This window comes from Rhodococcus sp. G6(2025), from assembly GCF_058628105.1.
The window spans coordinates 4,614,597-4,671,890 of record NZ_CP179750.1 but is presented as its reverse complement, the minus strand read 5'-3'; the positions used below and the strand labels follow the sequence as shown (position 1 = coordinate 4,671,890).

At 64.2% G+C, this 57,294-nt stretch carries 52 protein-coding genes and 1 pseudogene (2 of these 53 running past the window's edge); 36 read left to right on the top strand and 17 right to left on the bottom strand.

The annotated features are described in order from the left end of the window. Nucleotides 1–935 carry the 5' portion of an ABC transporter ATP-binding protein gene (locus ACLIVD_RS21380; RefSeq protein ID WP_491930610.1) on the bottom strand. 310 nt of this gene lie to the left of the window's left edge, so the window shows 935 of its 1,245 coding nt (coding positions 1–935); its start codon is at nt 933–935; its stop codon lies beyond the left edge, outside the window. A 1,689-nt stretch (nt 936–2,624) separates the two neighbouring features. Between ACLIVD_RS21380 and ACLIVD_RS21375 the strand changes: the two genes are divergently transcribed. The 3 genes from ACLIVD_RS21375 to ACLIVD_RS21365 all read left to right on the top strand — a co-directional run bounded on the left by ACLIVD_RS21375 (nt 2,625) and on the right by ACLIVD_RS21365 (nt 4,949). Beyond that, complete coding sequence (locus ACLIVD_RS21375; RefSeq protein ID WP_491930609.1) at nt 2,625–4,028, top strand: MFS transporter; 1,404 nt, start codon at nt 2,625–2,627, stop codon at nt 4,026–4,028. A 148-nt stretch (nt 4,029–4,176) separates the two neighbouring features. Further along, nucleotides 4,177–4,332, top strand: coding sequence for a hypothetical protein (locus ACLIVD_RS21370; RefSeq protein ID WP_418342047.1), 156 nt, complete (start codon nt 4,177–4,179; stop codon nt 4,330–4,332). A gap of 359 nt (nt 4,333–4,691) precedes the next feature. Next, on the top strand, nt 4,692–4,949 hold the full coding sequence (locus ACLIVD_RS21365; RefSeq protein ID WP_491930608.1) for a hypothetical protein: 258 nt from the start codon (nt 4,692–4,694) through the stop codon (nt 4,947–4,949). Here ACLIVD_RS21365 and ACLIVD_RS21360 read toward each other — a convergent pair. Then, nucleotides 4,946–6,136, bottom strand: a complete 1,191-nt coding sequence (locus ACLIVD_RS21360) for an acyl-CoA dehydrogenase family protein (protein WP_283335335.1) — start codon at nt 6,134–6,136, stop codon at nt 4,946–4,948. The two genes, ACLIVD_RS21365 and ACLIVD_RS21360, sit on opposite strands and share 4 nt — an antisense overlap. A gap of 77 nt (nt 6,137–6,213) precedes the next feature. On the opposite strand from ACLIVD_RS21360, the gene ACLIVD_RS21355 reads away from it, so the two are divergent. The 9 genes from ACLIVD_RS21355 to ACLIVD_RS21315 all read left to right on the top strand — a co-directional run bounded on the left by ACLIVD_RS21355 (nt 6,214) and on the right by ACLIVD_RS21315 (nt 14,659). Further along, nucleotides 6,214–6,957: an SDR family NAD(P)-dependent oxidoreductase gene (locus ACLIVD_RS21355; RefSeq protein ID WP_491930607.1), complete on the top strand. Its 744-nt coding sequence runs from the start codon at nt 6,214–6,216 to the stop codon at nt 6,955–6,957. A 3-nt stretch (nt 6,958–6,960) separates the two neighbouring features. Next, complete coding sequence (locus ACLIVD_RS21350) at nt 6,961–8,184, top strand: acetyl-CoA C-acetyltransferase (RefSeq protein ID WP_491930606.1); 1,224 nt, start codon at nt 6,961–6,963, stop codon at nt 8,182–8,184. Beyond that, nucleotides 8,181–9,011 (top strand): aspartate/glutamate racemase family protein, encoded by an 831-nt coding sequence (locus ACLIVD_RS21345; RefSeq protein WP_025432700.1) that lies wholly within the window; start codon nt 8,181–8,183, stop codon nt 9,009–9,011. Before ACLIVD_RS21350 ends, ACLIVD_RS21345 begins: the two co-directional genes overlap by 4 nt. Nucleotides 9,012–9,043: 32 nt before the next feature. After that, nucleotides 9,044–9,382: a carboxymuconolactone decarboxylase family protein gene (locus ACLIVD_RS21340; protein ID WP_005242288.1), complete on the top strand. Its 339-nt coding sequence runs from the start codon at nt 9,044–9,046 to the stop codon at nt 9,380–9,382. 114 nt (nt 9,383–9,496) lie between these two features. Further along, nucleotides 9,497–10,273, top strand: a complete 777-nt coding sequence (locus ACLIVD_RS21335; protein WP_025432699.1) for an SDR family NAD(P)-dependent oxidoreductase — start codon at nt 9,497–9,499, stop codon at nt 10,271–10,273. Nucleotides 10,274–10,344: 71 nt separating this feature from the next. Next, nucleotides 10,345–11,118 carry an SDR family oxidoreductase gene (locus tag ACLIVD_RS21330; RefSeq protein ID WP_143767456.1) on the top strand — a complete coding sequence of 258 codons (774 nt, stop codon included), beginning with the start codon at nt 10,345–10,347 and terminating at the stop codon, nt 11,116–11,118. A 2-nt stretch (nt 11,119–11,120) separates the two neighbouring features. Beyond that, nucleotides 11,121–12,740 (top strand): class I adenylate-forming enzyme family protein, encoded by a 1,620-nt coding sequence (locus tag ACLIVD_RS21325; protein WP_491930605.1) that lies wholly within the window; start codon nt 11,121–11,123, stop codon nt 12,738–12,740. Beyond that, nucleotides 12,733–13,548, top strand: a complete 816-nt coding sequence (locus tag ACLIVD_RS21320; RefSeq protein WP_491930604.1) for an enoyl-CoA hydratase/isomerase family protein — start codon at nt 12,733–12,735, stop codon at nt 13,546–13,548. The genes ACLIVD_RS21325 and ACLIVD_RS21320 overlap by 8 nt, the downstream gene beginning before the upstream one ends. A 121-nt stretch (nt 13,549–13,669) precedes the next feature. Beyond that, complete coding sequence (locus ACLIVD_RS21315) at nt 13,670–14,659, top strand: aldo/keto reductase (RefSeq protein WP_491930603.1); 990 nt, start codon at nt 13,670–13,672, stop codon at nt 14,657–14,659. 78 nt (nt 14,660–14,737) lie between these two features. On the opposite strand, the gene ACLIVD_RS21310 is transcribed toward ACLIVD_RS21315, so the two are convergent. Next, nucleotides 14,738–16,201, bottom strand: coding sequence for an aldehyde dehydrogenase (locus tag ACLIVD_RS21310; protein WP_491930602.1), 1,464 nt, complete (start codon nt 16,199–16,201; stop codon nt 14,738–14,740). A 284-nt stretch (nt 16,202–16,485) separates the two neighbouring features. On the opposite strand from ACLIVD_RS21310, the gene ACLIVD_RS21305 reads away from it, so the two are divergent. The 8 genes from ACLIVD_RS21305 to ACLIVD_RS21270 all read left to right on the top strand — a co-directional run bounded on the left by ACLIVD_RS21305 (nt 16,486) and on the right by ACLIVD_RS21270 (nt 21,904). Further along, on the top strand, nt 16,486–17,445 hold the full coding sequence (locus tag ACLIVD_RS21305) for an NAD-dependent epimerase/dehydratase family protein (RefSeq protein ID WP_283351967.1): 960 nt from the start codon (nt 16,486–16,488) through the stop codon (nt 17,443–17,445). A gap of 54 nt (nt 17,446–17,499) precedes the next feature. Next, entirely contained in the window at nt 17,500–18,372 is an 873-nt protein-coding gene (locus ACLIVD_RS21300; protein WP_005242266.1) for an NAD(P)-dependent oxidoreductase, read from the top strand. Nucleotides 18,373–18,429: 57 nt separating this feature from the next. Continuing rightward, entirely contained in the window at nt 18,430–19,371 is a 942-nt protein-coding gene (locus ACLIVD_RS21295) for an alpha/beta hydrolase (RefSeq protein WP_491932909.1), read from the top strand. Between the two features lie 174 nt (nt 19,372–19,545). Beyond that, nucleotides 19,546–19,851, top strand: coding sequence for a cupin domain-containing protein (locus ACLIVD_RS21290; RefSeq protein ID WP_458574574.1), 306 nt, complete (start codon nt 19,546–19,548; stop codon nt 19,849–19,851). Nucleotides 19,852–19,962: 111 nt separating this feature from the next. Beyond that, the gene (locus tag ACLIVD_RS21285; RefSeq protein ID WP_317568823.1) at nt 19,963–20,469 is read left to right on the top strand and encodes a cupin domain-containing protein; all 507 of its coding nucleotides are present in this window, start codon (nt 19,963–19,965) and stop codon (nt 20,467–20,469) included. 100 nt (nt 20,470–20,569) lie between these two features. Continuing rightward, a complete protein-coding gene (locus tag ACLIVD_RS21280) occupies nt 20,570–20,905 on the top strand; it encodes a carboxymuconolactone decarboxylase family protein (protein WP_061700483.1) in 336 nt (111 codons plus the stop codon). 164 nt (nt 20,906–21,069) lie between these two features. Further along, nucleotides 21,070–21,636, top strand: a complete 567-nt coding sequence (locus ACLIVD_RS21275; protein WP_491930601.1) for a GNAT family N-acetyltransferase — start codon at nt 21,070–21,072, stop codon at nt 21,634–21,636. A gap of 10 nt (nt 21,637–21,646) precedes the next feature. Beyond that, nucleotides 21,647–21,904 carry an alpha/beta fold hydrolase gene (locus tag ACLIVD_RS21270; protein ID WP_283351969.1) on the top strand — a complete coding sequence of 86 codons (258 nt, stop codon included), beginning with the start codon at nt 21,647–21,649 and terminating at the stop codon, nt 21,902–21,904. On the opposite strand, the gene ACLIVD_RS21265 is transcribed toward ACLIVD_RS21270, so the two are convergent. Continuing rightward, nucleotides 21,859–23,664, bottom strand: a complete 1,806-nt coding sequence (locus ACLIVD_RS21265; protein WP_491930600.1) for a zinc ribbon domain-containing protein — start codon at nt 23,662–23,664, stop codon at nt 21,859–21,861. The genes ACLIVD_RS21270 and ACLIVD_RS21265 overlap by 46 nt on opposite strands. Nucleotides 23,665–24,104: 440 nt before the next feature. Further along, the gene (locus tag ACLIVD_RS21260; protein WP_283335347.1) at nt 24,105–24,452 is read right to left on the bottom strand and encodes an excisionase family DNA-binding protein; all 348 of its coding nucleotides are present in this window, start codon (nt 24,450–24,452) and stop codon (nt 24,105–24,107) included. A gap of 19 nt (nt 24,453–24,471) precedes the next feature. On the opposite strand from ACLIVD_RS21260, the gene ACLIVD_RS21255 reads away from it, so the two are divergent. The 4 genes from ACLIVD_RS21255 to ACLIVD_RS21240 are packed head-to-tail and all read left to right on the top strand — an operon-like array spanning nt 24,472 to nt 26,582. Then, entirely contained in the window at nt 24,472–25,200 is a 729-nt protein-coding gene (locus ACLIVD_RS21255; protein WP_283335349.1) for an alpha/beta fold hydrolase, read from the top strand. After that, nucleotides 25,190–25,495 carry a hypothetical protein gene (locus ACLIVD_RS21250; protein ID WP_182624936.1) on the top strand — a complete coding sequence of 102 codons (306 nt, stop codon included), beginning with the start codon at nt 25,190–25,192 and terminating at the stop codon, nt 25,493–25,495. Before ACLIVD_RS21255 ends, ACLIVD_RS21250 begins: the two co-directional genes overlap by 11 nt. Further along, nucleotides 25,492–26,280: an alpha/beta fold hydrolase gene (locus ACLIVD_RS21245; RefSeq protein ID WP_317568819.1), complete on the top strand. Its 789-nt coding sequence runs from the start codon at nt 25,492–25,494 to the stop codon at nt 26,278–26,280. The genes ACLIVD_RS21250 and ACLIVD_RS21245 overlap by 4 nt, the downstream gene beginning before the upstream one ends. Before the next feature lie 32 nt (nt 26,281–26,312). Beyond that, the gene (locus tag ACLIVD_RS21240) at nt 26,313–26,582 is read left to right on the top strand and encodes a hypothetical protein (RefSeq protein ID WP_491930599.1); all 270 of its coding nucleotides are present in this window, start codon (nt 26,313–26,315) and stop codon (nt 26,580–26,582) included. Nucleotides 26,583–26,659: 77 nt separating this feature from the next. Here the strand turns inward: ACLIVD_RS21240 and ACLIVD_RS21235 are convergent, their stop codons facing one another. Then, a complete protein-coding gene (locus ACLIVD_RS21235) occupies nt 26,660–28,126 on the bottom strand; it encodes a 3-hydroxyacyl-CoA dehydrogenase (RefSeq protein ID WP_283335353.1) in 1,467 nt (488 codons plus the stop codon). Between the two features lie 143 nt (nt 28,127–28,269). Between ACLIVD_RS21235 and ACLIVD_RS21230 the strand changes: the two genes are divergently transcribed. Genes ACLIVD_RS21230 through ACLIVD_RS21210 form a run of 5 tightly spaced genes read left to right on the top strand, consistent with a single transcriptional unit; the run spans nt 28,270 to nt 33,152 of the window. Next, nucleotides 28,270–29,040, top strand: coding sequence for an enoyl-CoA hydratase-related protein (locus tag ACLIVD_RS21230; protein ID WP_005242237.1), 771 nt, complete (start codon nt 28,270–28,272; stop codon nt 29,038–29,040). Then, nucleotides 29,037–29,972 (top strand): acyl-CoA dehydrogenase family protein, encoded by a 936-nt coding sequence (locus ACLIVD_RS21225; protein ID WP_477956411.1) that lies wholly within the window; start codon nt 29,037–29,039, stop codon nt 29,970–29,972. The genes ACLIVD_RS21230 and ACLIVD_RS21225 overlap by 4 nt, the downstream gene beginning before the upstream one ends. Then, complete coding sequence (locus ACLIVD_RS21220) at nt 29,969–31,219, top strand: CaiB/BaiF CoA transferase family protein (protein ID WP_317568815.1); 1,251 nt, start codon at nt 29,969–29,971, stop codon at nt 31,217–31,219. Before ACLIVD_RS21225 ends, ACLIVD_RS21220 begins: the two co-directional genes overlap by 4 nt. Further along, a complete protein-coding gene (locus ACLIVD_RS21215) occupies nt 31,207–31,986 on the top strand; it encodes an enoyl-CoA hydratase/isomerase family protein (RefSeq protein WP_477956413.1) in 780 nt (259 codons plus the stop codon). The genes ACLIVD_RS21220 and ACLIVD_RS21215 overlap by 13 nt, the downstream gene beginning before the upstream one ends. Further along, complete coding sequence (locus ACLIVD_RS21210) at nt 31,983–33,152, top strand: acyl-CoA dehydrogenase family protein (protein ID WP_005242232.1); 1,170 nt, start codon at nt 31,983–31,985, stop codon at nt 33,150–33,152. Before ACLIVD_RS21215 ends, ACLIVD_RS21210 begins: the two co-directional genes overlap by 4 nt. Before the next feature lie 707 nt (nt 33,153–33,859). Here ACLIVD_RS21210 and ACLIVD_RS21205 read toward each other — a convergent pair. The 5 genes and pseudogenes from ACLIVD_RS21205 to ACLIVD_RS21185 form a co-directional block, all read right to left on the bottom strand. Then, nucleotides 33,860–34,582, bottom strand: coding sequence for a FadR/GntR family transcriptional regulator (locus ACLIVD_RS21205; RefSeq protein WP_283335358.1), 723 nt, complete (start codon nt 34,580–34,582; stop codon nt 33,860–33,862). 2,370 nt (nt 34,583–36,952) lie between these two features. Beyond that, on the bottom strand, nt 36,953–37,285 hold the full coding sequence (locus ACLIVD_RS21200) for a WhiB family transcriptional regulator (RefSeq protein WP_283335424.1): 333 nt from the start codon (nt 37,283–37,285) through the stop codon (nt 36,953–36,955). Nucleotides 37,286–37,345: 60 nt separating this feature from the next. Then, nucleotides 37,346–37,556, bottom strand: a pseudogene (locus ACLIVD_RS21195) (Re/Si-specific NAD(P)(+) transhydrogenase subunit alpha); the annotation flags it as partial. 187 nt (nt 37,557–37,743) lie between these two features. After that, a complete protein-coding gene (locus ACLIVD_RS21190) occupies nt 37,744–39,033 on the bottom strand; it encodes an MFS transporter (protein ID WP_283335360.1) in 1,290 nt (429 codons plus the stop codon). A gap of 98 nt (nt 39,034–39,131) precedes the next feature. Then, nucleotides 39,132–40,814, bottom strand: coding sequence for an AMP-binding protein (locus ACLIVD_RS21185; RefSeq protein ID WP_491930598.1), 1,683 nt, complete (start codon nt 40,812–40,814; stop codon nt 39,132–39,134). Between the two features lie 1,292 nt (nt 40,815–42,106). Between ACLIVD_RS21185 and ACLIVD_RS21180 the strand changes: the two genes are divergently transcribed. The 5 genes from ACLIVD_RS21180 (at nt 42,107) to ACLIVD_RS21160 (ending at nt 50,123) form a co-directional block, all read left to right on the top strand. Next, the gene (locus ACLIVD_RS21180; RefSeq protein ID WP_491930596.1) at nt 42,107–43,555 is read left to right on the top strand and encodes an aldehyde dehydrogenase family protein; all 1,449 of its coding nucleotides are present in this window, start codon (nt 42,107–42,109) and stop codon (nt 43,553–43,555) included. A gap of 2,015 nt (nt 43,556–45,570) precedes the next feature. Then, nucleotides 45,571–46,914: an MFS transporter gene (locus tag ACLIVD_RS21175; RefSeq protein WP_197436105.1), complete on the top strand. Its 1,344-nt coding sequence runs from the start codon at nt 45,571–45,573 to the stop codon at nt 46,912–46,914. A gap of 45 nt (nt 46,915–46,959) precedes the next feature. Next, nucleotides 46,960–48,018: an amidohydrolase family protein gene (locus tag ACLIVD_RS21170; RefSeq protein ID WP_491930595.1), complete on the top strand. Its 1,059-nt coding sequence runs from the start codon at nt 46,960–46,962 to the stop codon at nt 48,016–48,018. A gap of 352 nt (nt 48,019–48,370) precedes the next feature. Further along, the gene (locus ACLIVD_RS21165; protein ID WP_283351983.1) at nt 48,371–49,030 is read left to right on the top strand and encodes a FadR/GntR family transcriptional regulator; all 660 of its coding nucleotides are present in this window, start codon (nt 48,371–48,373) and stop codon (nt 49,028–49,030) included. Between the two features lie 175 nt (nt 49,031–49,205). Beyond that, a complete protein-coding gene (locus tag ACLIVD_RS21160) occupies nt 49,206–50,123 on the top strand; it encodes an NAD-dependent epimerase/dehydratase family protein (RefSeq protein WP_283335370.1) in 918 nt (305 codons plus the stop codon). Nucleotides 50,124–50,219: 96 nt separating this feature from the next. Here ACLIVD_RS21160 and ACLIVD_RS21155 read toward each other — a convergent pair whose 3' ends face one another. Next, a complete protein-coding gene (locus ACLIVD_RS21155; RefSeq protein WP_283335371.1) occupies nt 50,220–50,363 on the bottom strand; it encodes a hypothetical protein in 144 nt (47 codons plus the stop codon). A 101-nt stretch (nt 50,364–50,464) separates the two neighbouring features. On the opposite strand from ACLIVD_RS21155, the gene ACLIVD_RS21150 reads away from it, so the two are divergent. Continuing rightward, entirely contained in the window at nt 50,465–51,835 is a 1,371-nt protein-coding gene (locus tag ACLIVD_RS21150; protein WP_491930594.1) for an MFS transporter, read from the top strand. 55 nt (nt 51,836–51,890) lie between these two features. Then, a complete protein-coding gene (locus tag ACLIVD_RS21145) occupies nt 51,891–52,907 on the top strand; it encodes a zinc-binding dehydrogenase (RefSeq protein WP_283351985.1) in 1,017 nt (338 codons plus the stop codon). Nucleotides 52,908–53,124: 217 nt separating this feature from the next. Here ACLIVD_RS21145 and ACLIVD_RS21140 read toward each other — a convergent pair whose 3' ends face one another. The 5 genes from ACLIVD_RS21140 to ACLIVD_RS21120 all read right to left on the bottom strand — a co-directional run. Then, entirely contained in the window at nt 53,125–53,652 is a 528-nt protein-coding gene (locus ACLIVD_RS21140) for a TetR/AcrR family transcriptional regulator (protein WP_005242204.1), read from the bottom strand. Then, entirely contained in the window at nt 53,649–55,667 is a 2,019-nt protein-coding gene (locus ACLIVD_RS21135) for an MFS transporter (RefSeq protein ID WP_283351987.1), read from the bottom strand. The genes ACLIVD_RS21140 and ACLIVD_RS21135 overlap by 4 nt, the downstream gene beginning before the upstream one ends. 238 nt (nt 55,668–55,905) lie before the next feature. Beyond that, a complete protein-coding gene (locus ACLIVD_RS21130) occupies nt 55,906–56,295 on the bottom strand; it encodes a cyclophilin-like fold protein (protein WP_491930593.1) in 390 nt (129 codons plus the stop codon). A 198-nt stretch (nt 56,296–56,493) separates the two neighbouring features. Next, nucleotides 56,494–56,880, bottom strand: coding sequence for a DUF2255 family protein (locus ACLIVD_RS21125; RefSeq protein WP_182624918.1), 387 nt, complete (start codon nt 56,878–56,880; stop codon nt 56,494–56,496). Next, nucleotides 56,852–57,294 carry the final stretch of a quinone oxidoreductase family protein gene (locus ACLIVD_RS21120; RefSeq protein WP_491930592.1) on the bottom strand. 562 nt of this gene lie beyond the right edge of the window, so the window shows 443 of its 1,005 coding nt (coding positions 563–1,005); its start codon lies off the right edge, out of view; it ends in the stop codon at nt 56,852–56,854. The genes ACLIVD_RS21125 and ACLIVD_RS21120 overlap by 29 nt, the downstream gene beginning before the upstream one ends.

Genomic DNA, 57,294 nt, shown 5'->3' with positions numbered 1-57,294 from the left:
GGCCGCACCAACAGGTGCTCGTCGCGGAGTCTGAGAGCAAAGGATCCGCGGAGATCGTCGCGGGCTAGACCAGGAAGTCGTTGTCCGGCGAGGGCAACGCCGCCATCCTCCGCTCGAAGCTCGAGTCGATTCCTGGCGCCGAGGAAGTCGGCGACGTACTCGGTCGCGGGAGCGCGATACACCTCGATCGGATCGCCGACCTGCTCGATTCGGCCCGCGTTCATGACGGCGACCCGGGTGCCCAGCGCGATGGCTTCCTCCTGGTCGTGCGTGACGTGGACGGCTGTGAAGCCCAATTCGCGGTGAAGAAGCCGGAGTTGCGCACGCAGTTCGACGCGCAGGAGAGCGTCGAGATTGCTGAGAGGCTCGTCGAGAAGCAGCAGCGTGGGTCGCGGAGCCAGAGCACGCGCAAGCGAGACGCGCTGCTGCTGGCCGCCACTGAGCTCTGGTGGGTACCGGTCTGCGAGGTGGCCGCATTGCACGATGTCAAGGACTTCCTCGACACGCCCACCCTTGAGTGCTGCGCTATGGCCTCGCGACTGAAGCGGGTAGGCGACGTTCTTGCGAACCTTCATGTGGGGCCATAGGGCGTAGTTCTGAAAGACCATGCCGACGTCGCGGCGATTCGGCTGCACGAACACGCCACGCGCAGTGTCGAGTACGCAGGAGCCGCCAATGTGGATGCGGCCTGAATCGGGGCGCTCGAGTCCCACAAGTGAGCGCAGCAGGGTGGTCTTTCCGCAGCCGCTGGGGCCGAGGAGTACGAGCAGTTCGCCATCGGCCACCTCGAGGTCGACGTTGCGGAGGACGTGAATCTCGTTGCCTGGGTGTCCGAATGACTTTGTCAGACCGTGCACGGACACCAACGCGGGTGCCCGCGTCGATCTCGCGGTGTCTTTGGTCTCTCGCGTTGCTTCAACGAGGGCTGATGGCATGACGCATCCCTTCAGAGTGATGTACGACACTCAGTCAATCACGTAATTGACAGACAGTGCAAGAGCAGTCTTTTTCATAAAGGTCGAATATGTGAGAAAAAGTAAAAAACATGCCTAAATGTTTGGAAGTTACTAGCTGTCAATTATCCGTGGTTGTGGCTGGTGGGTCGGTGAGCCGTGACGCCCGAGAGCTCATCGACGAGCGCGAGTCGTTCTCGCACATGGTGGGTGACGTTCTCTACCATCTGTTCGCAGGCGAGGAGCGCCTCTAGTTCGATCGAGAAGATAGTTTGCCGGAGGTTCGCTTGCCGATTCGCGCCGCGGACACGAGTCCCTATCTTGTAAGGCTGCCGGTTCAGACACTGAAGTCGCGCCGCATGTAGCCCCGGCTGCCCGCTAGCTGCGATGCAGCAACACTCCAGCGTCGACTAATTGGCATTGCGGCCATGCCGATTCGTCGATCTTGAGTGGATGCTCTGAAATCTGGAGGGACTTCGTCACGCCTACCAGTACGAAGCCCTTGGCCTCCCAGTAGTGTGTCGCGGGAACCCGGCGGTTCGCGGCTGGTGGAAGAGGGCACCGTCCCATCGAGCGTAATCTTCTCGACCTCGGTCAGGTGACGCGTATCCCAGCTGGAGCGCATCGTCTCACGGAGACGATCGGATTGTGTTGCAGTGCAATAACTGTACGGGGCGTTCAGGGCCGAGGCAATCCCATCAAACGATTACCTCCGCAGACCTATTTGCTCAACCGTGCCGGGAGCGCGTGAGGCACCCAAAGCTACAGCCTCGGCATCCGACTTCTTCGTGCCGACGGAGAGCGCGGAGGTGGTGTCGGCGAAGAACCGGTCCGGGAGGCCATGACGGATTCGAGCTACCACGGGGAGCACCCCGGTGGCTTTCATCTTGTCCTCGATCGATGCTCAGTTCGAACCGGATCGACTGTCGGCCAAGCCGACCGGGTCCGTCTGACCGCGCAGAACATGTCTGCATCCGCACCCGGGACGGGGTGAAACCAGTGCTCGTGAAGACTCCGGTCGACATCACCTCGCCCTCAACTGGTCGCAGTCGACGCGCTGCCACGGCGGCACGCCCCACGATTCGTATCGAGGCGCGGGGCTCGCAGTGTGCCCGCGTTCGGTTGCCGGTCACCCGCGCCGGGGATGGATGGGACGTGCGGGTCGATTTCGATCGGGTCATGTCCTCATGCGGCCGACCCTGCTCGGCTGGCTGCGTCGCCCGATCATCCGGAATCTACGCGGAGTGCCTCGCCTGCCGATGCCCCACCGTGCTCGGTCCGAACAATCCGCGTAGTGGATGTTGCCCTCGAACCGATGCCGTGGCTGGCCGGGGTGCTGGAAGGCCGGGTGCCCGATGTCACGCTCGCGCGGACAGTGAGCCAGACGCCCTGGTTGATTCGCACGGCGTGACCCGCTACCGCCGCCACGGGTGCGCAGAACGAATCCCCGGTGGCCGGACTGTGAACGCGCCCGGCCCGCAGTGCCCTTGGCGCTCGGCTGAATCGTGGAGATCGCTGATTACTGTCAGATAGAAGTCCTCTCTATAAGTCGGACAGTTAATCGGCTGACTATTGCATCAGTGTCAACGATGGTCTAAGTTGACAGTGGTAGAGCTCACAGTCGATTTCGAGCGTCATGCCTCGGAGTTGCCGTTGCTAGGAGAGAGTCCATTGAGTGATGAGATCGTTGAGCCGCTCGGCTCAGGCGAACCGGCAGGGCATGCGAAGACGCCGAAGAAGGCCGCCGCGAGCGGGTGGGTCGGCTCGGTGCTCGAGTACTACGACTTCTTTATCTACGCACAAGCCGCCGCGCTGGTGTTTCCCACGCTCTTCTTCCCGGGGGCGGATCCGACGGTTGCGATCGTTGCGTCCTTCGCCACATACGGCGTCGGCTATGTGGCGCGGCCGATAGGTGGATTCGTTCTCGGTCACTGGGGCGATAAGCATGGACGGAAGAATGTCCTCGTTCTCTGCATGCTCATCATCGGGGTTGCAACGTTCTGTGTCGGGCTGATTCCGTCCTACCATTCCATCGGTGTCTGGGCTCCGGCCCTCTTGGTCGTCTTGCGCTTGGTTCAAGGCTTCGCCGTCGGTGGGGAGATCTCCGGGGCGAGCGCGATGATCATGGAGCACGCGCCATTCGGAAGGCGCGGCTACTACACGAGCTTCACGATGCAGGGCGTCGCGGTCGGCCAGATTCTCGCGGCGGCGGCATTCTTGCCGATGGCCACGTGGCTTCCGGATGAAGCCTTCCACTCATGGGGTTGGCGGATCCCGTTCCTGCTGAGTGCGGTCGTGGTCCTCATTGGTCTTATTATTCGACGCAGGGTGAACGAGACGCCGGCATTCCTCGAGGAGCGGGATGGTGACAACACGCCGCCCTCACCTATTGTGGAGGCCGTTCGCAGCAACGGCGCCGACATGGTGCGCGTGTTCATCATGATGCTGCTTACCATCATTCCCGTAGTTATGTTGGTGTTCGGCGCAACCTTCGCGACGAACAAGGCTTATGGCAATGGGTTCACTCCGGCGAACCTCCTTTGGCTCTCGCTGATTGGCAATGCGGTGGCCGCGCTGCTCGTCCCAGCGGCCGGTGCCCTGTCTGACAAGATCGGCAGGCGGCCGTGTCTGATCTTCGGCATGCTCAGCTCTACGGCCCTGTGTTTCGGCTATCTGTACTTCATCAGTGTTCATAACGTCGTTCTTGTGTTCGTGTTCGGACTCCTCGCATACGGTGTGGCCTTTCAGGGGTTCCAAGGAGTCTTCCCGAGCTCCTTCCAGGAACAGTTCCCGACCCGGTCCCGTGTCACCGGATTCGCAATCCCGCAAAACCTCGCAGGCATGGCCACAGCGATCATGCCGACCGTGTTCGCCGTCATCGCTCCCCCCGGCGCGAATGTGCCGGTGATCGTCGGGTCGGTCGTTTTCGGTATCGGCGTAGTCGCAGCCATCGCCGCCTACTTCACGCGGGAGACCTACCGGGTGCATATGGACGACCTGGGTCGGAAGGATGCACCGGAGGTGCCGCGTGACGAGTACGAGCGGCGCCGGCACCGTCGATTAGCCGCCACATGACGGATACGAAGCGACAACCTCGCAGGTGACGACCAGGAGCCCGCCGTCGAACATGGACGGCGGGCTCCGGTCGTCACGATGGCGGCCGGAGCACTGGTATCAAACCCGTCGAGGGGTGCTCGATGATCGAATGTGGAAAAGAAATTTGATGGATCGCGATCTCAAAGCCCTCAAACTCCGCTCACCGAAGGACATCCTGCCGCAGCGACTGGCGCTGGCCCGACAGCACCAGCTCAGCCACCTCGCCTTCCTGGAACTGTTTGGGCCGACGAAGTGTCACGCCGCGAATCGCGTTCGGCACTAATACGTTCGGCGAAGGCCGGGTTGAATTCGAACATGCGGGATCGACACCTGAAACGCACTCGACGACCTGCACTACGACGGGCGTTGTCGGATCTGGTCTCGTTGCGCTTCGCCGACGCCGGCCACTGCAGGCTGGTCCTCGGCGCGTGGGCGTCGGCAAAACACACCTGGCCACCGCATTGGCCAGATCGCGCTCCGGCAACGACGCAGCGTGCTCATCGGAATTCTGGCATGGGCCCGCTGCATCGGGGTGTAATCGGCTGCGAAGTCCAGTGGCCCGATTCACGTAGGAGCAGCTCGCGGGTGCCGGAGGTAGCTGAAGGAGTATGAAACTGTTGTGTAGGGGTCCCGCCGGCGCGGATGGCTCTCGCGTGGGTGCTGGTGCGCCCGGGATCACGGGCACCCTTCGTGGGGCCGCGTACCGAACACGATCTCGACGACGCTGCGGCGGCGCTTGAATTGAGTCTCGATGCCGTCATCACGTCTCGATACGATATTCCCGGGGTATCGGACAGCGCCCGAGGACTACGCCTGGTAGAAGCGACCAGTGAAGCCGGCTTGATGAATCAAGCCGGCTTCCTGTTTTCTGTCGTTTCTGCGCGCCGTATTTCGGTCTAGATTCGATAGTCCTTGAGCAGGGATCTGCCGATGATCATCTTCTGGATGTCCGAGGTGCCCTCGCCAATCAGCATGAACGCCGCTTCGCGGTACAGTCGCTCGATCTCGTACTCCTTGGAGTAGCCGTAGCCGCCGTGGATGCGGAACGAGTCCTGAACGACCTCGTTGCAGTACTCGCTGGCGATCATCTTCGCCATCCCCGCCTCGACGTCCATGCGCTCGCCGGCGTCCTTGAGCCGGGCGGCACGGACCACCATCGAGTGCGCGGTCTCCACTTTGGTGGCCATCTCCGCGATCCGGAACAGGATCGCCTGATGCTGCGCGATCGGCTTTCCGAACGTCTCGCGCTGCTGCGCGTACCGGATGCCGAGCTCGAATGCGCGATTCGCGATGCCGACGGCCCGGGCGCCGACGTTGACGCGCCCGACCTCGACGCCGTCCATCATCTGGTAGAAGCCGTTGCCGGGGGTGCCCCCGAGGACCTGGTCGGCGGAGATCCGGTGGTTGTCGAGGATCATCTCCGTGGTGTCGATGCCCTTGTAGCCCATCTTGTCGATCTTGCCGGGGATGGTGACCCCCTGGGCCGTCTCGCCGAAGCCGGACTCCTTTTCCACAAGGAAGGTGGTCATGTTCTTGTAGACCGACTCGGAGCCCTCGTCGGTCTTGCAGAGCACTGCCACCAGGGTGGAGGATCCGCCGTTGGTCAGCCACATCTTCTGGCCGGTGATCTCGTAGCCGTCGGCGGTCCTGGTGGCCTTGGTGGTGATGGCCGAGACGTCCGAGCCGAGCCCGGGCTCCGACATCGAGAAGGCGCCGCGCACTTCGCCGGTGGCCATGCGCGGCAGGTACTCGAGCTTCTGCTCCTCGGTGCCGTGCTGGTTGAGCATGTGGGCCACGATGAAGTGTGTGTTGATCACGCCGGACACGCTCATCCAGCCGCGGGCGATCTCCTCGACCACCAGGGCGTAGGTGAGCAGCGACTCCCCGAGGCCGCCGTACTGCTCGGGGATCATCAGGCCGAAGATGCCGAGTTCCTTGAGCCCCTCGACGATCTCCGTCGGGTACTCGTCGGCGTGTTCGAGTTCGGTGGCGACCGGGATGATCTTCTTGTCCACGAATTGACGGACAACGGCCAGGATCTCGTCCTGCTCGGCGGTCAGGCCCTCGGTGCGCACGAGACGTCTCATGATGTCGATCGAACTCCTCTGCGATAAGTCTGTGATGACAGCTTGACTGAAAGCTAGCTGTCAGACATATTACATACATGTCTAATGCAGTGGTAGTCGTCACAGGGGCCGGGCGCGGCATCGGGGAGTGCGTCGCGCGCTCGCTCGCCAAGGAAGGTGCCAAGGTCGTCCTGTCGGGCCGCACCGTATCCGCGCTCGAGGGTGTGCGGGACGCGATCGAGGCAGACGGGGGGACCGCGCTGGTCCGTCCCACCGATGTCATGGATCCCGAGTCCATCGCGGGCCTCTTCGATGACACCGAGAAGGTCTTCGGGAAGCTCGACGTGCTGGTCAACAACGCCGGAATCGCCACCCAGACCAACATGGTCGACATGGACGAGGCGGAATGGGATCGGATCTTCAACACCAACGTCCGTGGCCTGTTCCTCAGCAGCCGTGAGGCCGGGCGGCGGTTCCGGGATGCGGGTGCCGGTCGCGCGATCAACATCGCCTCGGTGTTCGGCCTGGTCGGCCGCCCCGGCTTCTCGGCGTACTGCGCGTCGAAGGGAGCGGTCATCAACTTCACCCGCTCGGTCGCGGCCGAGTGGGCCCGCTTCGGTGCCCAGATGAATGCGGTGGCGCCTGGCTACATCGCCACGGATATCAACGCCGAGATGCGGGCGGACGAGGCGGCGTACAAGAAGGTGCTGCGCGGGATCCCCGCGTACCGGATGGGTACACCGGAGGAACTGGCGAACGTCGTCACCTACCTGGCACTGAACGCGCCGGACTTCCTCACCGGCCAAACCATCGCCGTCGACGGCGGAGAGTCGAGCGTCTAGGCGATGACGAACACCACTGTAGAAACAGTCATCTGCGAACCGGTCCGCACCCCCGTCGGTCGGTACGGGGGGATCTTCAAGGACGTGCCGGTCACCACCCTGGCCTCGACGGTGATCGCCGGGCTGGCCGAGCGCACCGGCCTGGCAGGTGCGGATGTCGACGACGTCATCTTCGGTCAGGGCTACGCCAACGGCGAGGCCGCGGCCATCGGACGGAGCGCGGCGCTGGACGCCGGCCTCGATGTCACGGTGCCGGGGCTGCAGATCGACCGCCGCTGCGGTTCGGGTCTGCAGGCCGTGCTGTACGCCTGCATGCAGGTCGCCACCGGTGGTTCTGACCTGGTCCTGGCTGGAGGGGCCGAGAGCATGAGTCAGGCCGAGTACTACATCCCGAACGGTCGCTGGAACGCCGGTGGGCAGCCGAGGCTGCTGGACCGCCTCGCGGCGCCACGCCGGAACTCGGGCGGCTGGCGGTACCCGGTCGAGGGCGGGATGATCGAGACCGCGGAGAACGTCGGACGCGACTACGGCATCACGCGCGAGCAGCAGGATGCCTGGGCTGCGCGGTCGCAGCAACGGGCGGGTGCCGCGATGGCGGCGGGGTTGTTCGACGACGAGACGATTGCGGTCTCGGTGCCGCAGCGCAAGGGTGATCCGCTGGTGGTGACGCGGGACGAGCACCCCCGCCCGGGCACCACAGTCGAGTCGCTGGCGCGGCTCGAGCCGATGATGGCCGCCACGCTCCCGGGGGCTACGGTGACCGCCGGCAACTCGAGCGGGCAGAATGACGCCGCCGCCGTGGCGATCGTGACGACGCGGGCGAAGGCCGAGCAGCTGGGCCTGAAGCCGTTCGCCCGCCTCGTCAGCTGGTCACTCGCGGGCGTGGAGCCGAACCGTATGGGGATCGGTCCGGTCCCGGCGGCAGAGCGCGCGCTGGCGCGGGCCTCGCTGTCCTGGTCGGACATGGACCTGATCGAGCTGAACGAGGCCTTCGCCGCGCAGGTCCTCGGCTGTTTCCGGGGTTGGGGGCTGACCGACGCGGACCTGGACCGGGTCAACGTGAACGGTTCGGGCATCTCCCTCGGCCACCCGATCGGCGCGACCGGGGGCCGGATCCTGGCGAACCTGCTCCGCGAGATGGACCGCCGCGGTTCGCGGTACGGGCTGGAAACCATGTGCATCGGTGGAGGCCAGGGCCTCGCCGCAATCTTCGAACGAGTGGGATGAAACAGATGAAGATCCTCTACCTCAGCATGTCCCGCGAGGAGTACTCGCCGAACTACTTCCCCTACCTGAGGTCGTACATCGACCAGGTGAAATCGCCAGGCACCCAGGTCGAGCTGCGCGGCACCCGGGTGGGGCGGATTGACAGCTTCCGGTTCTTCGAGGTCCTCGACTGGGTGTCCATCATGGACTCCGCGATCGAGGCCCAACAGGACGGCTTCGACGCGATTGCGATCGGCAACATCCTCGACCCCGCGCTGCGCGAGGCGCGGTCCATGGTCGACATCCCGGTCCTCGGGCTGGGGGAGACCTCGATGCTCACCTCCTGCATGATGGGCAGCCAGTTCTCCCTGGTCGGCGTGAACCCCTACTTCGGCGGCCGGTTCGAGGAGAACGTGGCCAAGTACGGTCTGCGTGAGCGGCTGGCGAGCATCGAGTGCATGGGGCTGACGCCGCATGAGCTGGATGCCTGCTTCTCCGATCCGGACGGCCGGCAGAAGGCGATCGACTCGTTCACCGCCGCCGCCCGCGCCTCGTTGGACAAGGGTGCCGAAGTGGTGATTCCCGCCGGCGGGCGGTTGACCGCGTTCCTGAACGCGGTGAACATCCGCGAGGTCGACGGTGCCCCGCTGCTGGACGGCACCGTCTCCCTGGTCGCAGCGGTCGAGGCGGCGGTGCGGGTGCACCGCCAGTCCGGCTCGTTCGTGAGCCGTCGTCGGCTGTACGCCCGTGCCCCCGAGGCCTCCATCCGACAGGCCGGCGCGGAATACGCGGAGGGCTACCACGTGCCGGCCCTGGCGCGGCTCGCCGCAGGCGATACCAGCAACTGACCCCTATTTCGAGGTAAGGGACGAGAACACCAATGAAACCCGAATACCCCCTGAGCAAGCATGAGAGCTTCATCTCCAATCTGGATCGGCTGCGGGAGACTTCCTCTGCCGCCGCGGACGCGTTCCGCGCGCTGCGCGTGGCCCAGGACGCCCACGGGCCGCTGGAACCCGGGCAGCGTGAGCTCAGCCTGTTGGTCGGTTTCGCCGTGACCCGCAACGAGGGTGGCTTCCGCGTGCACTGCAACCGCGCGCGGGACGCGGGCGTGCCCGTCGAGGCGATCGAGCAGGCGGTGATCCTGATGCTGGGAACCAGCCTTGGCCTGGTTCCGGTCGTGGAGGCCCTGAGCTGGGCGCACGACGAGCTCCGTTGAGAAATTGTTAGACATTAGACTTGTTTAATATTTGGCAGTGTGCGCACCGTCCGCGGGTGTGAGACCGGCGCGCCGCAACCCGTAGCCGCCCATATGACGAGGAGAGACATTTTCATGGCAGAGAACAACGAGACCCGCACTGCTTTGGTGGTCGGCGCCGGTTCCGGCATCGGACGTGCCACCGCGCTGGAGTTGGCGGGCTCGGGTGTGTGCGTGGTCGCCGCGGATCTGAATGCCGATGCGGTGGCGGCGCTTTCCGCCGAGCACGAGAACATCGTTGACCTGGGCGAGTCCTGGAATGCCACCCGGCACGAGGACTGCGACCGGCTGGTCGCCGCGGCGGTGGCGCGGGTCGGGCATCTCGACACCGTGATCTCGACCGTCGGTTGGACCGCGATCACCAAGTTCCTCGACGAGACGCCCGAGTACTGGCAGCGGATCATCGACGTCAACCTGATGTCGGCGATCTACCTCTCGGCCGCCGCGGCGCGGGCCATGCGAGAGCGCGGCGGCAGCATCGTGCTGACCTCGTCCGAGGCCGGTACCGTCGGCACCTCCGGGGAGGCGGTGTACTCCGCGGCCAAGGCCGCGGTGATCGGCCTGGTGAAGTCGCTGGCCCGCGAGTGGGCCCGCTACGGCATCCGGGTCAACGCCGTTGCGCCCGGCATCACTTCGACGCCGCTGCTGGTGGAGCAGGGCATCGCCGGCGGCGACGATGCCCAGGGCGACGGCGACGCCGTGCTGAACAGCATCCTGCGGGGCGTTCCGATGCGCCGCCTGGGCGAGCCGTCCGAGATCGCGGACGCGATCGCCTACCTCGCCGGCGACGGCGCCAGCTACATCACCGGCCAGACGCTGTGCGTCGGCGGTGGGTTGACCATGGGCTCGTAGAGCCGGCCCATACCTTCGATCAAGCGCATCACCCGCGCTCGTCACAACAACACCGAGAGGCATCCATGGACATGCGAGGCAAGACCGTCCTGATCACCGGCGGATCCCGCGGAATGGGCCAGCAGCTCGCCCTGAAGCTGGGTGCGAAGGGCGCGAACGTCGTGGTCAACTACCGGCGCGACGACGAGTCGGCGCAGAAAACCGTCGCCGAGATCGAGGCGGTCGGCGGTACCGCGTTGGCGCTCAAGGCCGACATCTCCGACACCGAATCGGTACAGCAGTTGGTGGACGCCGCCGTCGAGCGGTTCGGCCGCCTGGACGTGGTAGTGGCCAACGCCGCAGCCAGCGCGTTCAAACCGTTGATGGACATCCGCGCGCACCACATCGAGAAGACCATGGGCATCACCATCCAGGGATTCCTGGATCTGGTCCGTATCTCGCTGCCGCACATGCGGAACGGGGGCCGGGTGCTCGCGGTGAGCGGCTGGGACAGCTTCCGGGCGCTGCCGCTGCACGGCCTGCTCGGCGCGGCCAAGGCGGGCATGGAGTCCATTGTCCGGAACCTGGCCGTGGAGCTCGCCGGTGACGGCGTGACCGCGGTGGGAGTGTGCCCCGGCCCGATCGATACCGATTCGTTCCGGCTGTACGCCGGCGATTCCTGGGACGACTACGCGAAGAACTGGCTGACCCAGACCCCCTCGGGCGCCTACGCGACCCCGTCAGAGGTGGCCGACGTGATGGCCTTCCTGTGCTCGCCGGAGAGCGTTGCGATCAACGGCCAGACCATCGTGGTCGACGGTGGCCTGTCGGTGGCGACCATGCCAATCGGATTCGGGCAGAACTGAATATGAGCGCACAATCGTCGGCCGTCGCTCAGACCGTGGTGCAGTTGATGAGCCAGGTCCAGCGACGACCCGGCCACGAGATCGCGGTGGAGGAGGCGACCGGTAAGCGGTCGCTCACGATCGAGCAGCTAGTCGCCGCCTCCAACCGGCTCGCGAACGCCTTCATCGGTCTCGGCCTGCGGCCCGGCGGGCGGGTGGCATGGGTCTCCGAGAACCACATCGAGTATGTAGTCCTGGAGTTCGCCCTGCTCAAGGCGGGCCTGGTCAAGGTGCCGTTGAACAATCGTTTCGCCCCGAACGAGCTGCGGCGGTGCGTGGACCTCGCCGACGTCGGGCTGGTCGTTGCGGATCCGTCCTCGGCCGAGGTGCTCGACGGCGTGCTCGCAGGCTCCGCGGTGCACAAGGTGGTCATCGGCGTACGAGACGGGTGGACCTCCTTCGACCCGCTGGTCGCCGGTGGGGCATCCGGGCCGGTGCAGGCGGCCACCGGGCCCGACGATCTCTATCACATCCGCTTCAGCTCGGGCTCGACAGGAAAGCCCAAGGGCATCCCGATCACGCATCGCGGGGCCCGCGCGGCGATCCTCGGCAACACCTGGGTGATGAGCACCAGTGCGCCCAGCGCATCGCCGCGCACCCTGCAGGTGGCGCCGCTGGTATACGCCGGCGGTTGGAGTGTGTTGCCGACGCTGCTGTGCGGCGGCACCAACGTGGTGATGACCAGGTTCGATCCTGAGCAGATGCTCGACGTGATCGTCGATCGCGGCATCACCTGGATGTTCGCGGTGCCCACGATGTTGCGGCGGCTTTCCGAGATCACGGGCCTCGAACGGCTTCGCACCTCGTCGCTGGGCTGCCTGATGCTCGCCGGTGAGCCCGCCGCGCTGCCTGCGCTCGAGGTGCTCACCGAGTACACCGATGCGATGATCAACTGCTGGGGGCAGACGGAGGCCCCGGCGTCGACCACGCTGCTCACCCGTGCCGAGATGCGCGACCGATCGCTGTGGTCCTCGATCGGCCGGCCGGTGCCGGGCGTCGAGTTCTCCGTGTACGCCGACGGTGCCGTCCAGGACCGGCCGGAGCCGGGGGTCGACGGCGAGCTGGTGATCCGCACCGCGAGCGTGGCACCGACCCTGCTGGGCGGCGAGGTGGAGCATGCCGATCGGACCCTGCCGGACGGCTGGTGGCGGACCTCCGACCTCGGGCACTTCGATGAGCACGGCCGGATCTTCATCGTCGGTCGTGCGAGCGAGACCATCATCACGGGTGGCACGAACATCCAGCCGGTGGAGATCGAGCGGGCACTCGAACTGCATCCGATGGTCCGCGAGGCGGTGGTGGTGGGCGTGCCGGACCCGAAATGGGGCGAGACCCCGGCGGCGTACGTGCACATCGATGCACTGTGGGCCGACGTGAGCGAGGAGCTGGCCGCGGTGCTGCGCGAGAACCTGGCGGGGTTCAAACGCCCGGGTCACGTGTACATCTCGACCGATCCGATCCCGCGCGCCTCGAAGGCGGCGAAGATCGCGCGCGGTGACATCAAGCGGCTGGTGCGGTCGTGGGTCGAGGACCCTACCGTGGTGCCGCGCAACGTAACGAAAGTGGTGAAGGAACGTGGCTGACGCAGTGATCGAGTCCACCGATGACATCGTCATCGATACCGTGGACGGTGTGGGCACGGTACGACTGAACCGGCCCGACCGGGGCAACTCGGTCACCCCCGACGTGGTGACCCGCATGGGCGATGCGGTCGCCGACCTCGCCGAGACCGACGGCATCGGTGCGGTGGTGCTTACTGGCACCGGCAAGGTGTTCTGCGCCGGCGCCGACGTCAAGGACATGTACGAGGTGTACTCCGCCGACGGTGCCGACGGGTTGATGGACTACCTCGCCGTCACCTGGATGCCGGCCGTGCAGCGCACGGTGCGGTTGCTGTGGAACACCCCGGTTCCGGTGATCGCCGCATACAACGGCCACGCGACTGCCGGCGGGCTGGACTTCGGACTCTCCTGTGACGTGCGCCTGGCCGCGTCCCAAGCGAGGTTCGCCGAGAGCTATGTCAACCTCGGCATGGTGCCGGTGGCCGGCGGTGCGTACCTGCTGCCGAAGCTGATCGGTCTGGAGAAGGCGTCCCGGATGATTGCGACGGGCGAGTTCATCGATGCCGCGCAGGCACTGGCGGCCGGCATGGTGAGCGAGGTGTGCGACACCGAGGACCTCGCACGCCGGGCGGCCGAGGTGGCCCGCGAGATGACGCACGGGCCGGTGGCGACGTATGCGAACGCGAAGCGGATCGCGCGTGCCGCGGCGACGGTCGAGCTGGACGCCGCGCTGGAGGAGAGTCTGGCCGCGAATATCGCCCTGATCGCCCGGCCCGAGGTGCGCAGGCTGGTGCTCAACGTGATGGAGCAGTACAGCTTGGCGAATTAGAGCGGTGCGCGCACGGGGCTGGCCGGGCGGCGGGAACGACATCATGCAGGTCTGAGAATGGTGCGTGGATCATCGTGATCGGGGTTCGGGCGGCTCTGGAATGAGACTTAAGGAGAGGGAAATGGAATACAACAGGCTGGGGCGTTCTGGGCTCAAGGTGAGTCGAATCGGTCTGGGAGCGATGAACTTTGGATTCGTCACGGACGAGGCGGAAAGCTTCGAGATTCTCAATCACGCAGTAGAGTTGGGCATCAACTTCGTCGACACGGCGGATGTCTACGGTGGTCCGCAGACTCCCGACATGGAGAAGGGATTCGGCACTTCCGAGGAAATCATCGGCAAGTGGCTGGCACAGGACCCCTCCCGACGGGACAGGATCGTCCTGACTTCCAAGGTCTACCAACCGATGGATACCGGTCCGAACGATCGCGGGCTCTCGGCTTATCACATCCGTAGGGCGTGTGAGGCGAGCCTCCGCAGGCTGCAGACCGACCACATCGACGTCTATCAGATGCACCACGTCGACCGAACCACGCCGTGGGAAGAGGTGTGGCAGGCATTCGAGCAGTTGGTCCGGGAGGGGAAGATCAGCTACGTCGGTAGCAGCAATTTCGCGGGATGGGATATCGCGACCGCGCAATGCATCGCGAATTCCCGCCACTTTCTCGGTCTGGTTTCGGAGCAGAGTCTGTACAACTTGACCGAGCGGACAATCGAGCTCGAGTTGATTCCGGCGTTGCGTAACTACGGGATCGGGCTGATTCCATGGAGTTCATTGGGGCGTGGCCTCCTCGGAGGGGTGCTCGACAATGCCAGCAGCGGTCGCCGCAGCCGCCCCGAAATGCAGGCCCGGATCGAGCGGATCCGTCCCCAGCTGGAGGCCTATGAAGCACTCTGCCGGCAGATCGGTGAGCGTCCCTCCGACGTCGCGACCGCCTGGCTGCTGGCGAATCCCGTCGTCTCCACGATCATTGCGGGGCCGCGGACCGTCGAACAGTTCGACCAGAGCGCTCGTGCGTTGGACGTGTCGTTGTCCGCGGAGACGATGGCGGAGTTGGACAAGATCTTCCCGGGGCCCGGCGGTGAGGCTCCGGCAGCATATGCGTGGTGAGTAGCTCATCCGTAACGTCGGAGGCCCGGAACCAGTTCTCGGTTCCGGGCCTCCACGTTTGTAGTCCGTCCGTGGCGGTCAGGCCAGGGATTGCGCAAACTCCGCCGGCAGGCCGATCGACCGCAGTTCGGTGTACGCCTCCAATCCTTCGACCCCGTTCTCTCGGCCGATTCCACTCATCTTGAATCCACCGAACGGCGACTGCAGTCCGATCGGACTGCCGTTCAGTTCGACCACGCCGGTGCGCAACCGGCTGGCGACCTGTAGTCCGCGTTCGAGATCCGAAGAGAAGACGGCACCGTTGAGGCCGTACTGCGAGTCGTTCGCGATGGCGATCGCGTCCTCTTCGTCGCGGTAGGTCATCACGGACACCACCGGCCCGAAGATCTCCTCCTGTGCGATGGTCGCGCCTCTGGATACTCCGGCAATGATCGTTGGTTCCACATACCATCCGTGCTCGAGGCCGGCGGGGCGGTTGCCGCCCTTGATGATTCGGCCACCCTCCTCCTGACCGATTCGGATGTACTTCTCGACCATGGTGCGATGGCGCTCACTGAACAGCGGACCGATCTCGGTCGCATCGTGGTGCGGGTCGCCGACTGCCATCGTGTCGATCATCGCAGCGAGTGAATCCAGAAGTTCACTCTCCCGCTTCTCGGAGACGAGGATGCGAGTCTTCAAAGTACAGACTTGACCGTTGTTCCTGAAGGAACCCATACGGAGCAGTTCGGCAGTCGCGTTCATGTCGGCATCGTCCAGAATCACGGCGGCCGACTTGCCGCCGAGCTCGAGCGTCACACGACGAATATTCGCGCCGCACAGCGATGCGATTCTGCGACCTGCGTCCGTTGAACCGGTGAAGGTGACCTTGTCCACCCCGTGATGCGCGACCAGGTGCTCCGATGCCTCGCGTTCGGCGGGCACGACGTTGATCACACCTGCGGGGAACCCCGCCCGTTCGATGAGCTCAGCCAGCAGGTACGCGTCCAGCGTCGTCTGCGGTGCCGGCTTCAGCACGAATGTGCATCCTGCGAGGATCGCCGGCACGATCTTCTGCACGCTGATACCCATCGGCACGTTCCAGGGGACGACGGCCCCGACCACCCCGACGGGTTCTCTTGTCACCAATGCGTTTCCGAGTGGTCCTGACCGGACGGTGCGGAACGGGTACTCACCAATGAAGTCGAGATACGCATCGATCACCCGCACGGGGTTCGCTGCCTGGATGGTGCGGGATTGGGTGATCGGGCACCCCATCTCGGTGGTGATCAGTTCCGCGATCTGTTCGGCATGGTCAATCAACAATCCGCGAAACCGCCGTACGACGGCGATGCGCTCGTCGAGCGACATGCGGGGCCACGGGCCGGTGTCGAAGGCCACGCGGGCCGCGGCTACAGCGAGATCGACGTCGGCAGGCGATGCCGACGCCACGTCGGCGAGGAGTTCTTCGCTGACCGGGGAGACGACGGGGATGCGCTCGCCGCGCGCTGCAATCCATCGACCATCGACGAACAACTTCCCGTGTCGGTGTTCCATGAGCATTGCTCTATCTCCTTTGGGTGGGAACGTCGGGTGAGGGGCGGGGGCGTCCTCCTCGTCCTGATGGGCATTGTGGCGGTAAGCCACGGCCGATCGCTCGTGCGCGTCGATCTCACGGTCGGGCTTCTGCTAGCCAAGGACTCTGTGCACAGAATATCATAAGTCAGATAGTTGACAGCTGGTAAAATATCTGCTGAAATCGTGTGTCGAATGTCACTGCGTCTTCGATCCTTTTCGTCGGCTCGGGGGTGTGGGCGGGTGAGTTGGAACAATCGAAAGAGGTTGGCGTGACGGGATCGAAAGAAGTCGTGCTGGTGACCGGTGCTTCCGGATTCGTCGGATCGAGGCTGGTCGAGCAGCTGAGTACATCGGGCCGCTATCGCGTGTTGGCCGCGGATTCGCACTGGACCGACCGATCCAAGACCTTCGGTGAACTGTCCGACGTGGAGCGATGCGACATCGACCTCCGGGATCGAGAGGCGGTTGATGCTCTGGTGGCCAGGTCGGGAAGCATCGTTCATCTAGCGGCAATTCGCGCGGTGGCAGGGCTCGACGATCCCTGGGCCGCATTCGAGGTGAACGTGGCGGCCGCCTACGGCCTGATGGATTCGGCAAAGCGCCATGGGGTGCGGCGCATCGTCTACGGCTCGTCGCACAGTGTCTACGGGAACTTCGCTAAGCGTCAGACGTACCGGCATCGCGAAAACGAGGTCGCCGAGGGGAGCGGCATCGGTATGTACGGAGCCAGCAAGCTGGCCGTCGAGGCATATCTCGAGGCGCATGCGAACACCGGAGGGGCGGAGTTCATCTCCCTGCGGCTCGGCACCATCTACGGTCCCGGAGTAAACCGGGACAACTCGATCGGCGGGATGATGATGGATGCCATCGACGCCGTGCGCGCGGGCCGGGCCCCGGTGGTGCGGTGGGCGCCCGACGCGCTTCACGATCTGGTGTACGTCGATGATGCGGCCGCGGCGCTTCTTGCCGCGATCGACGTCGACTCCGGGGCGAAGGCGATCAACGTGGTCGGTGAGCCGATCAACACCACTGAGCTGTTTCGCATTCTCGTCGAACTCGTCGGGGGCGACGCGGCAACGATCGATTGGCAGCCCGAACTGGTGCGGTATCAGCAGGTGTCCCGGGACTTGATGCTCGCAGACCTCGGTCCGATCCTGGGCACCCGGATCGAAGACGGCCTCCAGGCCTTCGTTGATTGGCACCTCGGCGCGTCCATCACTGTGGACTGAGTCGCTGGCTTCGCCGGGCCAGCTGGATTATTGGACAGTTAAGGAGTCAATGCTATGAGTGAGAAGATTGGATTCATCGGGATCGGGGCGATGGGCTCCGCGATTGCGAGCCGCCTGGTCGAGCCCTTCGATCTGTACGTCAACGATCGCAACCGTGTGGCTGCGGACGAACTGGTCGCCGCCGGCGCCACCTTCACCGACGCGGCCGAGATCGCCCGGACGTGTCGGGTCGTGTTCCTGTGCCTCCCCGCTCCGACGCATGTCGATCAGTTGCTCTTTGGGGACGAGGGGATCGCGAAGGACCTCGCCGTCGGCACCGTCGTCGTCGATATCACCACCGGAACCCCCACGGCGGATTACCAGGTCGTTGCGGCCCTCGGCGAACGTGGAGTGAAGTTCCTCGATTCGCCGATCGGGGGCGGTGTCCGGCGGGCCCGCGAGGGTACGGCGACCCTGATGGTGGGTGGCGACGACGACGTGTTCGCAGAGGTTGTCGAGGTGCTCGAGGCGGTGACGCCGGACGTCCATCACGTGGGCCCGGTCGGTGCCGGTCACGCGATGAAGCTGGTCAACAATCTTCTGAACAGTTGCAATCGGTTCGCCGCGCTGGAGGCCATCCGGCTCGGGCAGGCGTGCGGTATCGAGCAGTCCACGGTCGTCGCGGTGCTGAACAGCTCGACCGGGCGGAACTACACGACCGAGTACACGTTCCCGACTCTGCTGAGCGAGCCCGATTACAAGCTGCAGGGGTTCACGCTCGATCTCATGCGGAAAGATGTTCACCTGGCAAACGAACTCGCCGCGAGCATGAACCACGCGACGCCGATCGGACATCTCGTGGAAGAGATGACGGAGACGGCGATCGAGAGGTTCGGCGGCGATGCGGATCAGAGTCAGCTCATGGCCGAGTGGTATCCCCGTGAATGACATCGTGGCTGCCCTCCCGAGATGGGAAGCGATCGATTCGACGAGGGCCGAGTGAGCATGGATGAACGGCGCCCGAAGACGCTGCACCCGGCGGCGGAGGAAATGCGGGTGGCCGCCACCCAGTTGCCCCCGTCCTACGAGATTCCACTCGAGGCTGCTCGTGTTCGCATGCGCTCGGCACTCATCAGGCAGGCCGAGCCGTCGTCGCTGCGCGTCGCGGACTTCATCGTTCCCGCCGGGGATCGGGGTATCCGAGTGCGTGCCTATCGGCCGCCCGGCCATCGGAACCCTGCGCTCGTCTTCTTCCACGGGGGCGGCTGGGTCTTCAACGACCTCGATACGCATGACGAACTGTGCCGGACTATCGCCGAGGTCGCGCAGTGCAGCGTCTTCTCGGTGGACTACCGGAGGAGCCCCGAGCACACGTATCCGGCTGCGATCGACGATGGCGATGTCGTGTTCGAGTGGCTGCTCACCAATAGTGACGAATTCGATGTTGAGCCGGGCGCATTCGCTCTCGGCGGCGACAGCGCCGGCGGGACCATCGCGACCGCACTGGCGAAACGGATCCGAGAGCGGGGCGCGCGCCAGCTCGCGGCGCACTTCCTGCTGTATCCCGTGCTCGACTACTGGGACCCGGGGACGCCCTCCTACGGCGAACGTGGTCCCGGGTTCACCGTCGATCGGTCGTTCATGAAGTGGATCTGGGATGCGTACTTACCGTCGCAGTGGGTGCGCGAGGATCCCCACCTGTTTCCACTCCAGGGTTCTCTGGCGGGCATGCCCCCGACGGTGCTGTGCGTTGCGGAGTACGACGTGCTCCGGGATGAGGGGATCGAATACGCACGACTGCTGCGGCAAGCCGAGGTGCCGGTGACGCTCCTCGTGGCCGACGACCAGATGCACGGGTTCGCCCACCATCTTGCGCTCATCGAAACTGCGAAGGACATGGTTCTCACGGCCGCGACTCGCCTCGGTAGAGCCCTACGCGGTGGGTGACCCGAACGGACGGAATACGTGCATGCACGTTCGAGCAATGTGTAAAATGTCAAACGATAACAACGCATATACAGAGAAAGTAGTTTCGATTCCATGTTGACAGTTATCAGGGGAGCAAACAGCGAGCCGTCCGCCCTGGCGCAGGGGACCTTCACCGGTGAGGCCTGGCGCGACATGGTGATGGCGCCGACCGACGGGGTGGCGATTGGCAACAACTTTTTCGCGCCGTGTTCGCGGACCTATTGGCACTCGCATGTCGGCGGCCAGCTGCTCATCGTCATGGCTGGCGAAGGGCATGTGTCCGACGAGAACGGAATTGTCACCGTTCGCGCCGGCGACATGGTGTGGACTCCGCCCGGCGTTCGTCACTGGCACGGTGCCGCCGACGATCGCTTCATGCTGCACACATCGGTCACCCTGGGTGCCACGAACTGGGAATCCGAGGTCACCGACGCCGAGTACGGCGAGGCTCGGGCCTGACCGCGGCGCCGTGAGATGGGGCTACTTGCTCCGATCTCACCCGCCCCCAGTTCACAGAATGGAAGGAGTATCAGCATGACGAGTAGCGGTGAGCCGGCGTTGGCCCGGGTTGTGGTGACCGGCGTGAATGACGAGGGAAGGTCGGTTGTTTCGTCCGACGGGCCGGCGAGTCCCTGGACACGTCGGCCGACTGGGACCCTGGTGATGGAGTTGTGGCGTGAGGACGAGTTGCCGATTTCGGTGAACTCCGAGTCGACGCTGGAAAACGAAGTGGTGTTGGCCCCACCCGCCACCGGTGTCGTGGTGCGGACGACGGTCTTTCCGCCCGATAGCTCGATCTCGGCCGAGGCCGCTGCAGCGTACGCGGCGGCGATGGCGGACATTTACGGCCCCGGAAATGCGGAGGGCGGCGCCGTGCCGGGAATGCACACCACCGAGACCATCGACGTGATGACCGTGATCGACGGCGAGATCTGGGCGGTCATGGAAGAAGGGGAGACGGTACTGCGCGCCGGTGACACGATGGTTCAGCGCGGTACACGCCATGCGTGGCAGAACCGGAGTGACCGCCCGACGACGGTGGTCACGACGATGATGCCAGCGCACCGAAACGATTGATGAACCGGGCGTTGCTGCGCGGGTGATTCCCGCAGTGGTCGGCCCGCAACGATTGTGAGACCTGCGGCGAGTGTCGCGAACAGTTGGATGAGGAGTGCAGATGTCGGAGAAAGACCAGCGCCCCAGCGGTGATCGGCATCCGCTGGGGCGGTTCGCCCCGGGGCTGATCGGTTTCACCGACGACGTCCTATTCGGCCAAGTGTGGGAGCGCGCGGTGATCAGCGCGAAGGAGCGCAGCATGATCACCGTTGCATGCCTGGTGACGGGCGGCAACGTGGAGCAGCTCCGCTATCACCTGGTGCGGGCGCGGGACAACGGGGCGACACGCATCGAGCTGGTCGAGGTGATCACCCACCTCGCGTTCTACGCGGGTTGGCCGAAGGCCATGGCCGCGATGGCCGTCGCGCAGGAAGTGCTCGGCTCCGAAGAGGACTGACTTCGGTGCGCGATGAGCGCCGAATTCGGTATGGCGCTGAGGAGTTGCAATCCCACCCGTCCGAGTCGGATGGCGGGACTGTTTCGTTTGGCGGCCGCTGAGTCATGCGAGACAAGCTGTGAATAGAGTGATATTTGACGACCCGGGAAATGGTGTGACGAAACATGACACCGTCAGAGCTTGACGATCGGGCCGAAGCGGTCGTGCGGCCGCTGCAACCGGGGGACCTCGACGCGTTCACGCGGTTTGCGATGGCCTTGGCGGGTGAGGGACGACGTTTCCTCAAGGAGGACCTGTCTGATCCCGTGAAGGTTTTCGCTGACTACCAACGGGAGACGGCGGCAGTGCGGCTGGCCGCGCTCGACGGTGCCGGTGAGATCGCCGGATTGGCGGGTGCTTTCGCGGGGGAGGGTGGGTCGTCGCACGTCGCCGAGATCCGCGTCGTGGTGGGTGCGGCGTATCGGGGCCGCGGTGTCGGGCGGGCGCTGGCCCGTGCGGCGCTGCTGGAGGCGGTCAAGCTCGGCTGCAGCCACGTGTACGTCGAGGTGATCGCGGCACAGGATGCGTTGGTCGCCATGTTCCAGGACATCGGGTTCGAGCCGGAGGCGCTGCTCGTCGATTTCGTTCGGGACAGCGACGGTGAGAACCGGGACTTGATGCTGCTCACCCATCGGGTGGATGTGAATCAGGCGCGGAATCGGTTGTGGGGCATGGACGAGGTGGCCGGATGAGTGGGGGACGATGACCGTGAACGAGCAGTACCTGGATATCTCCGGGCGGCAGGTCCGCGTCCGCGTCCACGGCGAGGGACCGCCGTTGCTACTGATCAACGGATTGGGGGCGAACGTCGCGATGTGGGGGCCGCTATTGCCACACCTCGAGGACTTCCAGGTGATCACCTTCGATGCGCCGGGTGTGGGACGCTCGCAGGCGCCCTATCTGCCGTACAGCGTCTACGTAGATCTCATACTATCTGCCACTAGTATGGCGGACGCCTGAAACGTACGTGTGTCACGGCTACCCGCACCACCTCGTGGTGGTCTGGATTTGACCGTGTCCCACACCGACGCTTGTGGTGCAGGAACATGATGTTTCGGATTCACCCCCATCCGCTGTGGCACGGTGGGCAGGCTGCGGCGGACCCGGCGATGCCGCGGCCTACTCGGGGTTGGACCGTTCTTGTCCCGGCACCGGCGCACCGGCGCGTGTTCGGCGACCCGGACCGCGGGCATCTGCCCACGCCGTCTGGTGGCTTTGTTTCTGCCGAGCAGTGCGCGTTTGGCCAGGTTCACCCCGGCCATATGGTCTCGGTTACCACCGACCCGGCAGCGGGGACACCACGCGTCGTGATAGCCGCCGGGGCGGGAGAGCGGTTCGTCGCAGCCCGGACACAGTGCGGAGGAACCTCGGGCCGGCACCGAGACCACCGTGATACCGGCACCGGCGGCGGTGTGGGCGAGGGCGGCGACGGCCTGGCGGCGGGCGGACTGCGCGGCCCGATTGTTGTTCACCCGCCCATGGCCGCGGGTCTCGAGGGTGGTGAGATCTTCCACCGCGATCACCTGCGCGCCCGCCGCGGTGGCGTACTCGGTGACCTGGCGGGAGAAGTGGAAGGCCAGTTCCCGGTTGATCTTGCCTCTTTTGACGCCCACCGCGGTGCGGTGAGCGTCGAGGACGGCGATCTTCGCCTCCAACTGTGCGCGGACCTCGGGTGGGGCGGCGGCGGCCAGCCGTGTCAACCGCGCGGCCTTGGCATGCAGCAGCTGCCCCTCGGCCTGCAGGCGTGCCAGTTTGATCCCGAGCCCGCGGTCGTCGTAGGTCCAACCCCGGTAATCCGAGGACAACCCTTCAGCGCCCTGCGCTGCGGTGGCGGCGGCACCCAGACTGGTCGGGGACCAATCCACCCCGACCGCGACCCTCCCGGCCGTCAGATCCGCAGCGGGCGCCAACTCGGTCGCCGCGCACCGCCACAACAGGCCTCGGCGGTCGAGGACCAGGGACGGCAGATGCCAATCGGTGACAGGGCGACCGTCCAGATGCTCGGGGATGGCCGCGGTCAGCCGGACCCTGCGCCACTGCGCCCGCCCCGCCGGAGTCGGGCTGGTGGGCAGCTTCACCGTCGACACCAGCTCACGCTCCGTCGAGGTGATCTGCGCGAGCTGCCGATCGGCCGCCGACAGCCGGGCCATCGCGCTCGTCTGCGGCGGACCCTGCACCTCGGTGATCCGCAACCGGCCGGCCGGTACCCCGCCGTCCCGACGGGCGCGGGCAATCAGCTGGCGCCGAACACCCCGAACGAAACCCGCCGGCACAGAGTCGCCCGGTTCGGTCGGCGGCGCCACAACCCCGGTGGCCGGATCGAATCGGGCCGACAGCGCCGCGATCGCGGTGTCCCGGTAGGACAGGGTCCGCAGGGTCGCCATCACCTGCGCGGTCACCACCCGGGTGACCCGCGACGGAACATAGACCCCGTCCGGGTAGAGCGGAGTCCAGCCGAGGCGGGCCGCGGCGACGTGACCCTGTGCGGGGAGCCTGCGGTCCTGGCGGTCCAGGCCGGCGGCGAGCACATCGAACGTCGCCGGCTGCCACAGCCGCGACACCAACTCGGCACCGGCCGCGGCGATCAGGTCCAGCAGCCACCCCACCCGGGTGTCGACGTCGTCGAGTCCGATCGGCTCGCCGGTCGCGTCGTCGACTGCCATGTATGCGCGGGTGGTGACCGCGAATTGCCGCGGCGCAGTCGATCCCGGCCCGGTCATGCCGGGGCGCAATTCACGATCGGCGAGCACTTTCGCATTTGAAGAAGACCCTGATCTGCCGAGATGCTCACCGGTTACCCCTTCCGCCACCGTGCGGCGGCATCGCCCCGAAGCCGGTGTTGAAGGAGTCGGTGTTGAATCTGTATCGACCGCAGCTGATTACAACCGGGCGGACAACGATGCCAGCAACACGATGACGTCATCCATCAACTCCTCCACCGGCGATAGCTCGCCCTTGTCTCGCAGAACCCGACTGTAACGCCGACCTCCGACAAGTACCGGTCGATCCGCGCCACCGGCGAACCGGGGGCCAATCGATCCCGCCACACCACCCGCACCACCGTGAACCCCGCCTCGGCCGCGTCGTCGAGCATCCGGCCGCGCCCACCCCGCCGCTCCCTCGAGTCCCGAACCGCGATCCCATGCAGACCCGATATATCTCACCAGGAGCGCTCTCCCGCAACATCTTTTCCTGATGGGCCAGCGAAGCCTCTTGCCCGGTCGAGCCCGACACCCGGCAGATACAGTGCCGCCACCCTCTCCGGCGTCGCTCCCGCACACTCCGATGCAGGCCTGACCAGATAGGCGTCGAGGTCCGCGCGGTCAAAGATTCGGTGACCCGAACCGGTGCGCCGAGACGGCAACCGGCCCTCCGATGCCGCCTTGCGCGTCCTAACTACCGAAGGGCCCAAGTATTCCGCAGCCTCACCGATTCGCGTCGTAGATAGTGCCAGAACATACTGGGTAGTATTAGATATCGAGGCAACAGTTGAGAGCCTGTCGTACATCGCCGATGTCGCGCTCGAGGTGCTCGACGCGCTCGGTCACGAATCCGCGGACGTGCTCGGCTATTCACTCGGCGGCGCGGTCGCGCAACAGCTCGCCCGCCAGGCGCCGGAGCGGGTGCGACGCTTGGCGCTGGTCAGCGCGACGTGCGGAGCCGGAGCGGTACCGGGGTCGATGTTGGCGCTGATGGCTGTGATGACCCCCGCGCGGCACCACTCCAAGGTCGCGTACCGGGCGACGATGAAGCTGGTGAACCTCGCCCCGAAGGAGAAGAACAGCATCGCACTCAAGGAGCTGATGGCCGATTGGCACCACGGCGCGGCGCCGACAATGCGCGGGTACACGCTGCAAATGATGGCGATGTCGAGGTTCAACAGCCTTCCATGGCTGCCTACCGTCGCCCACCCGACGCTGGTCCTGAGTGGATCCGGTGATCGGATCATCCCGATGGCGAACGGTGCGATTCTGGCGGGCTACCTGCCGAACGCGCGGCTGCGCATCTTCGAGGGCTGGGGACACTACATGCTCCATGACGATGCCTCAGGAGCCGGCAACGCCATCGCCGAGTTCTTCGGTGCAGACCACCACGATGAGAGTTCCGCGTGGACGGGGGCGCAGGTCGTGACTCCCGAACAGATGGCCGGGATGGTGCGGTCCGCACCGTGGAGCGCATATCCGTACCAGTACACCAACGCGTTGGTCCGTTGGCGGTACCCGCTCGAGAAGGAGCGTGGCGGGCATGGCCGCTGAGTCGCCTCTGTGGCGGAAGGCATTCGACGGTGTCGAGCGTCGGATCGGCGCCCCGCTGGAGAACGCGACCAGCTCCGCGGACTTCCAAGTGTTCTCCCTCAAGGTGGGACGCGTGAAGAAGGCGGTGATTGCCCCCGTCGAGGCGGTGGTGGGCTTCGGTCTGCACCTGGTCGGGATCCCGTCCCATGCCGAGGTGCGCGTTCTGCGCAGGGATCTCATCAAGGTGCAACGTGAACTGCTGGCCATGCGTCGTGAACAGGCCGTCACCGAGCGAGAGTCGACGGATTCAGAATGAGTCCGATCGGCCCGGTGGTGGATATCGCACGCGGACTGGTTCGTGAGGTCGAGCGCACGCAGTTGCGTGCCCGGCGGGGCATCGAGCTGATCGCGCGGCGCCCGCCCCCTCAGGTGAGTAATACGCCGAAGGACGAAGTGTGGTCGTTCGGGAAGGCGAAGCTGTGGCGCTACCGCAATGACGACGTGCGGCATGGGCCACCGGTACTGATGTTCCTGGGGTTGGTTGGTGACTCGGCGATCTTCGACCTGTTTCCGGGAAACTCATGGGCGGAGAAACTGGTCGCGGAGGGCTTCGACGTGTTCCTGTTCGATTGGGGACGGCCGGAGGCGGCTGAAGGGGAGCACGACCTCGGAACGTATATGGACGGCTACTTCGTGCCTGCTGTCGATGCGGTGCGCAGGATCGCCGGCGCCGACGAGGTGTCGGTGGGGGCCTACTGCATGGGCTCGCTCATGCTGACTCTGCTGCTCGGCAGCCGGAGCAACGTGCCGGTACGGAACGCGGTTCTGTTCGCTCCGCCCTGCGACTACGACCATGCCCCCGGGTTTCTCACCGGCTTCAAGGACGGCCGGCTGGAGACCCGCCATGTGGTGGACGAGATGACGGGCCTCGTCCCGGAGGATGCCGTCCGGGGCATGTTCCGCTGTTGCAGCCGACCTCGGACATCGTCCAGTACGTCACGTTGTGGGAGAACCTGTGGCGGGACGGCTACGCCGACGCGCACCGCGCCATCAATCACTGGGCGTGGGACCATCGATCGATGGCCGCACCATCTTTTGTAGAGATGGTGGAGGATTACGTCCGAGAAAATCGATTGGTCAACGGGGGAGCGGAGTTGGCGGGCCGGCCCGTGGACCTGCATTCGATCACCATTCCGCTGTTGATGATCATCGCGGAGAAGGACGAGTTCGTGCCGCCCGCGAACTCGGAACCACTCGCCGAGCTGGTTGGGTCCGATGACGTGGAGATCCTGCGTATCCCCGGTGGCCACGCGGGCGCCCTGATGGGGTCAGCCGCGCGGAAGAAGACCATGCCGGGGGTGGTCGATTGGCTCAGGCGGCACTCGGATACCCCACCGCGGTGAGCCGGAAAGAAGGGAGGTGCTTCCAGGTGGAAGCACCTCCCTTCCTTCTGACGAGGGTGCTCTGTGCGTCTGCCGCGTCAGACGACGGCGGCGTCCCGGAGGGCTCGGCTCGTACGGTAGCGAGTGTCGTGGTACGTCTCCCACAGCCGGTCGAGGATCCCCACGACTGCGCCCGTGCCCCAGGCCGCGGTCCACTCGAATGGGCCGGCCGGGTAGTTGGTGCCCAACCGCATCGCAACATCGATGTCATCGGCGGTCGCGACCCCATGCAGGGTCGTCTCCCAGGCCTCGTTGGCGATCACCGCGAGGGTCCGGGCCGCAATGAGACCCGGGACGTCGTCGACCGGGTACGCGTGAATGCCCGCGCGGTCCAGTAACGCCGCGACCGTCGACAGTGCCTCGGGATGCGACGCGGCCACCGCGAGCCCGGTGGCGTTCTCCGCCGAGATCCATCGATCGATCACCACCACCGGCGCCCCTCCCCGCGCTGCGGACTCGGCGTGGGCGGTCAGTCCGCGGGTGACCATGACGATCGCCTCGTCGAGTACGAGCTCGGTGCCGTCACCGTCGAGCGGCTCGGCGGCGATGTCCGCGCGGCTGATGATCGCCTTCAGCTGACCACACTGTCCGCGCAAGCCGACGGTGCCGGGAAGGTCGCCGGGGCGGACGAGAGCCGGAGACGGAGGGGCCGCGTCCTCGGCGTACGAGTAGAAGCCGTGGCCGCGCTTGCGTCCGTAGCGGCCTGCGGATACCAGTTCGTCCTGGATCCGGGAGGGTTCGAAGCGTGGGTCGAAGTTGAACGCGGTCCACACCGATCGGGTGACTGCGGCGTTGACGTCGTTGCCGATCAGGTCCATCAGTTCGAACGGACCCATCCGGAACTGCCCGGCGCCCCGCAGGGCGGCGTCCAGCGTGGCGGGCGAGGCGGCCTGTTCCTGCAGGACCCGCAGCGCCTCACCGTAGAAGCCACGTGCGACCCGGTTGACGATGAAGCCGGGGGCGTTCTTGACGCGCGCCACCTGTTTGCCCCAGGTCACGGCTAGTTCGTCGATGCGATCCGTGACCTGCGGATCGGTCTGCAGGCCGGTGACTACTTCGACCAGTTTCATCACCGGAACCGGATTGAAGAAGTGCAATCCGACCACGCGATCCGGTAGCGGCGAGCGGGCGGCGATCTCGGTTACCGACAGCGAGGAGGTGTTGGTGGCCAGGATGCACCGGTCGCCAAAGTGTTTGGCGGCTGCGGCGAATACCGACGCCTTTACTTCCAGCGACTCGAGGACGGCTTCGATCACAACGGTGTCCGGGTGGTTGGGGGCCTGATCGATGGCGGCATATGTGCCTAGCTGTGCATCCAGGTTGGCTGCGACCTCCGGATGGCGTTTGGCGAGGCGTGCCGCGAGCTCGGTGGCGGCGGCCTCCAGCTGGGCCTGCTGCGGATCGACCAGGCTCACCGGATGGCCCGCGGCCAGTGCCACCTGTGCGATCCCACGTCCCATGGTGCCCGCTCCGATTACGCAGATCGGGGTGGAAGCTGTGGTCATATCGCGTCTCCTCGGTTCGTGGCTCGCTGAAAAGGGTGGGGACCCTTGCAACTATCTGTAAGATAATATAACTTGCTGTCAACAAGTTACCAACTAGGAAGGGCTGGCCACGGTCAGACCGACGTTGCGGAAGTGGTAGTGCTATGACATTTGAGGACATCGTCGTCACTGTGGATGCAGGGGTGGCGACCATCGCGATAAACCGCCCGGAAAACGCCAACAAGCTCCGCTTCGTGACCGCGAGGGAGCTTCTCGACGCCTTCCGTATGGTCCGTGAGACGAAGAGCATCGACGTCGCCGTGCTGACCGGCGCGGGAGACAAGTTCTTCTGCATCGGCGGCGAACACGAGGAGCTTGCCTCGCTGGACTACTCCAGCGTGATGCCGGTGATCGACCTGTACGAGTTCATCGACACCATGCCGAAGCCCGTCATCGCAGCGGTTAACGGCTACGCGGTCGGCGGGGGCAACGTGTTGCAGGTGGTCTGCGACCTGACCGTTGCCGCACCGCACGCAATATTCCGGCAGGTCGGCCCGATGGTCGGCAGCTTCGATGCCGGTTATGGCACCTGGTACCTGGAGGAAACGATCGGCCGGCGACGGGCCAAGGAGATGTGGTATCTCAACCGCAAATACACTGCCGAGCAGGCGCTCGACATGGGACTAGTTAACGACATCGCCGACGACCCGGTGGCACATGCCCACGAGATCGCCCAAACTCTCCGGCAGCGAGGCCCGTTCGCCCTCAGCGCGCTGAAAACCGCCTTCTCCGGTCGTCACTCAGGCGTCGTCGGGCAGGCGCGCATCGCGCACGACCTGCTGCTCACGGCCTACCGCAGCACCCAGGAAGCGGACGAGATGTCGCAGTCCTTCGAGCAGCGGCGCGAACCCGACCGTGCGAGGTTCCACCGGTGACTTCAGTCAGCACAGAGCTCACAGACTTTCTCGCGGTCGTCTCGAAGGTCGTCGCCTCGGCAGCTGACGGCGAGAGTGCGCTGTCTGCCATGCGGAACTCGCTGAGCGAGACCGGCCTCCTGGACCTCGCGCGGGACACAGCGGACGAACCCGACGCCCTCCAGTGGCTGGCGTACACCGTCCGGACCGTCGCCCAGACCGATCCCTCGCTGGCGTTCGTGCTGGCGAGCCGGTACGTGGCCGATCGTGCCATCGATGCCGAGGCCGCCACCGAACCGACCTTCGCCCTCGCCGTTCCGGGATCGCGTCCGGTGCTGGCCGGCGCCCTGGGACCGGACGCGGTGGTGGTGTTGGATAGCACTACGTCCTCCCTGCACGTGGTGCCCTGGGCGGATCTGGCACCGTCGGTGGACCACGAGGCCCGCACGGGGCTGCAGCGGGCGGACCTCGTCTCGGTGACGATTCCCGACGGTGGCGCCGCCCTCGAAGGCTCCGCCGCCGAGGCCGCTTTCCTGTGGGACCTGCTCACCGGCGCCGCTCTCGCGGGCGTAGCCCGAAGAGCAGTCTCAGAGACCCAATCCTATGTGCTCGAACGGCATCAATTCGGAGTGCCAATCGGGTCCTTCGCCGGGCTGCGCGCGCTCGTCGCCGACATGGATCTCATGGTGGCTGGAGTCGAGACTGCCCTGGATCGGGCACTGGAGGACCGCACCTCGATCTACAACCTCGCCGCCACCGCCGGACGTGCGGCGACGTCGGTGTGCATTGACGCCATTCAGGCGCACGGCGGCTACGGCTACATCGACGAGTACCCGCTCGCCGGGCTGATGCGTGACGCTATCGGCATCCAGGCGCGCACCGGCGGCAGACGCTTGCACGTCGCACGGGTCGCCGAACGCGGCTTGGGTCCGCGGACGGGACGGCACCAATGACGTCACACGAAACCAGATCAGCAGACGCGAAGGAGACGAGCATGAGTACAGGCAGCGGGCCATTGCAGGGCGTGCGAGTCGTCGACATCTCCTCCTCCTACGCCGCACCGACGACCTCGATGTACCTTGCCGACATGGGTGCCGACGTCATCAAGATCGAACCTCTGGGGGGCGATGATGCCCGGGGCTGGGGGCCGCCCTTTCTCAACGGTGAGGCAGCCTGGTTCCTTTCGGTGAACCGCAATAAGCGCAGCATGTGCCTCGACATCCGCGGGGAGGAGGGCCGCAAGGTCCTATTCCAGCTGCTCGAGTCCGCCGATGTCTTCATCGAGAACCTGAACCCGGTGAAACTGGACAAGCATGGACTCGGTCTCGACGGCCTGCGCGAACGTTTCCCACAGCTGGTGATCTGCGCGTTCTCCGGCTTCGGGCTCACCGGTCCGGATGCCGGGCTGCCCGGCTACGACCTGATTGCCCAGGCACGGTCCGGGATGATGAGCGTGACCGGCGTCGACGGAGTCCCACAGCGGGTCAGTACCGCGCTCTCAGATGTGGCCGCGGGCACCGTTGCAGCCTTCGCGGTGGCTGCGGCACTGGTGCGTCAGCAGCAGACCGGCCAAGGCGAGATCGTGGACGTCGCTCTCTTGGAGGCCGACTTGGCATTCATGTCGCCGCGCATTGCCAGCTTCCTGGCCGGCGACGAAGAACCCAAGCCCTGCGGTGGCACCGATTCGGTGGTGGCGATCTACCAGCCGATGCGTACCGCGGACCGGCCCATCGTCGTCGCGATCGGCAACGATCGGCACTGGCAGCGGTCCTGCGCCGCGCTGGGACTGGACGAACTGGCACAGCGCGAGGACTTGGCGACCAATGCCGATCGCCGGGCCAACCGCGAAGAGGTCGTCGGAGCCTTCCAGGAACGCCTGATCGCACTGTCCTCCAATGAGGCGCTCAAGCTGCTGCAAGACGTCGGGGTGCCCTGTAGCCGGATCAACTTCCTGTCAGAAGTGGTTACCGACCCACAAGTCGAGGCACGCAAGGCGATCGTCGACTACCAGCACCCGGTGGCGGGAGTGTTCCGCGGCGTGGGCGCGCCATGGCGACTGGCGTCCGATCCCGAAGACCGGCAAGCCCGGATTCCGGCACCCATGCGCGGCGAACACGGCCGCGAGATCCTCACCGAGATCGGGCTCGATGAGAAGACCATCTCCGAACTGGTAGGAAGGGAGACATTGTGGGTTCCGTGATCGAGACCTCGCACGACGGGCGAGTGCTGACCATCGAGATCAGCCGCCCCGAACAGCTCAACGCACTCAACGCGCAGGTGCTGCGCGAGATCCGAGACGCGGTCGAGGGAACACGCCACGACACGTCGGTGGGCTGCATCGTGATCCGCGGTAAAGGAGAACGCGCCTTCAGCGCCGGCGCGGACCTCGATGAGATCCGCGCCCTTCCGGTCGAGGACGCACAGGCCTTCATCCATGCCGGACAGCGGACCATGTCGGCGATCGCCGACTCTGTCGTTCCCGTCATCGCCGAAGTCGACGGCTACGCGCTCGGCGGCGGTTTCGAGCTGATGCTCGCCTGCCACCTGGTGGTGGCATCGAGTCGTAGCCGGTTCGGACTGCCCGAGGCGCGTATCGGCTGCATTCCAGGATTCGGTGGTACGCAACGGCTTGCGATGTCGGTGGGCAAGCCCGCCGCGCTGCTACTCATGCTGGGAGGCGAGCGGATCGACGCCGATCGGGCCTGGCAGATCGGCCTGCTGTCGGTGCCGCCACTGGCACCCGCCGAAGCCGCGACGGAAGCACGCCGTCTGGCCGAACTAATTGCCACCGGGAGCCGCCGCGGCACCGCCAACATCCTCGATGCCGCGCGTCCGGCATTCGCCGCGTCCGCACTGGATCACGAGGCCGCGCTGGCGGCGATCTCCATCGCCTCGCGTGACGGCCAGGAGGGGATCATCTCCTTCGCCGAGCGTCGGGCGCCGATCTTCGAGCGGGAGGAATCATGAAATCACAGTGGGCGTCAGTCGATCCAGATGTGGTCGACGCCGTTGACCGAGTGATCGAGCGCACGATCGAACCGCAGGCGGCCGCGGTCGACATCGCCGCCGAATTCCCGACAGCCGGGCTGGCCGATCTCGCGGAATCCGGGCTCGGCGTCATGCTGGCCCCGAAGTCCCTGGGCGGTGCAGAAACCAGCACGGCAACCTATGCCGAGGCGCTGTCTCGTATCGCCGCGGCCTGCGGTTCCACCTCTACGGTGTACATGACGCAGATGCACTGCGCCCACCCGATCCAGCTGCAGGGCTCCCCGGAACAGATCCAGACCTGGGTTCCCCGGCTCTGCGACGGGTCGGCTGTTGGCTCGATCGCGCTCACCGAGCCTGGAGCCGGCTCGGATGTCGGGGCGATGCGCACCGTGGCCCGTCGCGAGGGCGATGAGTACGTCGTCAACGGCGAGAAGACCTTTATCTCCAACGGCGATCGAGCGGACGTCATAGTCCTCTTCGCGACGGTGGACCCCTCGCGAGGAAAGGGCGGAGTGACCGCATTCCTGCTGGAAACCGCGGGACTTGCGGGATTCGAAGCCGGGGCGCCGATGAAGAAGCTGGGGCAGAAGGGCGCTTCCACCGTTGCGTTGTCCTTCCAAGATTGCCGGATTCCGGTGGCCGCCCGGATGGGCGCTGAGGGCGAAGGCTATGCGTTGCTACTGCGTTCGGTGACCCGTTCGCGCATCAGTGCCGCCGCGCAGGGCGTCGGCTTCGCACAGGGCGCCTTCGACTCCGTCGTTGCCTGGGCAATGGAGCGTGATTTGCTGTCGTCGAAGGTCGCCGAAGCGCAGGATCTCCAGTTCGATCTTGCGCGTCTCCGCGGCGAGATCACTGCCGCCCGCGCAATGCTGATGTCGGTGTCCGATCAGGTCGACCAGAGTGCAGACGAACCGGTCGCCGAGGTCTCACTGCTGAAGATGCACTGCACCACCCTGGGTACCAGGGTTGCGGCGAGCTGTGTCGAACTGCTCGGTCCCGACGGTGACCGAGTCTCGGTCGGCGCGGAACGTCGGCTGCGCGATGCGAAGATCGCAGAGATCTATGACGGGACTAACCAGGTACAAAGCATGCTCGTGGCCCGGGACACCCGACTTACCGCGGCGCGCGAGACGGCTGCCGGGTGAGAGGGAGGTAGAGGCGGGAACTCGAGCCGGAGGTATAGATCGACTGGAACGACCACCGACCATAGACCCGCCGATGAGCGACGGCGTGGAGTGGAGGCCCGTTGCACGGAGTCCGCGGCAGCAATGCCGACCGGTGGCCGCTGGACCGCGGCGGCAGTCTGTTCTGGGCGAACCTGAACCGAGGAATTGATCGGGTCATCCTTCGCCTCCCTAGGGCCGAGAGCTGCTGCTCGCGCTGATGGCAATCCGGAGCCGAAATTCAGTGTGCTGATCAATATGGTCGGTGATAAACGTATCCGCTTCGAGGGCTCGTCGGGCATGGACATGCATGTCGAAGGTCCGGTTCTGCTCAACGGAACTCGAAGCGTCGACCGGACTTCTCTTGGCCGTGACTGCTGGAGAGCAGCCGCCCCCGCGCGGCCAGCTTCGCAGGGATATCGACCACGTCCACACTGTCATCGTTCAAGTGAGTCATCAGCGGCGCTTCCAGGCCGGTTGCACCGAATCGGAGAGCCCGATCGGTAGCCGACGTCGCTGACTGGCACCCGGATAGTGGCCAGTCAACGGTCGCAGCGAGGGGACCGCGGCTGCGGTCCCCTCGCTGCCTTACCACCGGGCGACGGGTCATTTGGCGGCGGATGAGCAAACTGCAACTTACTTGTCGGACAACAACTAACTTCGGAAGACTTTCACGCAGTTCTTGAGAATCAGCAAGGTAGTGAGTAGCGAAGAACGAAGTCAAGATGCTTGCGCATCTCCTCCCCAGCTTTGTCCGCGTCGCCTGACTCGATGGCCTTGGCAATGGCGATGTGCTGCCGAACTGTCTTTTGTGCAACATCGCGGGTGACCTCGAGGAACTGCGCTGGATGGGTGGCGTTGTGCACCGCGGCGATGAATGCGGCCAGCAGGCGATTGCCGGAGGCGAAACCGATGGAGGTGTGGAAACGCAGGTCGTATTCCGGAATGTTCGGGTCGTCGATGGTGATCTTCTTCTGCTGGTCAATGACTGACTGCATCGTGGCGATATCCTCATCGCTGCGGTTGCGCGCCGCCCACTGCGCGGCGGGGATCTCGAGAACACGACGGACTTCGGTGATCTCGTCGACGTCTAGCGCGCCAATTCGCAAAATAGTGTCCATTGACTCGCTGAGCATCTGGCTCAGAGAGTCGGGCGTCACGGTGTTGACGAAACTGCCGCCAGCGACGCCAGGGATCTTGCGAATCAGCCCAGAGCTGACGAGGGCGCCGAGGGCCTCGCGAACGGTGGGTCGACTCACACCGAACAGCTGAGCGAGCTCGGTCTCGGGCGGAAGCTTGTCGCCCTGCGCGAAACGACCGTCCAAGATCGCTTCCCGGAGCTGTGCCTCCACCTGATCTCGCGGCCGGGTGACCTGCGTCGCCTTGAAGGATTTGTTTGCGGTAGATGCCATCGGGTCTCCAGTTGTGGTTGGACGCGCGACCGTTCGGCGGTCGGCAATTGTCCTACAGTCTCGCAGATGCAGGCGTCCTCCAAGGGGTGCGCGATCACCTCGGCGGGAATCCCTTTTGCTGTGGTGTAAACATCTGGCTCCCCTACATCCCACGCAGACTACGTAAAAGATATGACAGTATTGTAGATTGTAGTCGATGGATGCGCTGGGCGAGACAAATGGAACGTCGCGAGTCGATCCGGAGACTGAAATTCCTAGAACCCGAGTGAGGCAGGGCAGGTGTGCGACAAACGCTCCCGTACGCTGACCTGCTCCGACAGGATGCAGGCCGTACAAAAGCGGTCCCCGTAGGGGGCATGAGCTCGCGCATGTTGTCATCAGGCGACCTATCGCCAGTCCGGCTTGGTCTGGCTCCCTGTGCATCGACCACCCAGCGCGTCCGGTGGCCGGGAGCTTCTCCAGGTTGCCTTCGATGGACACCCTGTGAACCACCACTACAGGAAGGGCGCTCGACGAGAACTCCCTCGGGTCGCGACGACCTGCTACGGGGTGGTGCGGTGCCGCGAATCACCACGGTCGGCCGTCGGCTCCGCACGGTGCGGGACTACCGGGGCCCGTGATGCTGCCCTGTCGCCGGGGAATCGTAGAGACCGTGCTCGCCAACGTGATCCCCTGGCGATCGGCCTACAGCAGGATTAGATGTGGTCGCGTCGACCCGCAGCCCAACGTCAATGAGGTAGTTGAACCGGTTCTTGACCAGGTCGTAATTGCCACGAAGTGGTTGGCGCATCGAAGGCAACACGGTTCCGTCTCGAGCCGACCAGAGCGGATACGTCGCATCCCCGAGGCGTCACCGAAGCACCTATTCTACCAGCACCGCGTCGACTCAGATGTGCCTGCCTGTCGAGGACGTCGTGGGGACCGTAGGGGAGTTGATCCATGAGGGCAAGGTGCGGCACTTCGGGCTGTCCGGGGAATCTTCCGTGACATCAGCGGATCGCCGTCCTGCAGCGAGTACTTGCTGTGGACACGGGGAGATCTGCCAACCCTGGCCGGGCTGGAATCGGACTGGTCCCGTTCAGTCTGCTCGGCAATGGATTCCTCGCCGGCACCGTGCGCTCCACAACGACGTTTACCGACGGGATGTGCGCAACAGGGTCCCACGGCTCACCGAGAAGAATCCGACCGCGAACGCAACCCTCGTCGAGCACGTCAACCGACTCGGTGCAAGGACGTCACCCCGGGCAGGCTGCCCCTGGCCGGTTGCTCGCACAGCAGACCTGGATCGTCCCCATCTCCCGGAACCCAATTGCACCTCCCGCATCGAGGAGAACGCCGGCTCACGGCATTTTCTTAATCATCAACGTTGTAATACGTTTCGTGTCGTGCTATTCAGTTTCTCAGAAAGTCATTCGGGTCGTTCGTTACTGGCTTCTCAACCTGTGCCAGTAGTTACTGGCTTTCTCCAACCTGTGCCAGGTGGACGGTAAACGGCGGCCAACCTCGCAGAGAGACGTGGATCGGCATGAGACTCCCGAATTGTGTGCCAGAGTCGTTCGATAAAGCGTGTACGTGTCATCCCGAACTTCTCAAAGATGTCCTCGTCCGGCGCGCCGCCATACGGCAGCCAGGAGTGGGCGAATCCAATGAAATCCTGTGGATCAGCGCTTGGGTGGGGAAGTCCCAAGAGTGCCCTTTGCAGGTCTGCGCGTCGACGATAACGCCAATCCCTCCCATGCTTACGTAGAGCTACTGGGATGTCGGCCATACGTGTACCGGCGCTGGAGAGGGGCGGCGACGTGGAACATGCACCGAGTCCTTGTTGCTCCATGTACTTTCTCTGGTTGCCTTCGGGCATTGCGCTCCTATCGATCGAACTGAGTGGTGCAGTCACCTCTGCAAAAGCAACGAACTACCCACCAGCCGTGGAGTTCCGAGCTGTAAAGCTCCGGGCGGGGCTGATCAACGGGAATACTGTGCGTCACGTCTACCGTTGGCATGGTGGACCCACTTAGATAATTGTAAGTCATTAACCATCCTCGTCAAGCCGGCAAATATGAATCCATCGCGACGAAGAGGCGACAACGATCAGCAGACCCTGAAACGACCCATCAATCAGTGGTATTCGCCTCCTCTCCCGAGGGCGCTCCCACGCGGAGGTCTCGCGAATGGCGCATTGGCCAGCACGCGATTCGTTAGCAACTAGATTCAACCGCGTAGTCAGAACGGTGATCGTCGGCGACGAACGAAGTGAATGATGCGCGTTACGTTCAATCGTCCAAAGTTGTGCGACCTGTCTGAGCCTTCGTTATGGTCGAGGACGGGCTCGCGTCTGCCCACATATGCACTCACGCTACTCGGCGAGGCTGTTCACCCGGTGAGCCTGCGTAATCCTCTTGGCGCCGAATGCTGTGGCGGCACTCGTGGGTGGGTGGTTTTTGGATCGCCGGTCCGCCGAGGCGACGAGCGGGCCAGATACCGGCGGTCAACTTCGGAAGTGGCACCCCAGATCCCGCTTCCTTCCAGCGACGCCACAGCGTAGCTGCGGCACTCGCGTAGGACGGGGCAGCCGAGACATATCTGCTTGGCAACGCGCTCTCGACGAAGACGGTCACCGCGCGTCTCGTCATCCAGGGGGAAGAAGACATTGATGTCCATCCCGCGGCAGCGTGCTCGGAGCTGCCAATCCCAGAACCAAGTCATGGGAAGCCGGGACGATACGGAAGAGTCTGCTGTAGTGCGCATCTCGGTCCTCTCTTATTCGGGATCGGTTGTACGCACGATCGCACCGAGGCTGCTCGCGGCGACACCGGGTCCTGCGATCAGAACCTTGGCCGGTGGGAACTTGCCCGCGGCGATGACCTGACCGGTGAAGAACCGACCGAACGTGTGGGCGGCCCCCCACGACAGCACGGTAGTCGGCAATGTCGGCCGTCGAGCTGAGCGCTTCCATGGACTGCGCCCGGGAAATGCGTTCTCATACTCGTTGGAGATGTTGACGCGGAATCGCTCGATGACCTCGATGATGCCCCCCGTCGCATGTCCTTCGATGAAGGCTCCTGGCGACAGTTCTCTTGCAGCGACCACAGCGATGGCCCTACGGGGACCGACGAAACCTCTTGGGACGTACTATGGCAGTTTGCAATAGATGGGTGCTGCTGTCAAAGCTGTGGAGCCGTTCGACCGGTTCGACTGGGCGTGGTACCGACCCCTCCCGCGTCGTCGTCGATCTGCCTCATGGGAATGGCGCACAGGGCTGAGATGATCGTCGACCCGGCGACCCACAGCACTACTGGCATCGCCGACGACGTGTCGGCTACGAGCTTGGTGAGAACCAGGGGCGTCACTGCGCCACCGACGATGACCCCGATGGTGAATCCGAGCGACAGGCCTGTGTACCGGACTGCACCCTGGAACACCTCCGCGAAGAAGACACCGATGGTCCCCCATGTCATCGAATAGCCGGTCAGCAGAACCAAATACGCGATCAACACCACAGTCGGGTTGCCGGTGTCGATAGCCTTCATCCATCCGAAGACCGTCGCGGCGATCGCCAGGTTGCCCACGATGAAAATCGGCTTTCGGCCGAAGCGGTCGCTCTGGGCGCCGACGAAGATGCTCGCCGCGATGACCCACGCCGCCGCCACGATGATGATCACCAGCATCTCGTTGCGACTGAAGCCTTTTGTGGCCCCGTAAGACAGACCGAACACAGTCGCCGCGTAGAACGTCACGGAATTGCCGACGGCGGCGCCGGCGATCAACAGAACTTCTTTCATGTGATGACGAAAGACGACCACGATAGGGGCAGGAAGGATGTCGTTGGACTCTTTGAGAGCCTTGAACTCGGGACTTTCCTCCAGCCGCAGCCGGATCATCAGCCCAAGAATCACCAGCAGGCTGCTGACCCAGAACGGGATACGCCATCCCCAACTCAGGAAGGCCTCGTCGCCCATCGCCGATCCGACGATCAGGTACACGACATTGGCAATAATCAGTCCGAACTGGGCGCCGGTCTGCACCCAGGAGCTGTAGAAGCCGCGTTTGCCGGGCGGGCTGTGCTCGACTGTCATCAAGACCGCCCCGCCATACTCACCTCCCAGCGCGATGCCCTGCACGAACCGAAGGACGACGAGCAGGATCGGCGCCGCGATCCCGATAGCACCATAGGAGGGAACCAGCCCGATCGCGACGGTCGCGACCCCCATCATCAACAAGGTTGTCACCAGAGCGGCCTTGCGCCCCAAACGATCCCCGAGATGGCCGAAAATGATTCCACCAAGCGGGCGTGCCACGAATGCCACGCCGAATGTCGCGAGCGACAGGAGGGTCCCGGTCAGGGGATTCGAGGTCGGAAAGAAGACCTGACCGAACACCAGCGCAGCTGCTGTGCCGTACACGAAGAAGTCGTAGTACTCGATCGTCGTGCCCATCAGGCTGGCAAGACCCACGCGTCTCACGTCGGCAGCGGAGGGAGACCCGGACATCAAACACCTTCAATCAAAGTGAAAGTCGAGTAGGTTACTGGTGCAGATTGAGCCATCTAGAATCACGTGCTGACGGTTCCGGATGGCTGTGCGGACGCTCCGACGGCGAGTCGCTCGCGCAGCTCGACCTTGCGGATTTTTCCGCTCATGGTCTTCGGCATATCGTCGACGACTATCACCCGCTCGGGGCAGTACCGCTTGGCGAGGCCGGACTCGGTCAAGAAGATCCGGAGTTCGTCGACGTTCAACGACGTGCCCGCCTGACAACGCAGGAATGCACATGCTCGTTCACCGAGCCGCTCGTCGGGATAACCGACGACCGCCACCTCGGTCACCCCGGGATGCCGGAAGATCAGGCTTTCGACTGAGCCCACCGGGATGTTTTCGCCTCCACGGATGATGATGTCTTTGGTGCGGCCGGTGATGGTCACCGACCCTTGCGAATCACGCACCGCGGTGTCGCCGGTCGCGAACCAACCCTCGCCGTCGAATGCCTCCTGCGTCGCCTCAGGACGGTGGTAGTACCCGACGAACATGCCCGTACCGCGCAGCCACAAGGCACCCTCGGTGCCGTCGGGCGCCTCGGCACCCTCGGGATCGCGGATGCTGATCTCGGCACTGTCGAGCCGCACACCATCGGTCTCACGGTTGATGTTCCCGAGACCCGGCCGGCCGGAGACCGCAATACCGAACTCGGTCATACCCCACGCGGGAATCACCGCGCATCCGAGCGCTCGCTCCGCCTCGGCCATCAGCGGCCGCGGGATCGGCGCACCGGCCACGACGATAAGTGCGAGCGTGTCAGCCTCCTCTCGGGTGAGGCCGGCGGTCCGCAGCAAGTCGATCAGGAAAGTCGGTGAGCCGACCATGCAGGTGATGCGAGCCCCGTGGATGATCTGTGCCCCGACTTCCGGGCTCCATTTCTCCACGAAGACCGCCGTGCCTCCGAGGTACACCGTCAGCAGGGCTCCCCAGAAGAATCCGGTCGAATGTCCGACTGGCGACATGACGAGATTGCGCATCGGTTGCCCGAGTGAGTCGTGCCCGACATGGGCGGCCCAGCCGCGAACCACCACATCAAGCGTGGCGTGCAGATTCATCACGGCCTTCGGTTCGCTCGTCGTTCCCGACGTGAAGGCGAGCTGCGCGATCCCAAGCGGGTCGACGGGAACCGGCTCGAACGCGTCGGCCGGGCCCATCAACGAGTCGAGCGTGACGGTGCCACCCACTGGCTCGCCGACGATCACGACCTCCAGTCCCTCGTCGTCGCGCACCCTGGCGGGTATCGCCGTGGACACCACGTCGCGACCGCCGTGGAAGCGGGACACGATCAGCATCTTTGTGCCGGTTGTCTTGGTCATGAATTCGACTTCGTGGGTCCCATACGTGATCGGAATTCCCGAGTACGTCGCACCCGCCCGCAGGATGCCGTAGACGATCCCGAGAAACTCTGCCGAGTTCGTCATCATCACCGTCACCACGTCACGGGGACGCACTCCCCGCGCCTGTAGCCCCGCCGCGACCCTGCGGCTCATCTCGTCCAGCTCCGCGAACGTCATTTCCCGTACCGCCCGACCATGGTGGTCAACACTTACCGCCGCCACCCGCTGGGGGTACTTGATTACCGCATCGTCGAGAAACGTACTCAACGAGGTGACCGACCATTCGCCGGTGTCCAGCCGGCGCTGCGCTTCAGCATCCGGCACGATGCTGCCCTCGGGTAGCCCTTGGATGGTCGAGCTCATTTTCGCCTCCGAAAACTGTTCTGTACAAGAAAGACTGATCACACCTGATTCAGCTCGACGCTTACCCTAATGTGCGGACGGGTTGACCGGCACTGGGCCGCAGGCTACCTCGACGCGCAGCGCGACGATGTTGCTGTCGAGGGCCACCGTGGCGTGTTTCGACATCGAAATCCGTTGTGGCACTTGAGACGCAACACTCGATAGCCGTACGAGTTGCAACTCGGATGCCGAGAGCTCGCGCTGCCCTTGGGTTGGATTCGACTTCGGCGACCCAGTGGCACGCGGGATGAGTTGGAGTACTGCCGCCCCACGATCGCAACAAACCACTCCGACGAAAAAACATGCGTTCACGCGCAAGACGGACGGACGCTCCAGCGAGGTAGCGGAGCATCTTAGACCGGTCAGCGAGGAGGAGACACCGGTCCGGTAGCTGATCGGACCGCTCGCGAAACCGAACGTGGCAAGTGCGAGAACATCCGCCGGCGCAGACGCCACCCAAATGGCGTCGCCCCCCCGGCTGGCACGTGCCACTGCAGCGATAAGACGATTAGCAACACCATCCACGCCGCATGGGTAGCGCGCCAGGCGCCGGTACGTGACCTGCAGGCGCATTGACCTAGACACACTTTCTGACATCAAGTGAAACTGACTGACCTAAGTGAAGATTGTCATACTATTGCCTATAGATGCATTGTTCGTCAATCCGTCCGTGGGGGCCCTAGTTTCTCGGCGCCGACTACATGAACTCACCCGCCCGGTCGGCAACCTCGACCGTGGAGAAGCACGATGAATCCAATCTATGACTTCACCGACCGCATGGCATTTCACCGGCGGCGCCTCCGGTATCAGGCTGGCGACCGCGCGAGCGGCCGCGGCATGGGAATTGGAAGCCGCTGGTGGACAGGCACTGGAATGAAACGTGACGTGTCCCGATGGGGAGGAGGTCGCAGCCGCAGTGAGCTCATTGTGGCTGCAGATTCGCATCGGACTGGGTGCTGTCCTACGTGGGGATGTGTGTATCCGCGTTTGTATCACGTAGCGACCCCGTTATTCACCCCACCGCTCCGCGCGGCAACGGGTGGCGGTGGTCCGCGGGCCGGCTTTCGGTACCCACGTCATAGCTTCGACGCTGTAGACGGTCAACCCCGCCTGCATGGAGAGTGGTACTGGGATGGGGATCAGTACCGACGGTGTTGCGGGTGCCGTCCTTCTGGGATTGGAAAAAGGTTGACAGCAAGCAGGCAGATATTTAGTCTGACATTAAGCAATTCTGCTCGCTTTGGAGGAAGTCAATGGACCACTTCGACAAGTTGTACATCGACGGCGAATGGGTCTCGCCGTCCATCCCGGGCACCCGCCCCTTGATCGACCCGGCGACGGAAGAGCCGTGGGCGACTGTCTCCTCGGGCGGCGGAGTCGAGGATGTGGACCTCGCAGTAGCGGCAGCGAAGAGAGCGTTCGTTCGCTTCTCCAGGACCTCGGTCAATGAGCGCATCGAGCTCATCGACCGCATTATCGAGGCCTACGAGCGCCGCGAGGCGGAGCTGTCCGAGCTGATCGCCAAAGAAGTGGGCATCCCCGTTTCCTTCAAAGGACAGGTGAAGTCCTCGGCCGGTCACATGCGAGTCGCGCGGGACGTGATCCGAGATTACGAGTTTGAACGGCAACTCGACGACACCATCATTCGACGAGAACCGATCGGCGTGTGCGGCCTCATCTCACCATGGAATTGGCCAATTCAGACCTCCGTCATCAAAGTCATCTACGGAATCGCTGCGGGTTGCACAATGGTGCTTAAGCCATCGGATGCATCGCCCGCCTCGGGCGTTGCACTGGCAGAAGTCATGCATGAAGCGGGAACTCCGCCGGGTGTATTCAACCTGGTAGTCGGTCGTGGCAGTGTGGTGGGCGACCGGCTCTCGCGGCACCCGGACGTAGATATGATCTCGTTCACCGGTTCGACCACCGCGGGACGTCAGGTGGGCGAGGCCGCCGCTCAGACTGTCAAGCGAACCTGCCTGGAGTTGGGTGGCAAGTCCGCGAACATCGTGCTGACAGACGGTGATCTGGAGAAGGCCGCACATTTCAACATTCAGCGCGGCTTCTCGAACTCCGGCCAGTCCTGCCATGCGCCGAGCCGGCTGCTGGTGCACGAGAGTCAAGTGGAGGACATCCTTCCCTTCTTGGTCGACGCGATCAACCTAATGCGTGTCGGCGACCCGAGCGACCCGAACACCACGCACGGACCGCTCGTTCACGCGCAGCAGTTCAACAGTGTTCAGCGTCATATCGAGATCGGACTGAGGGAAGGGGCGCGGCTCGTCACCGGCGGCCCGGGGCGAATCGACGGCTTCGACCGCGGATTTTACTGCAAGCCCACCGTCCTGGCGGACGTCACTCCCGACATGACCTTGGCCAAGGAGGAAATCTTCGGTCCGGTTTTGGTCGTCATGCCGTACCGCACAGAGGAACAAGCATTGGAGATTGCCAACGATTCGATCTTCGGACTTGGCGGCTACGTGTTCAGCGAGGACCGCAAGCGCGGGTACGAGTTCGCATCCGGGCTTCGCGCGGGTCGTATCTGCTACAACGGTTCCAGTCCCAATCAGACGACACCGATGGGTGGCTACAAGGAATCGGGCATCGGCCGCTCGATGGGCGTCTACGGCTTGGAGGAGTACCTCGAAGTCAAGTCGGTGTACGGGTTCGAAGAAGAGGCACGCGTGCTTCCCCGGCTCTAGCCTGTCCTGATTAGTCCTAGTCGTATAGCGCGACGGGCTGGCTTGCAGTGGGGACGGCCGGCGGTGTTGGGCCCGGCGTAACCTTCCGGCGGGCGTATGCCGCCCGACCCATCCGGGTAGCCCGTTTGCAGGCCATTCGCTGCTTGCCGTTCGCGGGCTTGCGGATTCGCCCGCGAGGACGCCGCTGGTGGGTCGCCACGGCACCGATGCCCGCTCGCGACATAGAACTCGGTGCCGTGTTCGTCGGCGAAAATCGGCGGCGCGGTCCAGGTTGTCGGCCGAGCAGTAGCCGGCGTGGCACGGACCTGGTCCGGGACCTGCCCGGTCTTCGCCGCCGGTCTGTTCGGTCGTTGGCATCAGATTGCCGACATCGACGGCATTTGTGTTCACGTCGGTGGCCACGATCCCTGAGGTTTCTCGTCGACCACGACCTCCGCGTTGCAACACTGCGCGGAGGCCCCGTCGCCGGTCAGCCGTCGTCCCGGTCCGCTCCCGTGCCGCCTGTCGAGCCTCTTCCGTGAGGGCGGCCTTCGCCTCCCGGATCGTCGCCAGCCGGGTTCGCGACGCCGCGATACCTCGGGCAGCTCGTCGCCACGCCGGTTCTCGCCGACTTGGCGTCTTCGGCCTCGTCGAGACCTCGCGGCGAGGACCTTCTCCTCTCCGGCATGCGGGCGTAGCTCATCGCCTTGCGTTTGGAGGCGTTCGTCCGCAACTTCGTCCCCTCCGACGACCCAGCCTGATCATGCCCGCGGCCTGACACAGCGCCAACGCCTGTACGAACAGGTGCTCGAGCGTGGACAGGCGCCGCTTGCGGACCCGGGTGATCGCCCGATAGTCTGCCGCCCCGCTCCGAGCACCGGAACAGCCACGTCATCGGTGCATTTGCGTTCGATCGACCCGGACGAGCACACTCCGGTGGTACAGCCGTTGAGCAGGATGAGCACCATCAGTCGCGGATCGTAGTGGGGCGGCACGGCCCTCGGTGTACGCGGAGAGGATCCGGGACAGGTCCAGGTGCTCGTCGACGAGTTCTGCGATAGGCCAAAGGCTCGGCGGGCAGCCAGTCGTCGAGCGGCGGCGGCAGCAACAAACCCTGATCCGGGTCAAACGCTCGGAACGTCTTGTCCACCGGCGGCTTCGGCTCATCGAGATCATCAGGCACGCCTCATCATCGCGCGCCTGGCCCATCACCCGAACACCTTCGCTGGGCGTGTTGGCGACCGCGCTTAGGTGTTCGCTGTCGCGGACGGCCAGGTACTGCATGCCACGGTTCGGGTGCAAGGTGCCGGCGCCGAACATCCTGGTCCGTCGGGAAAACTTCGAGCACGAAGGCCGCATAAACGTGCACGTGCTGTCGGACACCACAACCTTGTTCGGCCGTATCGGCGCGGAGGCCCGTTCGGGCCGTTCTCGCGGCTCGATGGTTATGAGTCTCAGGCGTTGCCAAGCGACAAGCCGTGCTGGGAGTAACAGGTGAGACATTGCCAGATGTTTGACAGTCAGATAATAGTCTGGTCTACTAATTCATCTAGTGAGCGCAATCACAGCCCCTCATGCCAGTAAGCGCAGCGCACGAGCGATACATGGGGGATCTCGGCATCGGGCACCGGAAGACCCGACGGGCCACGCGAGATGAGTAGGAGAAGCCACTGTGACACCGAGGGAAGTTGTACTCGTAGTCGCTTTTGGATTCACCGGGTCGCGCCTGGTCGAACGGTTGGGGGCAGCAAGTAGTTATTCTGTTCTCAGGTCCACCGACACGGAGCTCGGCTGTACGTCAGCGGGGACGAACGTGTTCGTCTACCGGCTTTTGGCATGTCTGCTCGCAACCCGCATGTGCGATGTCCGGCGAAGCCGTAGATCCGCGTATCGCAGTGCTTCAGAGCAAATGCGCACCACTGCAATAGCTCTCAATCAGAATGGCGTCGGTACTCTCTTGCCCTCGCGGCGAAATAGCGGCAGGTCGAGATTGTGCCTCGCGCTTACTTCTCCATCCCAAACCTGAAGGCAGAATCATGAGCACTATGCAACCAGATGCGATATCCGGCCAATCGTCCCCACCTCGTAAGACGAGCTTTGCCAGGCTCGGCACGGCCCTCTTCCTGGGTACCGCGCTCGAGTGGTACGACTACTTCGTCTACGGCGTCGCAGCCGCGCTGGTGCTGAACAAGCTCTTCTTCCCTACGTACAACCCCACCGTCGGCACCTTGTTTGCCTTCGGCACCTTTGCATCGGCATGGCTCATGCGGCCCTTGGGCGCGTTCATTTTCGGCCACCTCGGCGACCGTCTTGGCCGGCGGTCGGTACTGTTCATGACCCTGATCGGCATGGGCGTGGCCACGATCGCGACCGGCCTGCTGCCCACATACGATCAGATAGGTTTCTGGGCCCCGCTGCTGCTTGTCCTGTTCCGGATGATTCAAGGTTTGTCGGCCGGTGGTGAGTTCTCCGGCGTCGCCACCATGTCGATTGAGCATGCGCCGCCACACCTGCGCGGGCGCTACACCAGCGTCGCTCAGATGGGTATTCCGGCGGCCCTGGTGGGCGCCAACCTTGTCAGCCTGGCCGCCTACTTCATGCCCGAGGACGCGCTGGAGAGCTACGGTTGGCGTATTCCGTTCCTGGTCAGTGCATTGATCTTCCCGATCGCGCTGTTCATTCGGCTAAAGCTGGAAGAATCGCCGGTGTTCGAGGAGAAGAAGGCAGAGAACGCTCTCGTCAGCAACCCGGCAAGGGAAGTCATTCGCAACCACTGGCGGACGATGCTGGCGCTCGGATTCGCCAACGGTGGACTCGGTGCGGCTTTCTACGCGTACAGCACCTATGCGGTGAACTACGGGTCGGCCGAGGCCGGCTTGGCGAAGACGACCGTGCTGATGGCAGTCATCGTTGCGGGATTGGTTCACCTGGCCTGTGTGGGGATTGTCGGCTGGAATTCCGACCGTATCGGCCCGAAGCGAGTGTTCCTCTCTGCCCTGACACTGCTGGCGGTCGCTCCGATTCCGGTCTTCTGGATCATTCACACAGGCAACCCCATCGCCATCATCGCGGCAATGATCATCGGCCTGGGAATCGGCCATGGAGTGGCGTATTCGGTTACCGCGCTGCTCTTCACCACCGTCTTCCCGCCGGAGCTTCGCTACACAGGTTCTGCCATCACCTACCAGGTATCCGCGGCGCTTCTGTCGGGGCCGGTGCCGATCGTCATGGCGGCCCTCGTCGGGGCAGGCGGCGGCACGCCCTGGTACGCAGCAATCTTCCTCATGGGAATCTGCACCGCCGGTCTGATCGGCGCGATCCTCCTCGACCCTGCGGCACGGAAGTCGCGTGCTGTCGCGGCGGCACGCGGCGAGGTCTGATCGAATGGCTGAGTCCGCCTTGATAACCGGATGGCTGGGGTAGGCATGGCACTGGACGCGCGCTTCTACAAGCTCTCCGAGCACGGACGGCCGACTGAGTTCGGCACGATCTTCGAACCGTCTGACGAGTGGCTGGCGAAGCAGTCGGCAGAGGCGGTGTTCGAGCCGGACCTGCCGATCGTCGATTCCCATCACCATCTCTGGGAGCACCCGTACGTCTACGATCGTTCCGGCTTCGAGGCGGACATCCAGTCCGGTCACCACGTCGAGGCCACGGTTTATGTGGAATGCGGAGCCGGCTACCGCGACTCTGGACCGGTCGAACTGCGGCCGGTCGGGGAGACCGAGTACGTAGCCGCGGCGGCCGGTTCGTCGAGCGTCGGAGTCGACGTGGCGGCCGGCATCGTGGGATTCGCCGACCTCAGACTGGGTGCCGCAGTCGAGCCGGTTCTGGCAGAGCACATGGCGGCTGGTCGCGGGAGATTTCGAGGTGTCCGGTTCAGCACCGGATGGGATGCGAGTCCAGAGATCGCGAACACGCAGTCCGGGAAACGACCCGGGATGCTCCGAGAAGCAAAGATCCTTGACGGGGCTCGTGTCCTGGCCCGAAACTCGCTCACCCTCGATGCCTGGTTGTTTCATACCCAATTGGACGACGTCGCGGCACTGGCGGATGCTGTTCCGGATTTGAAAGTCGTGATAAACCATAGCGGTGGCCCTCTGGGGTACGGCCGCTATGCGTCGGACCATTCAGGCCAGTTCGACCTATGGCGGGACGGCATTCGGCAGGTCGCGAAGCGGCCGAACGTCTGGTGCAAAATCGGGGGGCTCGTGGCCCGCGGAGCCATGTACGACTACCTCACCGCGCCGGAACCTCCCGGCTCCGACGAGCTGGCTCGTCTCTGGTCGCCCTGGCTCGAGGTGTGCGTCGAGGAGTTCGGCGCGAAGCGTTGCATGTTCGAGAGCAACTTCCCGGTCGACAAGATGGGCACGTCGTATCGCGTGCTCTGGAATGCCTACAAGCGGTTCGCGAGTTCGGCATCACGGGAGGAGCGGGAGCTGATGTGCGGAGGATCGGCCCGCCAGTTCTACAGCCTGCTCTGATCCCGGCACGGGCCGCACTAGAGCCCCGCCTCTCCGCCGATGAAGTGAATCGGGCAGCAGTTGAAGTTGTGTGAGAGTAGTAGCTGGGAATGTTTACAGGTAGCATAATATTCTACAGATAGAATACTGTCAGATTATTCAGAGTCTGATTAGCAACGGCTGACGAACCATCGGCAGATCGAACAGGCTAATGATCTGCAGGCGATGACTATTTGCAGCATGGACGCTGTAGGACAGGTGAAGTGTCAGCTGACCTGACATGACGCGTACGAAGCAGGCTGGAGACCCGATGACATCGACCACCGAAAGCAACACGTTCAAGGCGCTGCAGGTGACCCGCCCGCGGGACCAGGTGGAGGGCCAGCTGCGCGAGGCGATCCTGGACGGGCGCTTCACACAGGGTGAGAAGCTTCCGCCCGAGACCGAGCTGGCTCAGCAGTTCGGTGTCAGCCGCCCCACGGTTCGAGAAGCACTCGGAGCGCTGGTGAGCGCGGGGCTGATCCGCAAGATTCCGGGCGTTGCTGGTGGCAGCTTCGTGAATACGGTGACGCCGGACTCTCTCAGCCGGATGCTCAGCGAGTCGATGGATACCATCGTTCGCATCGGCGCGCTGAACATCGACGAGATCACCGAGGTCCGCCGCGTTCTCGAGATCCCCGCTACGGAGTGGGCGGCCCGCAACCGAAGCGAAGCCGACATCGCCACGATGAAGGACGTCATCGAGCAGCAGAAGAACATCGCCATCGATGATCCAGAGATCCCGGACCTCGACCTGCGTTTCCACACTGCGATCGGCTACGCATCAGGCAATCGCCTGTTGGCCGCGTTCATCGCTTCCGTGCACGACGCAACGCACCCGGCCCAGTTCCTTGACGTCACACCAGATGTCGCACAGAAGACGGTGCGACAGCACATCGCGATCGAGGCGGCGATCGAGGCAGGCGACGCCGAGAAGGCCGGAGCTGCCATGCGTGAGCACCTCGACTTCGTGCTCCGCTATTCGCTTACATAATTACCCTTTATTTGTCAGACAATACTGGTATTGTTACCCGAGGAAAATCACATCCTTTACTAACAGGCTCCGCGTATTGCCGGTCCGCCGCCGTACGCGCGTCCTGCGCTTGGAGGCACCCATGGACAGCACCCGACCGACTTCACCGCCAGTTGAACGGCCCCGGCGTGTTCTCGTGACCGGAGCGGCAGGGTTCGTCGGCTCTCACGTGGTAGAGCTCCTGGCTACCGATCCTCGCGCAGAAGTTGTCGCCACCGACGCGGGCGGCGAATCCCGACTGAACGAGCTTGGCGAACTCGATGGGGTGTCGGCACATTTGGCAGACCTGCGAGATCTCTCAGCGATCGCCTCCCTCGTCGCCGACGCCGACGTCGTCGTCCATCTGGCCGCGGTCCGCACCCAGGCGTCGGCCGAGCGGCCGCGCGATGCCCACGACGTCAACGTCGGGGTGACGTATGACCTGCTCGCCGCCGCGCGCGATGCCGACACCAAGCGGGTCGTCCTGGGTTCCTCGCACACCGTCTACGGATCCTTCCAGGACCCGCATCGCGAGCCGTTCGCCGAAGATCACGCCTGGTCCTGTTCCGGAATCAACATGTACGCGGCAACGAAGTTGGCCGGCGAGGCCTACCTCGAAGCGTTCGCATCCGCTGGCGGGCCCGACTACGTAGCTCTCCGGTTGGGGACCATTTACGGCCCGCGCAGCAGTCCGGGCTCGAACGCGACCCTCATGACCGACCTCATCACGGCCATCCGCGCGGGCACCACACCGACGATCCCGTGGGCATCGACGGCACAACACGGCCTGATCCATGTCGACGATGTCGCCGAAGCGATCCGGTGTGCGGTGTTCTCCGACGCGACGCGCATGCCGATCAACGTGTCGGGGCTGCCGCGCACGTCGAAGGAGATCTACGGAACTTTGGCCGACATGCTCGGGGCCGACCCCAACAGCATCGTCTTCGACGAGAACAGGACCAGGTATCAGCTGGTCAGCCAGGCACGCCTGAAACAGGTTCTGGACTTCACGCCGGCGGTGGCACTCGAGGACGGACTGCGCAGCGTCATCGACTGGTTCGACGCACAAAGCTAGAGTTTTGGGCGTTGCCCGGATATCGCCGAGATATCCTCCAAGGCAACGCGATCTAAGATTTGCCTCGCGCCAATAAGGCTTGCCAACCGGACGTCACTAGTGCCAGCGACCGGGCACCTGTTCTGAATTTGCCGACACACCACCCTGTGGCAGCGTGTCGAGCAGGACGCCTTGCCCGTGGACATGGTCGAGCTTCAGGAACGTCCAGACCACTCGCAACGCTGTGTCGTAGTCGGCCATACGGTCAGATCTCGTACGCAAGTCGGTCTTGGCGCCTGCTTGTACGGCGCGCTCGGAGGAGTCCACTGGTGCAGGCCAAATGAAGGAGAAAAGCGCCCGTCATGCGATCCAAAATTGCCAGTCCGCGCACCAGGCCTGTCTCGATGCGTCGCCTGGCCATCGCTAGCTGTATCGGGACCACGATCGAGCTCGCCGACTTCGGGCTGTTTGCACTTGCCGCCGTATTGGTGTTCCCTCATATCTTCTTTCCGGCGTTGGGGGATGCGGCTGGATTAACGGCCTCACTGGCCACTTTCGGTGTCGCGTTCGTGGCCCGCCCTTTCGGGAGTATCTTGTTCGGCCATTTCGGCGACCGCATGGGACGTAAAGGCACGCTAGTCACAACCCTGACCCTTATGGGTGTCTCCACCGTGTTGGTCGGTTTCATACCGCCTGCCTCCCAGATTGGTGTGGTTGCACCCATAATCCTTGTGACGCTGCGGTTTATTCAGGGACTTGCCGTCGGCGGGGAGTGGGCGGGTGCCGTCCTCACGACCGCCGAGTATGCGCCTGCGGGCCGACGCGGATTTTGGTCCATGTTCGCATCACTCGGCGGGGGGTTCGGTGCGATCCTCAGCAGCGCGCTGGTGGTCGGCGGAAGCCTCGGCATGAGCGACGAAGATTACCTGAGCTGGGGATGGCGAGTCCCCTTCATCGCCAGCATCATCCTGGTCGGGGTCGGGCTCTGGGCCCGGCTGAATATCGACGAGACGCCAGTCTTCAAGGCCGAAGTCGAGCGCCGCGGAGCACCGAAAGCCCCCTTCGTGCAGGCGTTCAAGGCTCAGCCACGCGAGATCATCTTGGCCTCCGGCACCATGCTGATGATCTACTCGTCCTATTACTTCGGCGTCACGTTCCTGACAAACTACGGTGGGACGCACCTAGGCATCGCTCGAACGCCGACGCTTCTCATGGCGTTGGCCGCGACTGTGTTTTACACCATCGGCATCTTCCTGGGTGGTCTCACCGCCGACCGATACGGGCGCCGCCTGACCATGGCCGCCGCCGCGACGGCAGCCGTGATCTTTCCGCTGATAATGTTCCCCGTGCTCAACTCGGGCGGATTTGCCGGCCTCGCCGTCGCCATGTGCATCACGATGTTCATCACCGGCACGGCGACAGGTCCGCTGGGCGCGTTCCTCTCTGAACTGTTCCGCACCCAATACCGCTACAGCGCCGCCGGTTTCAGCTACAACTTCTCCGGCATCGCTGGCGGCGCCATCCCGCCGCTGTTCGCCGCCTCCATCACCCAAGCTTTCGGCGCCTACATGTACGGGGTACTGGTGTCCCTGCTCAGCCTTCTGAGCCTAGCGTGCGTGCTATTGCTCAAAGACAACGCTGGACGCGACCTCACGTCGGAGGTCGGCGACGCCCGATCACGGCGATCCGACGTTCGCACCGAATCGTCTGAGCGAACCCGGACCACGACTTAGGTAGGCACATATCGAGATCCGAGACTGAGATCTTCAAGATACGAAAGGAAACACGATGCAAGGACTGGTATTCACCGGTCACAAGGAAGTCGAGCTACGAGAGTTCACCAAACCGACACCCGGCCCCGGCGAAGTCGTCATTGCGGTGAAGGCCTCCGGCCTCTGCGGAAGTGACCTACATCAGTATCGCGCGAGTGATCCATCCGGATGCATAGTCGGTCATGAGCCGTGCGGAACAATCGACTCCACCGGTCCGGGCGTCGACCCGCGTGTCGCTGCTGTCGGAGACCGCGTCACAATCCATCACTATGCGGGATGCACCGTATGTGACCAGTGCCGGGCCGGTTGGTTCCAACTCTGCCGACGCACCACCATCCGCTATGGCGCGGATGCCAACGGCTCACACGCACAATATATGCTCGCTCCGGCAGTGACGGTCGTCAAGATTGACGACTCCCTGTCCTACGAAGCGGGTGCCGCCATTGGATGCGGGACGGGGACCGCGTGGGGAGCAATACAGCGGCTGGGAAACATAGGCGGCAACTCACTGATCGTGTTCGGACAGGGGCCTGTCGGGTTGTCGGCGACGATGCTTGCCACAGCGATGGGAGCACGCGTAATCGCCATCGACGTCGAGGCGACACGATTGGAACGAGCGATCGCGTTCGGAGCGTCCGCCACCGTTGATGCGTCCACAACGGACCCGCATGACGCGATCATGGAACTGACAAATGGGCGTGGAGCATCCCATGTGCTTGAAACGTCGGGCGCCGCTCGAGCAGGAGCGAGTGCGCTCGCCTCGCTCGAGCCATGGGGAAGAGTGTGTTTCCTCGGTCTGGGCGGCGCGCCGGTCGAGCTCAATGTCCGCTCGTTGATGCGAACCCAGGCAACAATCATGACGTCCTGGACGCTGTCGATCGTTGAGCTGGCCAGGTGCCTGGAGTTCATTACCGAGCGAGATCTGCCAGTTTCAGACCTCTTCAGTCACCGCTGGCGCCTCGACCAGGCAGAGGAAGCTTACGCCGAATTCGACAAACAGAATGCTGGCAAAGGTGTTTTCCTTTTCGGTTGAGGCCCGAAGCGAGCGCCGGGAACGTCTGGTGATCTCTCGCCTGTGCGCCTGACGTTCCCACGGTGCCGTTGCGGAAGCCGCGGTTCGGTTGACGTTTGCCGCACCGCGGACCCCAATTGAGTACCAGGTGTGCGCGGATTCTGGCTGAGCACGCTCCGGCACCCCGTCGACCCCGCCGTAGCCGCGCTCGGCGTAGGGGAGTAGTCGGCCCGTGCAGTCAACTGTCGAGTAGATGCTGCACCAGCTTGCCGTATCGGCGCACCACTTCGTCGCTGCGCTGTGAGCAGGCGTCGGCACCAAAGATTCTCAGCATGGTAGCGAAACCGACGAGGGCGCTCACTGCGAGTTCGGCGCGCAGTCGTGCGTCGACGTCCCCGCCGAGCCGCTCGGTGAGCGGGTCGACGTAACCGCTGGTGAAATGTTGTATCACCGACTGGTGGTCCGGCGCGGTGAGTCGGAGCATGATTGCCCGTGTCATGGGTTCGACCGTGTCGGCATAGAATCGGTCGAATATATCGCGCACAAGCGCCTGGCCGAGGTCGGAACTGGGACAGGCAGGAAGTGGTAGCGGTTCCACCGTAGCCACTTCGAGAAACAATTCCTGTTTATTACCAACGCATTTCATCACCATGGCGGGGGACAACTCCGCGAGTGCCGCGATGTCGCGAATGGTGACCTGGCTGTAACCGCGTTCGGAAAAAAGCGCGGCGGCCGCCGCGAGAGCGGCGTCTCTCGCCCGGCTCATTGCACCACCGCCTCGTCGACACGCGCGGTCGTTGCGGCCAGCTCAGTTGGTTCGTTCAGTTCGAGATCGAGGACAAGCGATCCTCCCCAGACGGTGACCGCACGCGCCACGGTCGAAATGTGGGTGAATGCAGTAAGTATGTACCTCCCGTTCGGGGGAAGAGGCATCTCGTAGGAACCGACCGGCCCCGTTTTCGCGGTAGCGACGGCCTCGCCGCTCTGCCGGGTCAGCACGACGACAGCGCCTGCGAGGGGGCCGCGCGGATCGGTCACCGTGCCGGTGATGGTCAATCGCTCGTTCAGGATGATTGTGCCCATGTTGGCTTCTGCGACGAGGTCTGCGAGTCGGGAGTCGGGAGTCCAGCCCTCTGCGGCGGTAACTACGAGGTAGCGCCCGGATCCGGGAATGGCGACCGAGAAGTCGCCCGCTGAGTCCACCTGGCTCCAGTCGACCTGATCTCCGGATTGGGTGAGAACAGTGACGACGGCGCGACGGATGGGTCGTTCGGATTTGCTGAGCACGCGGCCGCGTGCCACTGCGGCGCGAATGCGACCCGGTTGTTCGGGTGACTCTTCTTGAGCTTCACGCAAACCGAGTATGGACAGCGCGATCAGCCCTGCCGTAAGCGAGGCCGCGGCGGCAAGCCAGAACACCAGCAGGAGGGCTCCGAAGCTCGGGAAGACGTCATCTGCGACACGTTGAACGCTCATCGTGGTGACCGCCGCCATCACGGCGCTGGCGGTCGACGTACCGATGTACCGGAGCAGGGTGTTCAGGCCGTTCGCCGATGCGGATTCCGTCACCGGCACAGCGCGCATGATCAGCGTGGGCAACGCGGCGTAGGTCATGGATGTCCCTGCTCCTACCAGCACCGCACCTGTCACGATCTGCCAGACGCTATCGCTCAGGTAGACCCGGGCGACGTAGGAACCGGCCATGATCATTGCCCCGGCAAGCAGAGTCATCTGGGGACCGTATCTGCGGATCAGTACCGCCGATACCGGAGCCGTCACTCCGAAGATCAACCCGATCGGGGCCATCCAGAGTCCGGTGCTCAGAACGTCGAAGCCGAGGCCGTAGCCGGAGCTCACCGGCAGCTGTAGGAGCTGTGGGGTTACCAGCATGTTCGCGAACATTGCAAAACCCAGCAACAACGAGGCGAGGTTGACAAGGAAAACAGGCGGTCGCGCCGCGACACGGACATTGACCAGCGGGTTGCGTACTCGGAGCTCCATGGGTACCCAAACGATGAGCAACAGCACCCCGGCGGCCGCCAGAGCGATAGTGAGACGCGAGGTCCATCCCCAGTGCGCTCCCTTGGAAACCGCAAGCATCACGGCCGTCAGAGCAACCGTCCCAACTATCGCCCCGCGGTAGTCGAAGGATCCGCCGGTCTGTACCGGAGACTCGTCGATCACTCGCCAGACTGCCGCGAGAACGACCATTCCAACGACGCCGGTCACCCAGAAGATGGCATGCCAGTCCAGATGCGCCGCGATCAACCCGGACAGGGGCAGGCCGGCACCCGAACCGATGGCCAGGCTCGCGCTCATCAACGCCACGCCGAGCGGCACACGCTCTCGCGGCAGCTCATCACGCATGATTGCGATACCCACCGGTACCAGCGACAGTCCGACGCCTTGCATGGCCCTGGCCGTAATCACGAGCGCGAGATCGGTGCTCAGCGCACCGAGTGCCGAGCCGAGCACCATTGCCGCGAGCGCGACCATCATCATCCGCTTCTTCCCGAACATGTCGGCGAGGCGGGTGACGGTCGGTATCGAGATAGCACCGAACAAAAGGGTCGCGGTGACAAGCCACGAAACATTGTCGGCGGTGGTGCCGAGCAACTCCGGAAGGTCGGGAAGCAGCGGAAGGACGAGGGTCTGCTGAAGGGAGACCACGGTGCCGGTCAGGGCAAGCGTCGCAACCACTATCCAGCTACGTGACGACGACTCGGACGCGGAGATGTCGAAGGGCGGACTCACGGAACTCCTCGTAGCAATGGTGAACATGTGTTTACTCATCGAGTAAACCACTGTTCACCAGCTGACGTCGAAACGAGGACGGGTGTGTCCGGACGGAGGGGCGTGGCTGTTGGGTAGAGTGCGGCAGACATCCGGCGAAGCCGTGCCCTCCCAGTCGATTCGTCTGTTGTGGTTGATTTGAGAGGCATTTGGCCGCCTGTGCTAGCCCGACGCGTCGCGCTGGGCTTGCCTGACGTGTGACCGAGGGGAGGGGTCGCCTGGTCGTTCACGGGAGGGCTTCCACGGTGACGTCGCGTCCTTCGAGGTATTGGTGGTCGTCGAGGCTGGCTGCGTAGCTGCCGAGTACGACGGAGTCGGCGGCGTGGGTGCTGGGGTCGGTGGTGTACCAGAATCCGACGTTGCCCCAGGGGATGTAGTACAGGAAGTCGCCCTGGTTCAGGATTGAGCCTTCGGTTTCCTCGTGGTCGAGTTCGCGGGGCAGGTAGCTGATCTTCTCGTTGCCAGCGAAGTCCTCGAACTCGAGCGTCAGCGGGAGCATCGACAGGAAGTCCTGGGCAGCCGGATTGTCTGCCATGGTGACGTGGATCGACGTGTCACCGGCGGTGAAGCGGACGGTCGTGCCTACTGCGTCATGCGAGGCCGTCGTGTCGAGCATGCGGGGTGGCAATGGCGAAGTCGGTGCAGTCGATGGTGAAGGAGCCCCTGTGTCATCGTCGGTCGTGTTGGTGCTGCAGGCGGCAAGCAGCAGTGGCAAGGTCGCGGCGAATGTGAATACGAATGCTAAGGCGAGGGGCTTTGATCGCACGGAAGAGTTCCTTTCACACGGGTCGATGGTGGACGCGATTTGTCCTGCTCAGGCTTGTGGAGCGGGGCGCGGGGTGACTTCGACGGTGGCGGCCTGGGGGCCGGAAGCGACCATGGGTGGCAGGTAACTGCTGGCTGCGTACTTGGTTCGGTACGCGGCGTCGATCCGATCCTTCAGTCCTGGGTCGGCAGAGTGGAATGCGACGTCGTAGGTTGCGCCAGCGGTGGTGATCTGCCCGGCCCGCTGGGCGATGGCGGCCTGGTACCAGCGGGAGCGGGTGCCGTTCCAGGCTCGGACGAACAGGCGCCCGTCGACCACGACGGACCAGATCCAGGTCGGGGTGCCGGGCGTGATGCCATCTGCGCGGAAGGGTGCGATGTGCAGGTCGTCGGCGTCGACGATCCGCTCAATGTGTGGGGTCGGCCAACGTTTCATGTGTCGTCCTTTCGTCGGAGGGTTCGTGGACGGGGAATTCGAGGATGATGCGATCGCGCACCCCGCCGGCGTCCAGAAGCCGATGCGCTTCCGGTGCTTCGGCGGCGGGCAACACCGTCCCGACCCTCATGGTCAGGACGCCCTCATTGACTAGGTCGCGCAGGTGAGTGATTGCGGGATGGTCGGTCGCGCGTTGCCGCACGTTCAGACCGTGCACCTGGATCCCGCGTCCTGGATCCCCGTGGTAGTGGCGGAAGGTGGCCAGTTGCCCGCCGTCGCGGATCGCACCGACAATGTCGTCGCCGAGTAGCGCGGCATCGGCGACCGCATCCACCCCGCCCGGGACAAGCGCGACGACCTCGCGCGCGGCGTCCGGTCCGCGGTGAACGATCTGGTCGGCGCCGAACGAGCGGA

Coding starts and splice junctions, on each gene's coding strand:
- ACLIVD_RS21370 (WP_418342047.1), top strand. CDS start 4,177: ATGGATCGCGATCTCAAAGCCCTCAAACTCCGCTCACCGAAGGACATC.
- ACLIVD_RS21365 (WP_491930608.1), top strand. CDS start 4,692: ATGGCTCTCGCGTGGGTGCTGGTGCGCCCGGGATCACGGGCACCCTTC.
- ACLIVD_RS21360 (WP_283335335.1), bottom strand. CDS start 6,136: ATGAGACGTCTCGTGCGCACCGAGGGCCTGACCGCCGAGCAGGACGAG.
- ACLIVD_RS21355 (WP_491930607.1), top strand. CDS start 6,214: ATGTCTAATGCAGTGGTAGTCGTCACAGGGGCCGGGCGCGGCATCGGG.
- ACLIVD_RS21350 (WP_491930606.1), top strand. CDS start 6,961: ATGACGAACACCACTGTAGAAACAGTCATCTGCGAACCGGTCCGCACC.
- ACLIVD_RS21345 (WP_025432700.1), top strand. CDS start 8,181: ATGAAACAGATGAAGATCCTCTACCTCAGCATGTCCCGCGAGGAGTAC.
- ACLIVD_RS21340 (WP_005242288.1), top strand. CDS start 9,044: ATGAAACCCGAATACCCCCTGAGCAAGCATGAGAGCTTCATCTCCAAT.
- ACLIVD_RS21335 (WP_025432699.1), top strand. CDS start 9,497: ATGGCAGAGAACAACGAGACCCGCACTGCTTTGGTGGTCGGCGCCGGT.
- ACLIVD_RS21330 (WP_143767456.1), top strand. CDS start 10,345: ATGCGAGGCAAGACCGTCCTGATCACCGGCGGATCCCGCGGAATGGGC.
- ACLIVD_RS21325 (WP_491930605.1), top strand. CDS start 11,121: ATGAGCGCACAATCGTCGGCCGTCGCTCAGACCGTGGTGCAGTTGATG.
- ACLIVD_RS21315 (WP_491930603.1), top strand. CDS start 13,670: ATGGAATACAACAGGCTGGGGCGTTCTGGGCTCAAGGTGAGTCGAATC.
- ACLIVD_RS21310 (WP_491930602.1), bottom strand. CDS start 16,201: ATGCTCATGGAACACCGACACGGGAAGTTGTTCGTCGATGGTCGATGG.
- ACLIVD_RS21300 (WP_005242266.1), top strand. CDS start 17,500: ATGAGTGAGAAGATTGGATTCATCGGGATCGGGGCGATGGGCTCCGCG.
- ACLIVD_RS21295 (WP_491932909.1), top strand. CDS start 18,430: ATGGATGAACGGCGCCCGAAGACGCTGCACCCGGCGGCGGAGGAAATG.
- ACLIVD_RS21290 (WP_458574574.1), top strand. CDS start 19,546: ATGGTGATGGCGCCGACCGACGGGGTGGCGATTGGCAACAACTTTTTC.
- ACLIVD_RS21280 (WP_061700483.1), top strand. CDS start 20,570: ATGTCGGAGAAAGACCAGCGCCCCAGCGGTGATCGGCATCCGCTGGGG.
- ACLIVD_RS21275 (WP_491930601.1), top strand. CDS start 21,070: ATGACACCGTCAGAGCTTGACGATCGGGCCGAAGCGGTCGTGCGGCCG.
- ACLIVD_RS21270 (WP_283351969.1), top strand. CDS start 21,647: ATGACCGTGAACGAGCAGTACCTGGATATCTCCGGGCGGCAGGTCCGC.
- ACLIVD_RS21265 (WP_491930600.1), bottom strand. CDS start 23,664: ATGACCGGGCCGGGATCGACTGCGCCGCGGCAATTCGCGGTCACCACC.
- ACLIVD_RS21260 (WP_283335347.1), bottom strand. CDS start 24,452: ATGTACGACAGGCTCTCAACTGTTGCCTCGATATCTAATACTACCCAG.
- ACLIVD_RS21250 (WP_182624936.1), top strand. CDS start 25,190: ATGGCCGCTGAGTCGCCTCTGTGGCGGAAGGCATTCGACGGTGTCGAG.
- ACLIVD_RS21245 (WP_317568819.1), top strand. CDS start 25,492: ATGAGTCCGATCGGCCCGGTGGTGGATATCGCACGCGGACTGGTTCGT.
- ACLIVD_RS21235 (WP_283335353.1), bottom strand. CDS start 28,126: ATGACCACAGCTTCCACCCCGATCTGCGTAATCGGAGCGGGCACCATG.
- ACLIVD_RS21230 (WP_005242237.1), top strand. CDS start 28,270: ATGACATTTGAGGACATCGTCGTCACTGTGGATGCAGGGGTGGCGACC.
- ACLIVD_RS21220 (WP_317568815.1), top strand. CDS start 29,969: ATGACGTCACACGAAACCAGATCAGCAGACGCGAAGGAGACGAGCATG.
- ACLIVD_RS21210 (WP_005242232.1), top strand. CDS start 31,983: ATGAAATCACAGTGGGCGTCAGTCGATCCAGATGTGGTCGACGCCGTT.
- ACLIVD_RS21205 (WP_283335358.1), bottom strand. CDS start 34,582: ATGGCATCTACCGCAAACAAATCCTTCAAGGCGACGCAGGTCACCCGG.
- ACLIVD_RS21200 (WP_283335424.1), bottom strand. CDS start 37,285: ATGACTTGGTTCTGGGATTGGCAGCTCCGAGCACGCTGCCGCGGGATG.
- ACLIVD_RS21185 (WP_491930598.1), bottom strand. CDS start 40,814: ATGAGCTCGACCATCCAAGGGCTACCCGAGGGCAGCATCGTGCCGGAT.
- ACLIVD_RS21180 (WP_491930596.1), top strand. CDS start 42,107: ATGGACCACTTCGACAAGTTGTACATCGACGGCGAATGGGTCTCGCCG.
- ACLIVD_RS21175 (WP_197436105.1), top strand. CDS start 45,571: ATGAGCACTATGCAACCAGATGCGATATCCGGCCAATCGTCCCCACCT.
- ACLIVD_RS21170 (WP_491930595.1), top strand. CDS start 46,960: ATGGCACTGGACGCGCGCTTCTACAAGCTCTCCGAGCACGGACGGCCG.
- ACLIVD_RS21155 (WP_283335371.1), bottom strand. CDS start 50,363: ATGGCCGACTACGACACAGCGTTGCGAGTGGTCTGGACGTTCCTGAAG.
- ACLIVD_RS21150 (WP_491930594.1), top strand. CDS start 50,465: ATGCGATCCAAAATTGCCAGTCCGCGCACCAGGCCTGTCTCGATGCGT.
- ACLIVD_RS21145 (WP_283351985.1), top strand. CDS start 51,891: ATGCAAGGACTGGTATTCACCGGTCACAAGGAAGTCGAGCTACGAGAG.
- ACLIVD_RS21140 (WP_005242204.1), bottom strand. CDS start 53,652: ATGAGCCGGGCGAGAGACGCCGCTCTCGCGGCGGCCGCCGCGCTTTTT.
- ACLIVD_RS21135 (WP_283351987.1), bottom strand. CDS start 55,667: ATGTTCACCATTGCTACGAGGAGTTCCGTGAGTCCGCCCTTCGACATC.
- ACLIVD_RS21130 (WP_491930593.1), bottom strand. CDS start 56,295: ATGCTCGACACGACGGCCTCGCATGACGCAGTAGGCACGACCGTCCGC.
- ACLIVD_RS21125 (WP_182624918.1), bottom strand. CDS start 56,880: ATGAAACGTTGGCCGACCCCACACATTGAGCGGATCGTCGACGCCGAC.